Annotated in this window: 42 protein-coding genes and 10 pseudogenes; 37 read left to right on the forward strand and 15 right to left on the reverse strand. The window is 47.8% G+C overall.

What is annotated here, in order from left to right; genetic code table 11:
• Positions 1-630 precede the first annotated feature (630 nt).
• Positions 631-1376: pseudogene (locus tag JCM11969_RS08500) on the reverse strand (sulfite exporter TauE/SafE family protein).
• Between the two features lie 183 nt (positions 1377-1559).
• Between JCM11969_RS08500 and JCM11969_RS08505 the strand changes: the two are divergent.
• Complete coding sequence (locus JCM11969_RS08505; RefSeq protein WP_054710457.1) at positions 1560-2135, forward strand: TetR/AcrR family transcriptional regulator; 576 nt, start codon at positions 1560-1562, stop codon at positions 2133-2135.
• 74 nt (positions 2136-2209) lie between these two features.
• On the opposite strand, the pseudogene JCM11969_RS08510 reads toward JCM11969_RS08505, so the two are convergent.
• The 4 genes and pseudogenes from JCM11969_RS08510 to JCM11969_RS08525 all read right to left on the reverse strand — a co-directional run.
• Positions 2210-2740, reverse strand: a pseudogene (locus tag JCM11969_RS08510) (baeRF6 domain-containing protein); the annotation flags it as partial.
• Positions 2741-2763: 23 nt separating this feature from the next.
• Positions 2764-3267, reverse strand: a complete 504-nt coding sequence (locus JCM11969_RS08515; RefSeq protein ID WP_054710462.1) for a hypothetical protein — start codon at positions 3265-3267, stop codon at positions 2764-2766.
• 96 nt (positions 3268-3363) lie between these two features.
• A complete protein-coding gene (locus tag JCM11969_RS08520) occupies positions 3364-4272 on the reverse strand; it encodes a magnesium transporter CorA family protein (protein ID WP_054710463.1) in 909 nt (302 codons plus the stop codon).
• A gap of 33 nt (positions 4273-4305) precedes the next feature.
• Positions 4306-4936: pseudogene (locus tag JCM11969_RS08525) on the reverse strand (TMEM175 family protein).
• Between the two features lie 215 nt (positions 4937-5151).
• On the opposite strand from JCM11969_RS08525, the gene JCM11969_RS08530 reads away from it, so the two are divergent.
• From JCM11969_RS08530 to JCM11969_RS08565, 8 genes and pseudogenes are all read left to right on the forward strand, one after another.
• Positions 5152-5502 carry a hypothetical protein gene (locus JCM11969_RS08530; RefSeq protein WP_054710466.1) on the forward strand — a complete coding sequence of 117 codons (351 nt, stop codon included), beginning with the start codon at positions 5152-5154 and terminating at the stop codon, positions 5500-5502.
• A gap of 352 nt (positions 5503-5854) precedes the next feature.
• Positions 5855-6160, forward strand: a complete 306-nt coding sequence (locus JCM11969_RS20700) for a DNA-3-methyladenine glycosylase (RefSeq protein ID WP_439709735.1) — start codon at positions 5855-5857, stop codon at positions 6158-6160.
• Positions 6161-6392: 232 nt separating this feature from the next.
• Positions 6393-7350: pseudogene (gene prmA / locus JCM11969_RS08540) on the forward strand (50S ribosomal protein L11 methyltransferase).
• The gene (locus JCM11969_RS08545) at positions 7350-8093 is read left to right on the forward strand and encodes a 16S rRNA (uracil(1498)-N(3))-methyltransferase (protein WP_054710468.1); all 744 of its coding nucleotides are present in this window, start codon (positions 7350-7352) and stop codon (positions 8091-8093) included. Before prmA ends, JCM11969_RS08545 begins: the two are co-directional and overlap by 1 nt.
• A gap of 330 nt (positions 8094-8423) precedes the next feature.
• Entirely contained in the window at positions 8424-8642 is a 219-nt protein-coding gene (locus JCM11969_RS08550; RefSeq protein ID WP_054710469.1) for a hypothetical protein, read from the forward strand.
• 131 nt (positions 8643-8773) lie between these two features.
• Positions 8774-11009: pseudogene (locus JCM11969_RS08555) on the forward strand (RelA/SpoT family protein).
• Between the two features lie 30 nt (positions 11010-11039).
• A complete protein-coding gene (gene dtd / locus JCM11969_RS08560; protein ID WP_054710472.1) occupies positions 11040-11486 on the forward strand; it encodes a D-aminoacyl-tRNA deacylase in 447 nt (148 codons plus the stop codon).
• Between the two features lie 318 nt (positions 11487-11804).
• On the forward strand, positions 11805-12449 hold the full coding sequence (locus tag JCM11969_RS08565) for an HAD-IA family hydrolase (RefSeq protein WP_054710475.1): 645 nt from the start codon (positions 11805-11807) through the stop codon (positions 12447-12449).
• Positions 12450-12588: 139 nt separating this feature from the next.
• On the opposite strand, the pseudogene JCM11969_RS08570 reads toward JCM11969_RS08565, so the two are convergent.
• Both JCM11969_RS08570 and JCM11969_RS08575 read right to left on the reverse strand, forming a co-directional pair.
• Positions 12589-13424, reverse strand: a pseudogene (locus tag JCM11969_RS08570) (fructosamine kinase family protein).
• 26 nt (positions 13425-13450) lie between these two features.
• On the reverse strand, positions 13451-14308 hold the full coding sequence (locus JCM11969_RS08575; RefSeq protein WP_156319313.1) for an N-acetylmuramoyl-L-alanine amidase family protein: 858 nt from the start codon (positions 14306-14308) through the stop codon (positions 13451-13453).
• Positions 14309-14704: 396 nt separating this feature from the next.
• On the opposite strand from JCM11969_RS08575, the pseudogene hisS reads away from it, so the two are divergent.
• The 8 genes and pseudogenes from hisS to JCM11969_RS08615 all read left to right on the forward strand — a co-directional run bounded on the left by hisS (position 14705) and on the right by JCM11969_RS08615 (position 24698).
• Positions 14705-15990: pseudogene (gene hisS, locus JCM11969_RS08580) on the forward strand (histidine--tRNA ligase).
• 12 nt (positions 15991-16002) lie between these two features.
• Entirely contained in the window at positions 16003-17799 is a 1797-nt protein-coding gene (gene aspS, locus JCM11969_RS08585) for an aspartate--tRNA ligase (RefSeq protein ID WP_054710478.1), read from the forward strand.
• Positions 17800-18623: 824 nt separating this feature from the next.
• Positions 18624-19166: pseudogene (msrA, locus tag JCM11969_RS08590) on the forward strand (peptide-methionine (S)-S-oxide reductase MsrA).
• A 98-nt stretch (positions 19167-19264) separates the two neighbouring features.
• Positions 19265-20093 (forward strand): annotated as a pseudogene (locus JCM11969_RS08595) (YitT family protein).
• Between the two features lie 851 nt (positions 20094-20944).
• Positions 20945-21688 (forward strand): CDP-glycerol glycerophosphotransferase family protein, encoded by a 744-nt coding sequence (locus tag JCM11969_RS20400; RefSeq protein ID WP_369523217.1) that lies wholly within the window; start codon positions 20945-20947, stop codon positions 21686-21688.
• Positions 21689-21711: 23 nt separating this feature from the next.
• Positions 21712-22521: an ABC transporter permease gene (locus JCM11969_RS08605; RefSeq protein WP_054710480.1), complete on the forward strand. Its 810-nt coding sequence runs from the start codon at positions 21712-21714 to the stop codon at positions 22519-22521.
• 26 nt (positions 22522-22547) lie between these two features.
• A complete protein-coding gene (locus JCM11969_RS08610; protein WP_225353197.1) occupies positions 22548-23771 on the forward strand; it encodes a CDP-glycerol glycerophosphotransferase family protein in 1224 nt (407 codons plus the stop codon).
• 3 nt (positions 23772-23774) lie between these two features.
• Positions 23775-24698 carry a deoxyribonuclease IV gene (locus JCM11969_RS08615; protein WP_054710485.1) on the forward strand — a complete coding sequence of 308 codons (924 nt, stop codon included), beginning with the start codon at positions 23775-23777 and terminating at the stop codon, positions 24696-24698.
• 539 nt (positions 24699-25237) lie between these two features.
• Here the strand turns inward: JCM11969_RS08615 and JCM11969_RS08620 are convergent.
• A complete protein-coding gene (locus tag JCM11969_RS08620) occupies positions 25238-26077 on the reverse strand; it encodes a pyruvate, water dikinase regulatory protein (protein WP_054710486.1) in 840 nt (279 codons plus the stop codon).
• 189 nt (positions 26078-26266) lie between these two features.
• On the opposite strand from JCM11969_RS08620, the gene rpsU reads away from it, so the two are divergent.
• The 12 genes and pseudogenes from rpsU to JCM11969_RS08680 all read left to right on the forward strand — a co-directional run bounded on the left by rpsU (position 26267) and on the right by JCM11969_RS08680 (position 34845).
• Positions 26267-26452 (forward strand): 30S ribosomal protein S21, encoded by a 186-nt coding sequence (gene rpsU / locus JCM11969_RS08625; RefSeq protein WP_054710489.1) that lies wholly within the window; start codon positions 26267-26269, stop codon positions 26450-26452.
• A gap of 75 nt (positions 26453-26527) precedes the next feature.
• Complete coding sequence (locus JCM11969_RS08630; RefSeq protein ID WP_054710492.1) at positions 26528-26974, forward strand: GatB/YqeY domain-containing protein; 447 nt, start codon at positions 26528-26530, stop codon at positions 26972-26974.
• 229 nt (positions 26975-27203) lie between these two features.
• Positions 27204-27524: a glycoside hydrolase domain-containing protein gene (locus JCM11969_RS08635; RefSeq protein WP_054710494.1), complete on the forward strand. Its 321-nt coding sequence runs from the start codon at positions 27204-27206 to the stop codon at positions 27522-27524.
• A gap of 240 nt (positions 27525-27764) precedes the next feature.
• The gene (locus JCM11969_RS08640; RefSeq protein ID WP_054710497.1) at positions 27765-28733 is read left to right on the forward strand and encodes a PhoH family protein; all 969 of its coding nucleotides are present in this window, start codon (positions 27765-27767) and stop codon (positions 28731-28733) included.
• A 19-nt stretch (positions 28734-28752) separates the two neighbouring features.
• Entirely contained in the window at positions 28753-29238 is a 486-nt protein-coding gene (gene ybeY / locus JCM11969_RS08645) for an rRNA maturation RNase YbeY (protein ID WP_054710499.1), read from the forward strand.
• Positions 29222-29611, forward strand: coding sequence for a diacylglycerol kinase family protein (locus JCM11969_RS08650; RefSeq protein ID WP_054710502.1), 390 nt, complete (start codon positions 29222-29224; stop codon positions 29609-29611). The genes ybeY and JCM11969_RS08650 overlap by 17 nt, the downstream gene beginning before the upstream one ends.
• Before the next feature lie 20 nt (positions 29612-29631).
• Entirely contained in the window at positions 29632-30537 is a 906-nt protein-coding gene (era, locus tag JCM11969_RS08655) for a GTPase Era (RefSeq protein ID WP_054710507.1), read from the forward strand.
• Between the two features lie 348 nt (positions 30538-30885).
• Positions 30886-31674 carry a DNA repair protein RecO gene (gene recO, locus JCM11969_RS08660; RefSeq protein WP_054710510.1) on the forward strand — a complete coding sequence of 263 codons (789 nt, stop codon included), beginning with the start codon at positions 30886-30888 and terminating at the stop codon, positions 31672-31674.
• Positions 31675-31902: 228 nt separating this feature from the next.
• Positions 31903-32403, forward strand: coding sequence for an SRPBCC family protein (locus JCM11969_RS08665; protein ID WP_054710512.1), 501 nt, complete (start codon positions 31903-31905; stop codon positions 32401-32403).
• Between the two features lie 55 nt (positions 32404-32458).
• Entirely contained in the window at positions 32459-33271 is an 813-nt protein-coding gene (locus tag JCM11969_RS08670; protein WP_054710515.1) for an SDR family NAD(P)-dependent oxidoreductase, read from the forward strand.
• Positions 33272-33334: 63 nt separating this feature from the next.
• A complete protein-coding gene (locus JCM11969_RS08675; protein ID WP_054710518.1) occupies positions 33335-34327 on the forward strand; it encodes a zinc-binding alcohol dehydrogenase family protein in 993 nt (330 codons plus the stop codon).
• Positions 34328-34339: 12 nt separating this feature from the next.
• Positions 34340-34845, forward strand: a pseudogene (locus tag JCM11969_RS08680) (MerR family transcriptional regulator).
• Positions 34846-34964: 119 nt separating this feature from the next.
• Here JCM11969_RS08680 and JCM11969_RS08685 read toward each other — a convergent pair.
• Positions 34965-35534 (reverse strand): LysE family translocator, encoded by a 570-nt coding sequence (locus tag JCM11969_RS08685; protein WP_054710521.1) that lies wholly within the window; start codon positions 35532-35534, stop codon positions 34965-34967.
• An 87-nt stretch (positions 35535-35621) separates the two neighbouring features.
• Here JCM11969_RS08685 and JCM11969_RS08690 point away from each other — a divergent pair, with 87 nt between their 5' ends.
• Positions 35622-36083, forward strand: a complete 462-nt coding sequence (locus tag JCM11969_RS08690) for a MarR family winged helix-turn-helix transcriptional regulator (RefSeq protein ID WP_054710524.1) — start codon at positions 35622-35624, stop codon at positions 36081-36083.
• A gap of 150 nt (positions 36084-36233) precedes the next feature.
• Here JCM11969_RS08690 and JCM11969_RS08695 read toward each other — a convergent pair whose 3' ends face one another.
• Positions 36234-37214, reverse strand: coding sequence for a low temperature requirement protein A (locus JCM11969_RS08695; RefSeq protein WP_225353198.1), 981 nt, complete (start codon positions 37212-37214; stop codon positions 36234-36236).
• A 311-nt stretch (positions 37215-37525) separates the two neighbouring features.
• Positions 37526-38476 (reverse strand): aldo/keto reductase, encoded by a 951-nt coding sequence (locus JCM11969_RS08700; RefSeq protein WP_054710527.1) that lies wholly within the window; start codon positions 38474-38476, stop codon positions 37526-37528.
• A gap of 176 nt (positions 38477-38652) precedes the next feature.
• Here JCM11969_RS08700 and JCM11969_RS08705 point away from each other — a divergent pair, with 176 nt between their 5' ends.
• The 4 genes from JCM11969_RS08705 (at position 38653) to JCM11969_RS08720 (ending at position 41872) form a co-directional block, all read left to right on the forward strand.
• Positions 38653-39069, forward strand: coding sequence for a MerR family transcriptional regulator (locus JCM11969_RS08705; protein WP_054710530.1), 417 nt, complete (start codon positions 38653-38655; stop codon positions 39067-39069).
• A gap of 385 nt (positions 39070-39454) precedes the next feature.
• Positions 39455-39907, forward strand: coding sequence for a MarR family winged helix-turn-helix transcriptional regulator (locus JCM11969_RS08710; protein WP_054710533.1), 453 nt, complete (start codon positions 39455-39457; stop codon positions 39905-39907).
• Positions 39908-39919: 12 nt separating this feature from the next.
• The gene (locus JCM11969_RS08715; RefSeq protein WP_054710536.1) at positions 39920-40894 is read left to right on the forward strand and encodes an amidohydrolase family protein; all 975 of its coding nucleotides are present in this window, start codon (positions 39920-39922) and stop codon (positions 40892-40894) included.
• A gap of 27 nt (positions 40895-40921) precedes the next feature.
• On the forward strand, positions 40922-41872 hold the full coding sequence (locus tag JCM11969_RS08720) for an alcohol dehydrogenase catalytic domain-containing protein (protein ID WP_054710539.1): 951 nt from the start codon (positions 40922-40924) through the stop codon (positions 41870-41872).
• A gap of 60 nt (positions 41873-41932) precedes the next feature.
• Here JCM11969_RS08720 and yaaA read toward each other — a convergent pair whose 3' ends face one another.
• Entirely contained in the window at positions 41933-42685 is a 753-nt protein-coding gene (yaaA, locus tag JCM11969_RS08725; protein WP_054710542.1) for a peroxide stress protein YaaA, read from the reverse strand.
• A 92-nt stretch (positions 42686-42777) separates the two neighbouring features.
• On the opposite strand from yaaA, the gene JCM11969_RS08730 reads away from it, so the two are divergent.
• Both JCM11969_RS08730 and JCM11969_RS08735 read left to right on the forward strand, forming a co-directional pair.
• On the forward strand, positions 42778-43329 hold the full coding sequence (locus JCM11969_RS08730; RefSeq protein WP_054710546.1) for a TetR/AcrR family transcriptional regulator: 552 nt from the start codon (positions 42778-42780) through the stop codon (positions 43327-43329).
• 115 nt (positions 43330-43444) lie between these two features.
• Positions 43445-44545, forward strand: a complete 1101-nt coding sequence (locus tag JCM11969_RS08735; protein ID WP_054710549.1) for an NAD(P)-dependent alcohol dehydrogenase — start codon at positions 43445-43447, stop codon at positions 44543-44545.
• 526 nt (positions 44546-45071) lie between these two features.
• Here the strand turns inward: JCM11969_RS08735 and JCM11969_RS08740 are convergent.
• The gene (locus JCM11969_RS08740) at positions 45072-45698 is read right to left on the reverse strand and encodes a LysR family transcriptional regulator substrate-binding protein (RefSeq protein ID WP_225353200.1); all 627 of its coding nucleotides are present in this window, start codon (positions 45696-45698) and stop codon (positions 45072-45074) included.
• Complete coding sequence (locus JCM11969_RS18935; protein WP_225353199.1) at positions 45659-45901, reverse strand: LysR family transcriptional regulator; 243 nt, start codon at positions 45899-45901, stop codon at positions 45659-45661. The genes JCM11969_RS08740 and JCM11969_RS18935 overlap by 40 nt, the downstream gene beginning before the upstream one ends.
• Before the next feature lie 250 nt (positions 45902-46151).
• Here JCM11969_RS18935 and vprA point away from each other — a divergent pair, with 250 nt between their 5' ends.
• Positions 46152-47630: a vinyl phenol reductase gene (vprA, locus tag JCM11969_RS08745; RefSeq protein WP_054710552.1), complete on the forward strand. Its 1479-nt coding sequence runs from the start codon at positions 46152-46154 to the stop codon at positions 47628-47630.
• A gap of 43 nt (positions 47631-47673) precedes the next feature.
• Here the strand turns inward: vprA and JCM11969_RS08750 are convergent, their stop codons facing one another.
• Positions 47674-48384 (reverse strand): EAL domain-containing protein, encoded by a 711-nt coding sequence (locus JCM11969_RS08750; protein WP_054710555.1) that lies wholly within the window; start codon positions 48382-48384, stop codon positions 47674-47676.
• Positions 48385-48502 lie beyond the last annotated feature (118 nt).

Consider the following 48502-nt stretch of genomic DNA (forward strand, 5'->3'; position numbering starts at 1 on the left):
AGACTTTTTTGACCAGAGTTGCTTACACAGGAGCCCTCTCGTCTTGCTGAACACGTTTCGGCAATGTGAAATACGAGCACGACGCCGATTTATCCTTGTAACATAGAATCAGGCATTTTTGCCAGAGTCCGTCACATGGTCGCCTTACTGAACACGTTTCGGCGATTTGAAATTCAAGCACGACGCGGATTCAACCATATCAACATACCTCACAAAGAAATCACACAGTTTCAGCCATATGTCCGAATTTTAAATGTTCTGAATGAAACCAATCATGCTCTAAATTAAAAACCGACTTCAGGCAGGATCCGATAGGGTTCTGGCCTGAAGCCGGCTTTATAGGTTTGATGTAACTTCAGATGAATGGCAATTTTATTTTAAGTAAATGTTTGATTTGATTTTCTTGGCAACTGTGCCGAAACGCGTTTCGGAAAACAGAAAGCTGCGTGTAAACTGACTCAGACATGAAGGCCAAGTTCGGGCCTTCTACGTTGGTTCTCTGTCCTCGAGTCGAAACGCGTTTCGGAAAACAGAAAGCTGCATGTAAGCCAACTCTGACATAAAGGCCAAGTTCAGGCCTTTATGTCAGAGTCGGCTTACACTCCGCTTCCTCCCGTTTTCCTTCACGCTCTACCAAATGGTCTTAATCCCCATCAAAATCAACAATATCCCCATCACAGGCTTAAGTTTTCCGCCCCCGTTCTTTGAATTGCCCACGAACCTTTTCATAATATAGGGCGCAATAGCTGCGCCAATTAGTGCGCCAATCATCAGGCCGATGCCTGCGTGCCAATCCACTTGACCGCCCACTGTGTGGAAAATGGCGCCGACGATCGTCATGAAAACGAGGACGTAGGAGGATGTTGCCACGGCGCTAACGGTGTCGAGTCCCAGCAACAAGAGCCCGGCTAAAATGGGCCCGCCGCCGCTCAGACCCGCAACACCGACCATCAGTCCACTTAGCACTCCAAAACTGCTTGCTTTTAAGCGACTGTGAGTCGGTAGTTCTGCGGTCTTACTCTGCTTATTGCGCATAATGTTAATGCCCAGCAGGACTAAAATAAGACCAACGACCCATTTATAGATTGATTCGGGAATGTAGGGTGATAGCAACGACCCTACGACAACGGCAGGGATGGTCGCCAGCAGCATTTGATTGCCAATCTTAAATTTAATCGCGTGTTGCCGGTAGTACCAAACGACCCTAGAATAAGGGAGGGCAAGGCGGTAACGAGCGACGTTGCGGTTGCGGCTGCGGGCGCAAGGTGAAAGACCGCCGTTAAAACACCAAGGTAAATGGCGGCACCACCGCCGCCCATTGAAATGACGAAAAAACCGACGATAAGGCCGATCAGTAATAGTGATACGATTTCCAAAAAAAGACTTCCTCTCAGTTGATGCTGATCGGACTGATCCTAAATGACACCTTGTAAGTAAAGGGGGACGCCATTTATAATAGGGTGATCAGTCGCAATTAGCGTTGATTTAAATCCGTGATGATTACAATATGTTATTATAGTTTACAATATGTAAATAGCGAGCAAAACGAGGTAATTTTTATGGTTCGACAAGTTTTAACCCAAGAACGTATCATCCAAGCAGCCATGGACTGCATCGAAGCAGGGCAGAGCCCCACATTCTCAACGCTGGCGCGGACGCTTGGTACCCGGTCACAGGCGTTGTATCCGTATTTTGCGAATCAACAGGCGCTAAGTTACGCCATTTTTAACTCGGCGGCACAGCAGCTTTCTGACCAGCTGAAGACGGAACTATTTGGCCAGAGTGGTCGGGATGGTCTGTTGGCACTGGCGGTCGCTTGCCGGCGTGAAGTGTTGGCACACATTCACCTTGCGCAGTACCTACTAGGCGTGCCGCGAGATACTGAAAATCCTGATATGCAGCAGGCAACGGATGTGTTTCACGAGCTTTTGGGACGGATGATCAGTCCGGTCTATAAAAAGCCACGGGTGCGACTACTGGCGGGTAGGTGGTTGCGTGATCTAATTGTGGGTGACGCACTCAACGTTGGTTCCGGGTGGTTTCAAAACCGGGAACTGACTTCAGATGAAAGCTTTATTTGGCTAGTTAATGCGAGCTTGGACCGTTTAGCACTCGAGGATCAGCAGGTGCAATGACCAAAAGAACGCCAGTCAAACCCAGAATTGGATTTGGCTGACGTTCTTTTTAGTGTTTCATTAAAGTGATTATCCTAGTAAGTCACCGCGCTGACAGGGGCCATTTCTGGTGCCTGATCACGCAGCACAATAATTTGGTCATTCTTTGCGAGCGCTTGTGAGATCACATTGTTGATCGCATCGTAGGCTTCACGTTCCGTTGGTTCAATGTGGTGTTGTGCGTTGATGACCAGCTGCTGAATGCGGTTTTCAATCAACGCTGTGCGGATCTGACCCATTTCGGTGAGCAGCCGGTGGGTATCTAAATCAGCAACGTCGCGCGAGGTACTATCCTTTTCATGGTCGGAAATCGTTTTAGCTGCGAGCTGACCCAGTTCCTTAGTGGACAGGTCAGTGACCGAGCGGCGAATACTAATATCTGCCAAGTTGAGGCGGTTGCCGGCGACCTGCGTAAAGAGGGTCAGGTTTTGTGGTAGACCCATGAGCACGATTGGTCGGTTATCCAGTTTCGGATTAGCAGCTAAGAAGTCAACAATGATTCGGTAGTAGCGTTCTTGGTCAATGTCTTTTTCACGACTTGTTTCGTTGTGGCCGTGATACTGACTTTGACCCGGAGTAGCCTTGTAATTTAAGCTGCCGCCGCGTTTTTCTGTCCCGAGGCAGTGGTTAAATTACCTGGTGAATCAGGCAGTTTTAGCGTCGTTAATTGTTGCTCCTCTAAGCGGTACAGGCTAAAATCAGTCTGTTCCAGTTGGAGTAAATAGTAGTCTTTGTTTGGTGTTTCTTTTAGGATCGATAAGAGGTCGGGACCGCCCGCCACACTCAGGTGTACGGTCTGCACACTGTTTCGCGGCAGGTACAGGATCTCATCGCCATCGAGGTTCGCAAAAATACTCAATCCCCGATATGGGAGGCCCTGGTCGAAGAGATGATTGATCTGGTCGACAATTTGATCACCCGGAATTTCCGGCGAGACCGCGGTCAGATTATGAATCTCCTGCAGGGCGTTCTTCAATTTCAGTTGCTCAGTTTCTTGATAATTGAGCTTATCAAGGTTCACACTCAAGGTTAGTACAGAAGCTTCAGGTCGTTTCAAAGTTGCGAGTTCTTTTAGCGTCACCATTTTTGCCATACACATGCACTCCTTTTTATGTCGTTAACTTGATTATACCCGTTAATTGTGACGAGAGTGTGAAGTTTTATCGAAAACGGTTCCATTGACGCTAAATTAAGGTTTGTGATGGAATTTAATGGTCAATAATAGCCAAACGATTGCGGCGAGTGAGAGGTCAACCACAATCAGCCAGGCATCGTTTAATCCCGCTAATGGCAGCTTAACGTTCATGCCGTAAAACCCGGTAACGATCGTTGGTACCGCCATGGTCAGCGACCAAATTGTGAGAAACCGCATCGTGTCATTCAGATTATTGTTGATGATGGAATCAAAGGTGTTAATGATCCGGTCAACCACCTGCGATTCGTTTTCAATCATGCGACGCACCTGGTCCGCTTCAATGGCAACGTCCTCAAGCTGATCACGCTCGTAACTGGAGTTGTTGACGCCAAAGTAAGTCCGCGGAATCCGGACGAAGAGGTCACTGTTTGATTCAACGGCGCTAAAGAAAAAGGTCATCGTCTGCCCCAGGTTAGACAGGTCGACCAGCATGTTATTTTTCGGATCGCGATTCAGTTGTTTATCCAGCTGGTTACGCTGTTTTGTCACCTGTTTAATGATGGGAATGTAACTATCAATGAAGGCAAAAAGAGCTTCTAAAATAAAACTGGCGGGGGTCGTGACCTCATCATCAACGGCCGCCTTGTCCAGCGCCTTATCAACGAAATCAAGGTTGCTATCATTAAACGTGAAGATTCGGCCTTTATGAATTAAAAACCCAACCGGCCGCGCGATATAGCGCATTTTTTCACCCTTTAATCGGTAGGGCACTAGCGCAATCAGGAGCTGTTGGTTGTTTTCCGGGTCGTAGACGTAATTGGCGCTTTCATCTTTATCAGTGACGTAGGTAATGACGTCGTCGGTAATCCCATAATCGTCCATGAGTGTCTGCTGTTCTGGCACGGTAAGCGCGGAAGTGGCGATCCACTCAAAGCCGGCCAGTTGTTTTGCGGGTTTGATCAAAATGAAGATCCTCCTATACGAGTTCGGTAACCGTTAGTGATGTGTTGTTGGGTGCAGCCGGTCTAGTGACCGTCCCATTCTTAAATACGCAAAAAAGTGAAACACGATCCCTAAAATTAAGAGGGCGGCGCTCAGACTGATCGACCAAAACGACGAGAGGATTGCGACGCATAAATCAGAATACTTTTGACAGGATCTAGTTTGATACTGTCATAAAACGTCTTCGGGATTTGGTGACGGTGTAATTCTGGGTGGCGATGGATGTAAAGGTACATCAGGTAAAAGGTTGCCGAAATGAAAAGGGCAACGATGTCATACATCACAAAAGCCGTTTGCAGGTCGGCCCGGTTTCCAGTAGTCAGGGTCGCGCTAGAAGGGACATGGGGTAGTCGATGAGGGTGATACTAAAGAGCATCAACAAATTCAACATATTGACGTTCCGGTCAATTCGCGTTAATAATGAAAAATAATCATGGTGAAATAACCAGAGCGTGCCCACGTAAAGGTACGAAAATAGGTAAGAAACGAACGTTGGCCCCTGGGTATCCAGCGCGGCCAATAAGTGGCCTGTTTTAAACACGGGAATATGAAATTCAAGCACTAAAATCGTAATGAGAATTGCAAAAACACCATCACTAAACGCGTTAAACCGGTCTGTTTCCATGACGTCCCCTCCTATTCAGCTTGATTTCATCTTAGTTGAAAGCAACTGATTATTCAATCATCATGTTTTAAACAAAATAGTTGACAAATGCGTTATTTTTCACTAGTATGTTATTTTTAGAACTACTTAAAACTGTTTATTATGCCATGAAGACTTTTCTTGAATATGGTATGATTAACCTTAGAAGATAGTGCTTACATTTTAATCGTTGGGAGGTGGTTACCGTGCTAAATAGAACTAAACAGTACTTAAAAAACCGTAACTATCATTATCAAAAGTCCTATATTCGACCATTGATGACGCCGGAATCTGTTTACGTGTTTAAGTTTGGTCGCGAGGCATTAAACAATCGGGTAATCATTCGATACAGTCATACGTGGACTGGTCGACAACGGATTAATGAGATTGATCTGCGCTTGCATAAGCAAAAGCATCCCCGCATTTTCCGCACAGAAACCGAATTACTAGATTACCTAGAGTCACGCTTACCACAGCGTGAAAAAAAGGAAGCCGATAAAGACGATCGGCAAACGCAACAAAACAAACAAACAGACGCATCCAAGTGAGGGTGCGTTTTTTTGTAGAGTGCGGAGCACGTTTGGGCAATATGGCAGCAGAGAGCGGTAGCCAGTACCATTCAGGAGCAGAAATGTCTGGGCCTGGCATTTTTGTCAGAGTTGGCTTAGGCAGGAGCCTCTGCCTTGCGGAGCACGTTCAGTCATAAAGATAGTAGACTGAAATATAAACCAGCCATTCACCCACACAAAAAGCAATAAACCCAACCGCTCACCAGGAGATGACCATCATCAACGCCCAACTCACAAAATTCTTCACCGATGGCACCACCCCAGAAATCGCACAACGGCTCCTGGGCTGTCGTATCCAGTATGAAACCCCAAACGGACCACTGACTGGCTCATCGTCGAGACCGAAGCTTACGTTGGCCCAAGTGACGCCGCAGCACATGCCTTTGCTGGAAGACGCACCAAGCGCAACGAAGCCTTATACGATGCGCCAGGAACAATCTACATGTTCCAATCACGACAGTATGTGTTATTGAATTTTATTACCCAACCGGTCGATGTACCGGAGGGAATTCTGATTCGCGGCGTTGAACCGGAACAGGGCATTGAAACAATGCAAGCCAATCGCGGCACTAGTGGTGCGTCGCTCACGAACGGTCCTGGGAAATTAACACAGGCGTTTGGGATGTTCATGCTTTAAATCAGACGCCCTTGAACGTGGGGGCGCTTTCGCTCGATCTCTTACCAGTACGCCATCCGAACCAGGTGGCTTCCAGTGCCCGCATTGGTGTGCCCAATAAGGGTGAGTGGACCTCGGCGCCCCTGCGCTATTTCGTAGCGATCAATCCCTACGTTTCAAAAATAACTAAAAAAACAATTGATCAGGCCCATCACGGCTGGCGAGCATGACTCGCAGAAAGGAAGTAACGACTATGGATTGGACAGAACTCTCCGTTACCACAACGAGCGAAGCAGTGGAGGCAGTTTCAAACATTCTGATGACCCACGGTGCAACTGGGTCCAGATCGACGATGTCAAGGATTTTGAAAAATTACGCGACGGGCATTGGGAACAGGAGGGCAAGATCATTGATGTTGATGAGATTCCTCACCAATTGACTGGTGCCAAGGTTAGCGCTTATTTTCCAGAGACGATTTTTGTGCCGGAAATCGTGCCAGAAATCACCCAACAGGTGCAAAGTCTGACGAAATTTGGCTTGGCAGTGGCACCGGCAACCGTTGAAACTACTGCTGTTGACGAAACCAATTGGGCAACCGCCTGGAAGAAGTATTATCATCCGGTTCAGTCACCCGTTTCTTAACCGTTGTGCCAAGTTGGGAAAAATACGAGCCGCAGTCGTCAGATGAACGCTTGATCGTTCTTGACCCTGGAATGGCGTTTGGCACTGGGACGCATCCTACCACTCGGCTCTCCTTGGAAGCTCTGGAAATGGTCATTCGCGGTGGTGAGCGCCTCATCGACGTTGGTACCGGGTCTGGTGTGTTGAGTATTGCAGCTAAGCAACTGGGCGTGGGCGACGTCCGGGCCTATGATCTTGACCAGGTCGCTGTTGACTCGGCCCAGAAAAACCTTGATCTGAATCCAGTTGACAAAGACGTCAAGGTTGCTGCAAACAATCTGTTGACGGGCATCACGGGGCAGGCTGACATTATCGTAGCAAACATTCTGGCAGAAATCATTATGCCGTTAATTCCGCAAGCGTGGGATCTGTTGCCGGTTCATGGTTACTTTGTGACGTCTGGGATCATCGCCGAAAAGGCGTCGGATGTGATCGTTGCACAGGAGCACCAAGGCTTTAAGATCGTTCAAACTTTGAAGATGGGTGATTGGTTCGGCGTTGTGGCGCAAAAACCGGGGGAAGATGACTAATGCAGCGATACTTTATTGACGGGTCATTGACGGTCGGCCACACCTTTGAATTAGACGCCACGGTCAGCAAGCACTGGCGTCAAGTTTTGCGGGCCGAACCTGGCGCCCAAGCCGAATTTGTGGATGGGCATGAGCAGCTCTTTTTAGGCGAACTGGGTGACGGCAATCAAACGACAGTCCTGAAGGCGTTGACGAGTACGGTTGAGTTACCGGTGAACGTTACGATTCTTTCTGGCCTGCCGAAGCAGGACAAGGCCGAATGGATCGTTCAAAAGGCGACTGAACTTGGCGCCCACACGATTGCGTTCTTTGGCGGTGACTGGTCGGTTGCCCGTTGGCAGGACAACAAGGTTGCCAAGAAGCTGGTGCGGCTGCAAAAAATTGCGCACGGGGCCAGCGAACAATCACATCGGACACACATTCCAGAAATTCAGTTTTATTCCACACTCGCAACTGCCATTCAGGCAATTGATTATGACCAGCTGCTGGTGGCCTATGAAGAGGCGGCTAAACAGGGTGAGCAGGCGCAGCTGACGCGGACGTTGTCGCAACTGCAGACGGGACAAACCCTCGTGGCTGTGTTTGGTCCAGAAGGCGGGATCTCACCGGCTGAAATTAAAACCCTGACCACTAATGATGGCGTGCTTGCTGGCTTGGGTCCGCGGATCCTGCGAACGGAAACGGCACCGTTGTACCTTCTGTCAGCTGCATCCACGGTTTGGGAATTGCAACGACAAGCTTAAAAAACGAATAGCACATAAGCGCTGAAGCCGGGACAGTCATGTTCGGGCTTTTTGTTTCGGCAGCGGTCAGCAAGTCATTTGGAAAAAAAGACGCCTTAACCACAACCGGTAACGTCTTTCCAGACTCTTAATTTTTATAGCGTTGAATAGCCCTACGTTATAGCGTAAAATGAGACCTAATATTGTAACGAACCGGGTCTTTTCTTCGGGAAGGTTTCTTTGAACTATCTGAATAAACCAGTTAAAATAGGACATTGAGATCCGGTTTTAACGGGTTTAAAAAGGCTCGAAACCGCGCAACAAACACTAAGATAAGAGAGTGGAAGACACATGGGACTTTTTTTAAAACGAATTGGTTGGCCGTACTGGGTAATTAGCTTGATTCTAGGGGTGATCATTCCCTATATTCTTGAGCGCATGATCTCGTTTGGCGCGATGGTCCATTTAGGCATTATTTTTGGGATTTTATATACGATCTGTGCCGGCGTTATGGGTTGGGCTGTGAAACGCGTGGTCAATCAGTTTGGTTCATTTGGATCTTACCAGTGATCTACGCAGTGGGCCTCTATTTTGTAGGACCGCTTCACGCAACTTATTTTGCGCCGGTCTATCTCTGCGTGGCCTATCTGGCTTACGGGTTAAGTGCCGCAAACTAATTGTTTTTAAGGGGAAATGCTTAAATGCCAAAAGAACAGACATGGACGGCAGAAAGTGTGATTGCTGCCGTTTCTTCATATATGAATAAGGAACACGTTGCTATCGTGGAGCGGGCCTATCGCTTCGCTGCGGTGGCGCATCGTGACCAGCAACGGCAGTCGGGCGAAGCCTACATCATGCATCCGATCCAGGTTGCCGGAATTTTAGCGGACCTGAAAATGGATCCTACCACGGTCGCATCTGGCTTTTTACACGATATCGTTGAGGATACCGGTGTCACACTGGATGACGTTCGTGAGCTCTTTGGTGACGACATTGCGATGATCGTCGACGGGGTCACGAAGCTTGGAAAAATTAAGTATAAGTCGAACAAGGAACGCTTAGCCGAAAATCACCGAAAGCTGTTATTGGCCATGTCAAAGGACATTCGGGTCATGATCGTCAAGCTTGCGGACCGGTTACACAACATGCGGACCTTGCAGCACCTGCGGCCGGATAAGCAGCGGCGCATTGCGAATGAAACGTTGGAAATTTACGCACCGTTGGCTGACCGATTAGGGATCAGTACCATTAAATGGGAACTCGAAGATATTTCGTTGCGGTATTTGAATCCACAACAGTATTACCGTATCGTGCACCTGATGAATTCTCGTCGTGATCAGCGTGAAGCTTACATTGCGGAGGCTATCGGTGATATTAAATCAGCCATTAGTGACCTGGATCTGGACACCGAAATTTATGGGCGGCCAAAGCATATCTATTCTATTTATCGTAAGATGCGCGACCAGCACAAGCAGTTTAGTCAGATCTATGACCTATTGGCGATTCGGGTAATTGTCAACACCATCAAGGACTGTTACGCAGTCTTAGGAGCCATTCATACCCAGTGGAAGCCAATGCCAGGGCGGTTTAAAGACTACATTGCCATGCCGAAAGCCAACATGTACCAGTCCCTGCATACGACCGTGATTGGGTCAGAAGGGCGGCCGCTTGAAGTCAGATCCGTACTGAAGAAATGCACCGAGTGGCTGAATATGGGGTTGCTGCGCACTGGGCATACAAAGAAGGTATGACCGATAAAGTCGAAGCGACAAATTCGGGAAATAAACTCAACTGGTTCAAAGAAATTATTGAACTGCAGGAGGAAACTGATGACGCGTCCGACTTCATGGACGGTGTTAAAGGTGAGCTCTTTGGCGATCATGTTTATGCCTTTACACCAAAGGCGATGTTCTCGAACTGCCGAAGGGTGCCGGTCCGCTGGATATGGCCTATCAGATCCATACCGATATTGGGAACCATACCACTGGCGCCACGGTTAACGGGAAGATCGTTCCCCTTGATTACGAAGTTAAAAATGGCGATATCGTCGACATTAAAACGTCTGCGAACTCTGCGGGGCCTAACCGTGACTGGTTGAAACTGGTCTCTACGCGACGGGCGCGAAACAAAATTAAACAGTTCTTCCGCCAGAAAGATCGGGAGAAAAACGTGGCTGAAGGGCAGGATATCATTGCGCGACAGTTGCGGGACATGAAATTTGATCCAAAGGAAATTATGACCAAGGAAAATCTGGCCAAGGTCGTGGGTCGGCTGCATTACCAACACGTTGACGACTTGTACGCAGCGGTCGGGTTCGGCGATCTGCAACCCGTTGGTGTGGCCAACCGGTTAACGGAAGATGTCCGCCACGAGCGCGAAGAAGCCCGGCAACGTCAAGAAGAGCGTGAACTATTGGAAGAACATCAATCGATCAATAATGAGACCCAGGAATCTGACACCCAGCGGAAACGGAAACAAAAGGCGTCTGAAGGGGTCATTATTGAGGGTGTTGATAACTTGCTGGTTCGGCTGAGCCACTGTTGCTCACCGGTGCCTGGTGATGCCATCGTGGGGTACATTACAAAGGGCCGGGGAGTTTCGGTTCACCGGAAGGATTGCCCGAATGTGGCCCACGCTGAAGCCAATGGCGAGCGGCTGATCGATGTGCATTGGGAGAATCCTAACGAATCCACGTCAATGTATAACGCTGATTTGGAAGTGCAAGGGTATAACCGGAATGGTCTGTTGAACGAAGTACTGCGGATCGTGAACAATACGACTAAGCAGTTGAACTTAGTCAACGGGAAGGTCGATCACAACAAAATGGTGACTATCTCTATTTCACTGGGTACGCGAAACGCGGCGCAGTTGCAGCGAATCATTGATAATTTGAAAAACATTCAGGATGTCTACGTGGTTAAACGGCCGTTTAGATAACCGGGTGACTATCGTAGGAGGAAAACGACAGTGCGAGTAGTATTACAACGTGTCAGCGAAGCATCGGTGGCAATCGAGAATAAGACTGTTGGCAGTATTCAACAGGGTTATTTACTGTTGGTGGGTGCCGAAGATACTGATGGCACCGAAGAAATTGACTATTTGGTGCGCAAAATTACCCGGTTGCGGGTATTTGCGGATGAAGCCGGTAAAATGAACCTGTCCATCCAGGACATCGGCGGTGCGATTTTATCCGTGTCGCAATTTACCCTCTATGCGGATACAAAAAAGGGCAACCGCCCAAGTTTCGTCAAGGCGGGAAATCCGGAGCACGCAAACAAAATTTACGAGCAGTTTAACGATAAACTACGTGAAGAAGGCCTTAAGGTTGAAACGGGTGAATTTGGCGCCGACATGCAAGTTAACCTGGTGAACGATGGGCCGGTGACGATTTTGTTTGATACGGACAATAAGTAGAGCGTGGAAGGAGGCGTTTTGAGGGCGGAGCATAAGCTAACTCTGGCAGAAATGCCCGGGTTTGGCATTTTTGTCAGAGTCCCTTACACGTTAGCCCCTCCTGGAACGCGTTTCCGCTAGATAAGGGGCAACAGACAGAACCGCACAAGAGTGTGATCCTGCCTGTAATTGGCATTTTATGTCAGAGTAAGCTTACCAAGTCTCGTCTAAAAAAAGCGTCACAACCAAAACGCATAACAGCAGCACAGAAAAACGGATAGCAGCGTAAAAGCTATTATCCGTTTTGTGCCGTTCTATCTGATTCAAAAGGAGAAACCAATGCAAAGAAAAACATTCTTCTGGGACTTTGATGGCACCTTGTTTGACACGTATCCCATCATGGTTCAGGCGTTTATGCAGGCGTTATTAAAACAGCACGTGTCCGAATATGAACTAGACGAAGTCGAGATCTACGAAGTCATGCGACAGCACGCGATGGGGACGGCACTGTCTCAATTCAGCGCTCAGTTTTCAATTGATCAGGTACAGCTAGAACGTGACTATCGCGACATTGAACCCACGATGATCGATGCAGCGCAACCGTTTGACGGGATTGTTCCGCTTCTTAAGGCGATTCATGATCAGGGTGGTCAGCATTATCTGTTGACGCATCGCGATGCAAGTTCGCTGCACTTACTTGAGCAGGCAGAAATCAAGTCATTGTTCAACGACTTTATCACTAAGGAGCAACCATTTGCCCGCAAACCTAACCCTGATTCGCTGAATTTCCTAATCGATAAACACAACGTTGATCGTGATACAGCAATCATGGTGGGTGACAGAACGTTAGATATTGATGCGGGGCATAATGCTGGCATTGCCGGTGCGTTATTTGATCCCCACCGGGTCATTAATGCGGCGGCAAGTCATCCGGAAATTGATGTGACGAATGTGCCGGCACTGGCGAAAGCGTTACTGGCATAGGTGCCAAGAAATGGCCAAAATGAACGTTTAACGAAAGAGGTCCCAGGTCAACGACTTAACAGCGTTGACCTGGGACCTCTTATGCAACTGAGTAGTAAACCCACAATGTCATTTGGCAGTAAAGGCCTGAATGGTCGGCTTAATAGAGACTCAAGATCCGATCCACGGCGCCACCATAGGTCTCACCAAAAAGGTTAAGGTGTGCCATGAGATAGTAAAGCTGATACCAGGGAAGCCGGTCATTAAAGCCGGGTTTGACTGGGTAGACCGCGTTATACCCCGCGTAGAAATCAGCATCAAAGCCACCGAAAATGGTGGTCATCGCCAAATCAAATTCACGGTCGCCATATAAAACGTCCGGGTCGATCAAAGCCGGCTTGCCATCACTGGTAAACATGTAGTTTCCAGCCCACAGATCACCGTGCAGTAAGCTGGCTTCCGTCTGATTTTGGTGGTAAAAGTCCAGAATAATAGTGCGTAAATGCGCTAATTGCGTTTGGCGCGAACGGGACCATAGGCCGTGCTCTTGTGCGCGTTTTGCCAGGACATCCAAGCGTTGATAAACGTAAAATTCACCCCAGTTGTCCTGCCACGTATTGATCTTTGGTAATTTGCCATCGACGTTGTGGGCAAACCCGAACTGGTCATTGTGAACCTGGTGCACATGTGCGACGAGTTCGCCAAGGTCGCGCTGACTGCCGCTGCCGCTTTCTAACCAAGACAAAATCAAAAAGGCGTCACCGTCAATTTGACCGTTTGCGATCACCTCGGGCACCAGTGCGGCTTTACCAAGCAAGTGGAGACCCTCAATTTCATGCCGATAAAATGCTGTCTCACGATGCGGTTGAACCAGCAGAAAATAAGACGATGTGCCTTAGTGATTCGATAAGCCTCGTTGATATCGCCGCCAGAAACAGGCGTGGCGGTATCAATTGGGGCAATCGGTAGTTGTGCTAACCATGTGTTTGAAACCATCATTGAAGCGACCTTTCTCATGTGTGTTAATTGTTGGCTTTATCTTTGAAATAAGCAGCAAGTCCTTTTGTGACATCCTTTGCGACGTGTTCTTGATACTTGGGTGACCGAATGTGTTTGAAATCATTGGCCGTGTTAATGTAGCCCATTTCAAGCAGCAGTGCTGGTCGCAGGTTATCACGAATGACTTCAAAATTACCAAATTCCACGCCGCGATTATTCAGCGGCAGTCCTGTTAAATGACTGTTGATCGTCTTAGCTAACTGAAGCGACGTCGATTTGTGGTGGTAGTAGGTGGTAAACCCGGAACCGAGATTGTCAGACGGTGCTGAGTCGAAGTGAAAACTGATGAAGGCGTCCGCGTGGTTGTCGGTGGCCAGCTCTGGTCGGGCACCAAGGAAGACGGTTTGGTCGCCCGTTCGGGTCATGATCACGTGAGCACCGCGCGCCTGCAATAGTTTGCGAACCTTTTTGGCGAGCCGCAGGGTGTACGTTTTTTCATCGTGCTTTTGATCAATGGACAGGGCACCAGAATCACTGCCGCCGTGTCCCGGATCCAAAACGATGGTTGCTTCAGACAGACTCGTCGCACTTTTAACCTTGGTATTTTGATTGATCAGCCAGCTTGCGACCCAGCCAAAATGGTGGTCGTTGTAGCGGATGCGATACCAGTTGTCCTTTTTCTTAACAACGTAGACGGCGGACCCCTTCTCTAACGTGCCGTTGGACTGGTAACTAATCCCAGGCCCCCTGCGAACGTTGATGTTGCTCATGGGTACGGTCAGCCGGTTTTTCCAAATAGTGGCAAAAATTGTCCCGCCGGCGATAATCATAATGGCAATGGTGACCGCCATTGGCAGCCAATGTTTTTTAAGATAGTTCACAACCTCATCCTCGATTTCTCTCAGTCTTGCAGTCAGTTGGGCAACTACCTGGCTGACTGAATTGTCTTCCATTATAAAATAGATGTGGCCAAATTAAAAATTAAGATAGTCTTGACTTTTATCTTTGAAATCGTTAGTCTTAATCGTAGTTAAATAAGATACACCGATGACGAAGACCAGTAGGCAGTTGCCAGCTTTCAGAAAGTATCCGGGTGATGAAAGGGTACAGCAGGGCAAGTGCTGAAGACACTTTTGAGGTGAATAATGCAGATTATTCGTGTCCAACGTTATGGATGAGTAAAATTAAGGTGGTACCGTGCCAAGCACCCTTGTGAAAACAAGGGTGCTTTTTAATTTCATTTGCACATAAACCGATAATCAAGAAAGGAGTTTTACATGCGCTATCAACGACCAAAAGGAACTGCCGATACGTTGCCAGCTGACACACGTCACTGGCAGTACGTTGAAGGCATCGCACGCGACGTTTTCGCCAAGTACCGGTTTGAAGAGATCCGCACGCCGATGTTTGAAAACTTTGAAGTCTTTTCTCGGACTTCAGGCGACACCTCAGACATCGTGACGAAAGAAATGTATGATTTTAAAGATAAAGGTGATCGCCACATTACCCTGCGGCCTGAAGGGACTGCTGGGGTGGTTCGGGCCTTTGTTGAAAACAAATTGTATGGCCCTGAGACTCAAAAGCCCTACAAGGTCTATTACATGGGCCAATGTTTCGTTACGAACGGCCACAGTCAGGCCGATTACGTGAATTCCATCAGATCGGGGTGGAGGCGTTCGGCAGTGACGAACCAGCGTTAGACGTTGAAGTCATCGCAGTTGGCCGGGACCTGTTGAAACATTTTGGTATCGACAACGTACGGCTGGCTGTGAATACACTGGGTGATCAACAAACCCGTGACGATTACCGCAAGGCGCTTGTGGATTACCTTGAACCCCACTATGAGGAACTGAGTGCTGATTCAAAGACCCGGCTGTACAAGAACCCATTGCGGGTACTCGACAGTAAGGATGAACAGGATCAAAAATTTGTTGAGGGTGCCCCGTCGATTCTTGACTACTTGACACCCGAAGCACAAGCTCATTTCGATGAGGTCCAAAGCCTGTTGAAGGCCCTGGATATTCCGTTTGAGATCGACCCGACCATGGTTCGTGGGTTAGATTACTACAACCATACCATCTTTGAATTTATGGTGAACTCAAAAGCCTTGGGTCACGGGTACACCACGATCTGTGCCGGCGGCCGGTATAACGGGCTAGTCGAAGAACTCGGCGGCCCTGAAATGTCAGGCGTTGGTTTTGGGATGGGTGTTGAACGTCTCTTACTGCTGATGCAGGGCGAGGGCGTTGAATTCCCAGATCAACATCCATTAGATGCTTATTTAGTGGGCATTGGTGAGGGTGCTAATGCGGCCACACTCAAGGTCGTCCAAGCATTGCGGAACCAAGATTTCGCTGCTGACCGCGACTACTTAGCGCGTAAACCAAAGGCCCAGTTTAAAACGGCTGATAAACTGAATGCTAAGTATACGCTGACCATTGGCGAAGAAGAGTTAAAAACCAACACGATCCACGTGAAGAACATGGCTTCAGGCAATGAAGTGACCGTTCCGATGGCGGATGTGCTATCAGGATTTGCGGCAGTGACTGCCAATATTGACTAAGGAGAAATTCTAATGAAGCGAACAACATACGCAGGACTCGTTGACGAGCAGTATCTCGACCAAGACGTTGTCCTTAAAGGATGGGTTCAAAAACGCCGGGATCTCGGTGGGGTGATCTTTATCGACCTCCGCGACCGGGAAGGCATCGTCCAACTTGTGTTCTCAGAAGAATACGATAAGGATGCGCTGGCAGTTGCTGACCAACTGCGAAACGAATACGTGATTGAAATCAAGGGGCACGTTGTCAACCGGGCCGACCGCGAGATCAACCCCAAGATGAAGACTGGGAAAATTGAAGTGCGGGTCACTGAAATTAACCTGTTAAACAAGGCCAAGAACCCGCCATTTTACATTCAAGACGACATTAACGTTTCGGATGAACTGCGGTTGAAGTACCGTTACTTAGACTTGCGTCGGCCAGAAATGCAGCGCGGTCTGATGATTCGTAACCGGATCACGCAAGCCGTCCACAGTTACTTTGACGACAACGGTTTCATCGATATTGAAACGCCAGATCTGACCAAGTCGACACCAGAAGGCGCCCGGGATTACCTGGTACCGTCACGGGTCTACCCAGGTCACTTCTACGCATTGCCACAATCCCCACAACTGTTTAAGCAGTTGCTGATGGGCGCTGGCTTCGACCGTTACTACCAAATCGCACGGTGTTTCCGTGACGAAGATCTTCGTGGTGACCGGCAACCAGAATTTACCCAAATCGATATGGAAACTTCTTTCTTAGATGCTGAAGAAATTCAGGATCTAACTGAAGGCTTGATTGCCCGTGTCATGAAGGAAACCCTGGGCATCGATGTTAAATTGCCATTTGACCGGTTAGATTGGGACGACTCCATGGCGCGCTTTGGGACTGACCAGCCTGACGTTCGGTTCGGGATGGAATTGAAGGACTTGGGCGACTTAGTTGACGACCTTGGGTTTAATGTCTTCAACAACGTGCTCAAGGATGGCGGTCAAGTCAAGGCCATTGCGGTTCCTGGTGGGGCTGACAAGTACTCCCGGAAAGACATTGATAAGTTCGTTGAACATATCGACCGCTTTGGTGCCAAGGGGTTGCCTTGGTTGAAGGTGACCGAAGATAACTTCACTGGTCCAATCGCTAAGTTCTTCAAGGATAACGCAGACCTTTACCAAAAGATCACTGAACGCACCGGTGCTAAGCCTGGTGACATGCTGTTATTTGCTTGTGACTCTAAGCGCGTTGTTGCCCAAACACTGGATTACCTGCGTCGGACGATTGCTAACGAACTTGGTCTGATCGACGAAAACAAGTTTGCGTTCCTTTGGGTCGTGAACTGGCCACTGTTTGACTACGATGTTGACTTGAAGCGCTGGGTACCAGCGCACCATCCATTCACGATGCCAAAACAGGGTGATGAGCACTATCTGGACGAAGGCGAAGATCCACATCAAGCCTATGCCCAATCATACGACATCATCTTAAACGGTTTGGAACTTGGTGGCGGGTCGATTCGGATCCACACCCGTGAGTTGCAAATGAAGATGTTGAAGGCCCTTGGGTTTACTAAGGAACGTGCCGAAGACCAATTCGGTTACCTCTTGAATGCCTTGGACTACGGCTTCCCGCCTCATGGTGGTCTGGCCATCGGTCTCGACCGGTTCGCCCGGTTGCTCGCTAAGCGCGGAAACATTCGTGACGTCATTGCGTTCCCTAAGAACTCAAAGGCTGTCGAACCACTGACCGAAGCCCCAACCACGGTTTCAGACAAGCAATTGCAAGATCTGAGCTTGTTTGTCACTAAGGAAGACGACGATAAAGATAACGACTAGTTTTGTTGAAGCACTGCCTGTTGGGCGGTGCTTTTTATTTTTGCTGTATGCTTTCGTTGCATTCCGCAATTTGGCACTCCGTGTGGTGGCTCGCGATGAAGCTAATTCGATTGTCGCTGTGCGCCACTCGAATGGATCTCCATCGTCTCGCACATCAGTAACCGACCAAAGTACGGTCGCTAACTGATGTCGACACCACAGCTCCGTGCCAAATTACGCCATTCCACTAATATTGAATTTACTTGTTACCACTTGCTAAGCATCACAATGGCGTTAAACCAAGTTCGAAGAGAATCCGCCCTCGACTGCTAGCAATACCAATGCCAGCCAGGTTTCTCACAATGGGTTAGTTGCCGTTAATGGTTCATTAATAGGTTTCGAGGCAACACTTGCAAAGACCTGCCATCTAGGATGACGATTGCAAGTATCGTAGCGTAGTGGAGCTGGTCGGCATTGCAGGCAGTAGTGTCGGTATTAGTTAGCGAGGGTTTTTTCCTCGCTTACTAATACGGGAGATGTTGACGCACTTCAACGTAGGAGATCCTTGTTTTTTAAATTTACGTTGCTGAAACGTGTTCCGCAGGCCAACTCTCGGAGTGTAAGGCAACCTTGCCAGAAATTCAATACCGGAATTCCCGGCAAAGTTGCCTTACACCCCGGAAGTTACCAGGCCTGCTCCACACTCTGACTACAGCCTGCAGGGCCGACCGGCGGAACGAAGCGGAAGTCAACTACTTTCACATCAAGCATAGCAAGGCCATCCAGCTTGTCAGCCACTGGTAACTGCGGTAAAATGAATAGCATTAAATTTCGAGGTGAAACGCATGAGTGAGCATGAAGAGACAGCAATTTTTGCGGGTGGGTGTTTTTGGTGCATGGTGATGCCGTTTGATACACTACCCGGTATCAAGCAAGTGATTTCCGGGTTTACGGGCGGTCATGTCGCCAACCCGACGTACGAACAGGTAAAGGCCCATGAAACAGGACATACGGAAGCCATTAAGATCATCTATGATCCAACGGTGATTTCATATGCTAAGTTGGTCGATATTTACTGGCAGAAAACGGATCCAACAGACGCCATGGGCCAGTTCCAGGATCGTGGCGACAACTATCGACCGGTTATTTTTGTCCAAAACGCGCAATAACGTGAGGTTGCTGAGGCGTCGAAGGCAAAGCTTGAAGCCAGCGGCCTTTTTGACAAGCCCATTGTGACGCAGATCGAAGACGTTCAGCCGTTTTATGATACCGAACCTGAACACCAGGAGTTTTATAAGTTCCACCCAGAACGGATGGCGGAAGAAGAGGCGGCTGGTCGGGCCGACTTTGTTAAGAAATACTGGGAAAATAACACGAAAATTAAGTAAATCATGAAAAAATGACAGTTGAATCAACGATGGTGATCAATTATGGTAAGATTATTGGGGTATAACGAGGTAGACATCACATTAAAGAAGGTTAATACATGGACGACGTACAGCGCCTAATTAAACGCCATCAATCAATTGGAAAGATATCAACTGCATTTATTTATGGGATTTTGGTCTCAGTGGCCATGAATTTTTTCTGGACGCCGGGACACATTTATTCATCTGGTATCACAGGGTTGGCCCAACTGGTCACGACACTGACGGAGCGGCATCTTGCATTTACAATTTCAACGGCGCTGGGGCTGTTCTTACTGAACGTGCCATTGTTCATTCTAGCCTGGCGTAAAATCAGTCACCAGTTTGCGGTGTACACGATGATCACGGTCTTCATGGCCAGTTTAATGATCAAGATGCTGCACCCGGTTCACCTGACCACCGACGATCGTGTGTGCGATCTTTGGGGGTGCGGTCAACGGGTTTGGGACTGGGTTAGCCTTGAGAAACGGGATCTCCACTGGGGGTCTTGATATTTTGGGCATCGTTATCCGGCGAAAAACGGGCCGCTCAATTGGGACGATCAACATGATGTTTAACGCGTTGATCATCATTGCGGCCGGATTCATGTACGGCTGGCCATACGCGTTTTACTCCGCCATCGGTCTGGTCGTGAACGCCCGGGTCATGGATATGACCTATACGCGTCAGCAGCTCATGCAGGTCATGATCATTACTGACCGTCCGAAAACGGTGATCGACTCCATTCAAAATCACATTCGGCGGGGCATTACAATTGTGCACGATGCTGAAGGGGCGTACCACCATGATAATAAGACGATTTTATTTACCGTGATCTCACAGTATGAAATGAACGATTTGGAAGAGGCCATGGACGAGGCAGATAACCACGCCTTTGTCAGTATCTAAGAGTTGTACAAGGTTCTGGGACACTTCTATGAACCGAAACTATAGGCAAATGATAAAAGCCTGGCGTAGAAAATCTGCGCTAGGTTTTTTTGACGAACAGGGTAAAATGGGTGTAATGGTCGCAAGGATACGCTGACCGATTAGTTAAGATCAGACGAAAATCGGACAGTTTGACACCTCCTTTGCATTAATGAAAGAATGCTGTCAAAACTAGCAATTAAGTTGCTATCGATTTAGATCAATGGGTTTAACGACGCAACTATTTTCCTGGAAAGTGTTGGTCTTCTGCCTAATTTAGGATGCCTCAGGCTAACCGTTAAAGCTTAAGGAATTCATAAGCATTAAATTCTGCTTAAAAGTACGGTTAGCATAAAGTGATGTGGTATAATACCAAGTTGTGCGTCGGAAGGGGCACGAGAATTCATAGAATTGGTGGTTGTCGTGAAAGCAATTTATATATGGTTAGTTCGTTTTGTGTCGATCCTGAACTATTTTTCGCGGTCGAAAGACAGGCAGGTCGTTTATCTGATGAGTTTTGGCAATAACTTGAACTTTATTGCCCGTCTCGCGGATGCGCTGCCTGACCGGAACCAGTTACTAGTTTTGTACCGACCTTCAGTAGAGGTGGAAGCTACTGAATTAGCCGCGTTAGGCATTCCAGTCATGCCATTTCAAGACAATGTGCACTTTGTTTTGGAAGGTGTGCCAAAGATCATGCAGGCAAGGCTGATTTTTTGCGATAACTACTACGCGTTTTTAGGTGGGTTGGTGCACCCGCGGCACGCAAAGATCGTGCAGCTGTGGCATGCCAATGGCGCCATTAAACGTTTGGCTGGGGCGACCCCAAGACTGTGCAACGGTCAAAAACAGACCAGCGCAGATTCCAGCGGGTCTATAACCAGTTCGATGACTATGTTGTTGCGTCGCAAGCGATGGGCAAGGTGTTTGAAGAAAGCTACCGGGTCCCCGCAAAACGCATGCAATTACTTGGTTATCCAAGGTCTGACCGATTCTTTTCGGAGGATTGGAAACAAACTGCAGTCCGGCGCGTCCAGCGTGTCGCACCGGATCTGTTGACGCACCGGGTCATTTTGTATGCCCCAACATATAGGGAGAACATGCATTTTGAGCTGTCAAAGGACTTGAAGGAAGCCCTGATGGCGGACCCAGATGCGGTCGTTGTTGTGAAGCTGCATCCCGTATTACAAAAGTACGAGCAGCAGTTTAGCCAGGCCTCGCACCACCAGATCCGGTTTTACCCGAATCTGTCAACGACGGATCTTTTGGCAGTGAGTGAAACACTGATTACTGATTATTCGTCAATTGCCTTTGATTTTAGCTTACTCAGCTCAGCCCACAGTTTATTGTTCTACATGTCGGACTTAGAAGCGTACGCGCAAAATCCTGGCATTCAGCCGCACTTCGTCAAGTGGCTGCCCACGCCGCCGCTGAAGACGCCTGCGGAGCTCAAACAAGCAATTATTGCGGATCAAGCTACTGATTATTCAGCGTTTAACCACCATTGGAACACTTACAATGACGGTCAGGCCACTCAGCGGGTTGTGACATATTACTGCGACTATTTAGGAAAATAGTCGGTTTAAAGGAGTGTTTTAACTTGAAAGAGGTTGCTACCTTATTCAAAGAGCAGTTTAAAAACATGGGAATCGTGTTTCGAATCTCACGTTATGAAGATATGGCCAGTTACCAAAGCCATTATCTGGGGTTAGTTTGGGAATACCTGTATCCGTTGATTCAAATTTGTATTTATTGGTTAGTGTTCGGGGTCGGCTTAAAGCGTAGCGGGACAACCGGTGGCGCTGACTACCTGCCGTGGATGGTTATCGGGATCACGCCTTGGTTCTTCATGAACCGGGCAACCTTGGATGCTTCAAAGAGTATCTACCAACGGGTCAACATCGTCTCAAAAATGAAGTTCCCAGTTTCAATTCTGCCATCGATCAGAATTATTTCTAACTTGAGCTCATTTTGGACCATGCTGGTCGTATCCGTTTTTGTTGGGTTCCTATACGGGATGCGCCCAAACATCTACTGGTTCCAGTCAATCTACTACTTCTTCGCGATGATGATGCTGATGCTGGCGTTTGGGATATTTAACTCGGCAGTCTCGGTGCTGGTGCGGGATTATCATATCCTGCTCCAATCTGTCATGCGGATGCTGTTCTATCTATCAGGTGTCCTGTTCAACTTTGAGACGGGCTCATTCCCACCAGTGATCGTTCGGATCATGCAGGTCAACCCATTCTTCTACGTGGTTTCCGGTTTCCGGGAAACACTGTTTGGCCAAGGCTGGTTCTGGCAACGACCAACACTGACACTGAGCTTCTGGTTCTTTGTCCTGTTCTTCTTGCTGATCGGCTCACACTTGCACTACAAGTTCCGGTCACGGTTCGTTGATTTAATTTAGTTGATTAATTTAATTTAGGAGGAATCATGATGGCACTGTCTCGGGGATTAAACCAGATCGTTAAGGGGCTCAAAATCGTGATTCGTTATGGACTCATCGTGCTGAACGATGGGTTCATTTTGTTTTCACCGAAGAAAAACTTATTGATGTTTGAGAGCTTTAACGGCAACGACATTAACGATAATCCGGCCGCCATTTATTACCAGCTGGTTGCCGACCACCCAGAATTAGCGAAGACGGCCTATTTTGGCGTTAAGCCGCGTTACTACGCGCGTCTAAAGGCGAAGTATCCGGATATTTTGCTGGTCAAACGCTTTTCCTTAAAATGGGTGTGGCTCATGGCGCATGCCCACTACTGGGTCTTCAATTCGCGGATGCCTAATTGGTGGCGCAAAAACCGGCGGACGATTTATATTCAGACCTGGCATGGGACGCCGCTAAAGCATCTTGGTGTCGATATTGAAAATGTGGCGATTCCGGGGACAACTACTGAAGATTACTACCAACAATTTACCCGTGAGGCGAGTCGCTGGGACTATTTGATTGCGCCAAATGCGTATTCTAAGAAGGTTTTTCGTTCAGCGTTTAAGTTTCATAACCAGTTTTTAGAAATTGGGTATCCGCGCAACGATGTGCTGTATCAGGATAACCGACCAGACAAAATTCGAGAATTAAAACAGCGGTTAGTCGGCAGTCCAGACGCGACTGTGATTACCTACGCACCAACGTGGCGAGACGATGATGCCATCAAGAATGGCCAGTATCATTTCCAACTGCCATTTGACCTGCAGCGGTTTTTAGACCAGGTCGATGACCAAACGATTCTGGTGCTCCGCCCGCATTATCTGGTGAAGGATAAGATCGATATCCGCGGGTTTGAAGACCGGGTTAAGATTCTGGCGGATGAAGACATTGCGCATCTGTATCTCATCACTGATCTGATTATTACGGACTACTCGTCAGTGATGTTTGACTTCGCTAATCTGGAACGGCCGATGCTGTTTTACGCCTATGATCTGGAGCACTATCGTGATCAGCTTCGCGGCTTTTATTTCAATTACCAAGCCGAAATTCCGGGTCCGCTGGCAACGACTGAGGACCAGTTAGATACTTATCTGACAGCGTTTCAGCGGGACGGTGGGTTCAGTGATTACCGCACGGAATTATCTGGTTTTAATCAGAAATACTGCAGTTGGGAAAATGGGACGGCTTCCGAACAAGTCGTTCACGTCATTGAAAAGGGGTTGTAGGACATGACATTTTTGATTGGGTCACACGTAAGTATGAAGGGCAAGGAGATGCTGCTGGGGTCAGCCAAGGAGGCGGCGGGTTACGGCTCGAACGTCTTAATGGTGTATACCGGGGCACCACAAAATACCCGTCGCAAGCCGATCGACGAGCTGAATATTCCAGCGGGACAGGCGTACATGAAGGACCACGATCTGCAGCAGATCGTGGTGCACGCACCCTACGTTGTGAATTTAGGCAACACGGTTAAGCCTGAAAACTATCCCTTTGCGGTTGAGTTTTTGAAGGAAGATGTCAAGCGGGCGGATGCGTTAGGCGCCACCCAGATCGTCTTACACCCCGGTGCACATGTTGGTGCCGGGCCAGAACCCGCCATTGCTCAGATTGCGAAGGGACTCAATGAGATCATTACCGAAGACCAGCACGTTCATATCGCGATTGAAACCATGGCTGGCAAGGGGACTGAAGTCGGCATCACGTTTGAACAGATTGCCGAAATGATCGACAAAATCAAGTTAGACGATAAGGTCTCCGTCTGTTTTGATACTTGTCATACCAGCGATGCCGGTTATGACATTGCGGGCGACTTTGACGGTGTGTTGAAACACTTCCATGAGGTCATTGGGTTGGAACGACTTCAGGTCATTCACCTTAACGATTCAAAGAACCCCCGCGGCAGTCACAAGGACCGTCATGAACTTATGGGCAGTGGTACAATTGGGTTTGACGCCCTAAATGCCGTTGCGCACCATCCATTGTTGGAGAACGTGCCAAAGATCATGGAAACCCCATGGGTCGCCATTGATAAGAAGCACAAGCTGCCACCTTATGGGTACGAGGTCGCAATGTTGAAGCACCAGCAGTTTAATCCGCACCTTGAAAAAGATGTGTTGGCTGGCGTGCCATTTGATCAGTATCTCCAGGAGTAATAATAAAAGAACCCTTCTAAATCGTGAGTGCGATTTAGAAGGGTTCTTTTGATTTTTGGTTGAGAGATTCAAAGTATCGCTTTGATGCCGCTTCGTTACACCATTTGGACCTGCAATGCCGAATGGCTCCACTGCGCTACGGTACTTGCAATCGTTATAATAGATGGGAAGGTTTCATAAGGGTTGCCTTGAAACCTGTTAATGAGCCAATGACAGCAACTAACCCACTGTGAGAAGCATTGCTGTTGAGAGATTTGCTAGCAGTTGAGGGCGGATTCTCTTCGAACTTGGTTTAACGCCATTGGAATGCTTGACTAGTGGTAAACAGTAAGTCTAACGTTAGTGGAATGGCGCAATTTGGCACGGCGCTGTGGTGTCGACATCAGTAAGCGACCGTTCTTTGGTCGGTTACTGATGTGCGAGACGATGAAGATCCATTCGAGAGCTGCGTAGCAGAAATCGAATTAGCTTCATCGCGAGCCACTACTGCGCCGTGCCAAATTACGGAATGAAACGGACCTCAGCTACTGTTTAACGCGCTAATCTTTGATAGTATCCACTTCAGCCGGTTCCAAATTCAAACTTTCAAGAATCAGCGTGGCCGTTTCTTCAATCGATTTGTTGGCGACGTTGATTTCAAGGCAACCGATCTTACGATAGATGGTGTCGGCGTATTCAAGTTCTGCCTTGATCTTATTTGTATCAGAATAGTCGCTTTCAGCAGGGAGCCCATAGGAGATCATCCGTTGCTGGCGGATGCGCCGCAGGACCTTTGGATTGTTTGTGAGGCCAATGATCTTATTGGAATCCACTTTCCACAGGTCGTCTGGTAACTGAGCCTTTGGCGATAATGGTAAGTTTGCCACCTTTAGTCCTCGGTTAGCTAAGAACAGTGATAGTGGGGTCTTAGAGGTTCGTGATACCCCTAAAATGACGATGTCCGCCTTCAGAAGGCCAGCGGGGTCCTTGCCATCGTCGTAGGCAACAGCGAACTCCATGGCGCTGATCCGGTCAAAATAGGTGTCAGTCAAGCTGTGGTTCATGCTTGGAATCGCAGCGGGTTCCAAGTGGCTGCGGTTGGATAACACCTTCATGGCAGGTTGGATGCAGTCAAACGCCTGCAGGTTGTTTTCTGCGGTAAAATCACGAATCTGTTCAGTCAGTGATTTCGTGACTAATGTATAATACAAGACAGCGTTCTTTTTCTTGGCAAGGTCGAGAATACCCTTTAAGATCGAAGCTGTTTGAATGAACGGAAAGCGTTGATATTTAACGTTTAAATCAGGAAACTGAGCGACAGCCGTTTGCGCAACTGTCAGGGAAGTTTCACCGGACGAGTCGGAAATAATAAAGATTTCGATCTGTTCGTTTTCGGCCATTTTTGTTACCTCCAGATGTGAGTTTTCATTGTTTCTAGTTTAGCATAAAACCTTTCGAAAAATACGTTTGTTTTATTGACGATTCGCCCCGAGATATGTATAATTAAAAAGAAATGTTGAGGTGAACGTTATTTTCGTAATGCTCATTTTTGATAAGTTACTATTTGAGTCCGGAGGGAGGGAATTTACATGACAAAGACAGTCGTTCGCAAAAACGAGTCTCTTGACGATGCTCTTCGGCGCTTCAAACGAACCGTTTCAAAAAGCGGTACATTACAAGAATACCGTAAACGTGAGTTTTATGAAAAGCCAAGCGTTAAACGCAAATTAAAATCTGAAGCAGCACGGAAACGTAAGAACAAGCGTCGTTTCTAGTTGTTTAAAAGGTTCCTGTGTTTACGCAGGGCCTTTTTTATGAAATTAGATATTAAATACGGGAGGAAAACGATTATGTCATTAGAAACAACGTTAAATGAAGATTTAAAGACTGCGATGAAGGCGCATGACAAGCTGGCATTAAATGTCATTCGAATGGTTAAAGCCTCTTTGACCAACGAACGTGTTAAGGTTGGCCATGATTTAACTGCTGACGATGAACTCACTGTTTTGTCACGTGAGATCAAGCAGCGTAAAGAATCCCGTGAAGAATTCGCCAATGCTGACCGTCAGGATCTGGTCGATGGCTTGGATAAGGAACTTGCATTTCTTGCTAAGTATGCACCAAAGCAACTCAGCGAAGACGAAGTGAAGCAGATCATTACTGATACTGTGAGCGAAATCGGTGCTAGTTCAATGGCTGATTTTGGTAAAGTGATGGGCGCTGTAATGCCTAAACTTAAGGGTCAAGCTGATGGTGCTTTGGTCAACAAGACCGTTAAGGCATTGTTAAGTAAATAAGCGCTAGAGGAAAGTCTGGGTAGCGACTACCGAGGCTTTTTTTTGTTTGCTCAAAATTCGGCGACATAGGAGAAAAAAGTCTTAAATGAGTGACACTTGTTACATACAATTGACTGATAAATCAGGCCTTAAAACTGTTAATCTGTTTCATTGCAATTTGATATAAAAACGCTTACGCTATAGAAAATTTGATGCAGCAGTTAGTCAACAAAAGTTTGGATGGGTCGACGTGCTCGATGTCAAAAATTCAATTGAGCGGTTGTCGTGGACGGTGGAACATCATTTCTTGCATATTCAGGCGCAGCATGAATTTATGCGGGCGTGGGCCATTCAGTTTGAGTTAGCATACACGGATTTTCGAGTGATTCAAATGGCGTTGCAACTAGCGGGGGATTCACATCATGAGCTGCTGTCGCAGTTCTCCGCAGCGTATGAAAAGGTATTTGACTATGAGTATGCGTTTGTTGCTGGCGGACTTGACGGTTTTAACGCAAAGTTTGGTGACCAGCTTGATCAGTATGAAGCGGCCGAAAAAGAGACCTTAGGTTGATCAAGCAAATCAGTGCGATTGATATTTAGAAAATTGGTATATACAAACATGGGACTACTAGGCAATGCGCTAGTAGTCCTTTTAATTTGCGACTATTGTCCGAAATGCCGCATCGACTTTTAATCCAAGACCCCTGTCACAACCTTTGCTGCGGTGGTAAGTGTGACAAGCTTTTTGCGGGCATTTGTCGTATAATATATAGAGCGAAAGACTAATCTAATACAAAGGAGTCAATGATATTTGGCTGACAATACACAAACCGAAAAAGAATTCATCCTTGCCAATCCAGAACGTGAAATTTCGTTACTAGGCGCGCAGGATCAGTTCGTTTCACTGCTGGAAGAGGGCCTCAATGTGACGGTCAATCCGTTTGGCACGACCATTAAGGTTGCGGGCGAACCTTTTCAAGTTGAAAAAACAATTACCATTTTACAAAAAATGGACAAACTGGTTGAAGAAGGGATTCAGCTAAACAGTGCCGATGTTGTCAGTGCCATGAAAATGGCCGACCGCGGGACGCTGGACTACTTCTTGGACTTATATACTGAAACGCTTATTAAAGACGCAAAGGGCCGTCCTGTTCGGGTTAAGAACTACGGACAGCGCCAATACATTGATGCAATCAAACACAACGACGTGACCTTTGGCGTTGGCCCAGCTGGGACGGGTAAAACTTACCTAGCAGTTGTGATGGCTATCGCTGCGCTCAAGCGCGGTGATGTTGAAAAAATCATTTTAACGCGTCCAGCCGTTGAAGCTGGCGAGAGTCTTGGGTTCCTGCCTGGGGACTTAAAGGATAAGGTTGACCCATATCTGCGGCCCATTTACGATGCGTTATACGCCATCCTTGGCGCGGAACATACGAATCGCTTGATGGAACGCGGTGTGATTGAAATTGCGCCGTTGGCTTATATGCGTGGCCGGACGTTGGACGGCGCATTCGTCATCTTGGACGAAGCGCAAAATACAACCAATGCCCAAATGAAGATGTTTCTGACCCGTTTGGGCTTTGGCTCCAAGATGATCGTTAACGGGGACGTGACCCAGATCGATTTGCCACGGAACGCGAAGAGTGGTTTGATTCAAGCAACTAAGATCTTAAAGGGTGTCAACCACATTGAGTTTGTTGAATTCTCGGCCGACGATGTTGTGCGTCACCCAGTGGTTGCCGCAATCATCAATGCCTACGAAAAACTAGAAAATAACTAAAAAGCGAGCGTAATAATAAATGGATTTAGAGATTTATGATGAAACAACCGATGGCTTCCCAGACGAAAAGGTTAAGTTGATTAGAGACGTCCTGGAGTATGCAGGCCAGTACATTAAACTCGGAGAAAATACCGAAATGTCTGTGACGCTAGTCAATAATGACCGGATTCAAGAGATCAACAAAGAATACCGGGGCGTTGACCGGGCAACTGACGTGATCAGTTTTGCCATCGAAGACAGTGCAGAGGAAGATGAGTTTCCAATTGTGATGGATGACGAATTAAGCGAAGTCATTCCAGAAAACATTGGTGACATTTTTGTTTCCGTGGACAAAGTTGGGGAACAAGCTGACTTTCTGGAACACTCTTATGACCGGGAACTCGGATTTTTGGTCGTTCATGGCTTCCTGCATTTAAACGGCTACGACCACATGAAGGCTGAAGACGAAAAGGTCATGTTTAAACTACAGAGGGATATCTTGGACGCTTATGGGCTTAAACGATAAACAAGTCAATAAAAATAAATCGTTTTGGCAGTCCTTTGGCCACGCGTTTGACGGTGTGAAGGATCTAGTGCTGACGGAGCGTAATTTTCGCAAGCACTTGATTTTTGCAATTCTCGCCATTCTGCTGGGGATCGTTGTGCGGCTGTCAATCAACGAATGGTTGTGGGTCACACTTGCGATTTTTATGGTGGTGACCGCCGAAGTACTGAACACTGTTGCTGAATCCATTGTTGATCTGGTGGTCGGTGAGCGGTATGAGGCAGCTGCCAAAAAGGCCAAGGATGTGGCCGCTGGCGGTGTTTTATTGGCAGCATTTTTCGCAGTCATCATTGGCTGTCTCGTTTATATTCCGGAACTACTCAAGTTTTTTTAATCATTTCAGGAGGAACACAGTTGGATAATCCAAACTTTAAATCAGGATTCGTGGCCATTGTAGGCCGACCAAACGTTGGTAAATCAACGTTGTTAAATCGGGTGGTAGGCCAAAAGGTCGCCATCATGTCTGACAAAGCACAGACGACGCGGAATAAGATTCAGGGGATTTACACCACCGATGAAGCCCAAATTGTTTTCATCGACACACCTGGAATCCATAAACCAAAGAGTGAACTCGGTGATTTTATGGTGCAGTCTGCACTATCGTCACTTAACGAAGTCGACGCCGTTTTAATGATGGTCAACGCCACTCAAAAGCGGGGCGCTGGAGACAACTTCATTATCGACCGATTAAAGAGTGTTAAACAACCAGTTTATCTCGTTATCAACAAGATCGACCAAGTAAAACCAGATGATCTGCTGACGGTGATTGAACAGTATAAGGATGCCTTGCCGTGGCAAGAAGTTGTTCCAATCTCCGCATTGGAAGGCAATAATGTGGTTGAAATGCTTGAAAAAATCATCGATACACTGCCAAATGGCCCACAATACTATCCAGATGACCAAGTCACTGATCACCCAGAACGGTTTGTTGTGTCAGAACTGATCCGGGAAAAAATTCTCCAGCTGACCCGTCAGGAAATTCCGCATTCCGTTGCTGTGAACGTGGAAAAGATGAGCCGTCAGGACGAAAAGAAAGTCCATATTCAGGCCACAATCATTGTTGAACGACCAACGCAAAAGGGTATCCTGATCGGTAAAGGCGGCTCGATGTTGAAAAAGATCGGAACGTTAGCCCGTCAAGATATCGAACGCCTTTTGGGCGACAAGGTCTTTCTAGAGCTGTGGGTTAAGGTCGTTCCAGGCTGGAAGGATAAGAAGTCAGCACTTCAAGCTTACGGGTATAAGAAGAGCGATTATTAGAAAGAGCGCGGAAGAAGGCGGTTAAGGGGCGGAGTGTAAGTAACTTTCGGCATCAAATCCCGATTTTGGATTTGGTGCCGGAAGTTGCTTACACAGTAGCCCCTTGCCTTCTGGAGCGCGTTTCCACTAGAGAAGGGGCAACAGCTGCAGCCAGTACCAAGAAGACAAAGATATCAACCTTGGAATTTGTGTCAGAGTTGGCTTATGCAGTAGCCCCTTGCCTTCTGGAGCGCGTTTCCACTAGAGAAGGGGCAACAGCTACAGCCAGCACAACTAAAGCTAGTCAAACACTGCTCGCCATCTCCAGAAACCAATCAAAAAAACTAAGCAACAGAATCGGGTGACACAATGGCCGGCCAAATTATGGACTTTAACGGCATCGTAATGATGCAGAAAAACTATCGTGAACGAGATCTACTGGTTAAGTTTTTTACCATGGAGGCTGGCAAACGGATGTTTTTTATCCGGGGTGCGAAAAAACGCGGGTTTAAAATGACGGCGGATCTGTTGCCCTTTACGTATGGCACCTACGTGGGTGATCTGCGGGATCCCGGGCTGTCGTACATCAATGCAGTGAAGGAAACAGCTCACTTTCAAAATATTAGTGAGGATATTGAAAAGAACGCTTATGCGACGTATATTATGTCACTGCTTGATCGGGCAATTCCTGATAACGAACTGTTAGGCAGCTGGTATAACCGGCTGTATCATGGGCTGTTGGCGATCGACCAAGGTCTGGACGCCGGTATCGTTGCTAATATTTTTGAAGTGCAACTTCTGGAATTGTTTGGTGTGGCGCCCAATCTACGCAACTGCGTGATCTGTGGGCGAACAGATTTACCGTTCGACTACTCGGAATCTTATGGTGGTCTGCTTTGTCAAAATCACTGGCATATGGATCCGAACCGCCTAAAGTTGGACCAGCGAACGATTTTTTACCTGCGCCAATTTTCAGCGGTTGACCTCACGAAATTATCATCCATCAAGGTCCATCCAGAAACGAAGCATCATCTCCGGTTAGCCTTGGATATGATCTACAGCGATACTGTGGGTGTTTACCCCCGCAGCAAACGGTTTATTGACCAAATGAATAAGTGGTCGGATAAGTTACCTCATCCGACAGACGACAAGAACTAGGGCCAGATGGTCCTAGTTCTTTTTTTGCGTTTTAAGGGACCCGTTTTTATGATTATCAGTGTGTGATGTACCAAACGGCAATTTCGAATCTGCTGTAAGGCGTGTCATATCAGGAAATAAATCACTTATTAAAAATAATTGATCAAAAGTGCTTGACCTGAAGTCGACTCCAGGTTTTAAGGTTAGTCCATCACCAAATTAAGTTATTTTTTAGGAGGACAATCTATAATGAAATCAATTAATTGGGCAACAGACTATTTACCAGGCACCACCGACAATTTTGTGTCAAACGAGGTGATTGCGAGCGGCATCACACTTGATGCCGTTTGGGCAAACCTCGTGGACACCAGTCAGTGGACAACATATTACGACAATGCGACCAACATTAAGTTAGATGATCCGCGCGATACGACCTTACATTTTGGCGAACATTTCCGATTTGATACGTTTGGCTTTCCCATTGATGCCCAGGTCATGGAATTGGTTGCACCGACAGATGGTCAGGTCGCTCGGTTAGCCTGGCACGGGTGGCAAAATGGTGACGCCGACACGCAGTTCGACGTTTACCATGCCTTCGTGATTGAAAGATTCGCAGATGGCCGAATTCGGTTACTGACGCAGGAATCACAGGTTGGCAAACCGGCTGCTGAATTGGCGGCACAAACGCCCAACCCAATGTTGAATGGTCATCAAGCTTGGCTGGATGGTCTGGTCAAGGCGTCTCGTTAGAAGAGAGGAGAAAATATAAAATGGCAAAAACATGGTTCATTAAAAAACATGGTTCATTACAGGTACTTCTAGCGGCTTCGGACAAGCATTAGCCAAAATCATTGCGCAACATGAAGACGTTAATTTAATTGCGGCGGCTCGAAACTTGGCGGACTTAGCATATTTGAACGACTATGATCAAACGGCAATTGAAAAGGTTGTCATGGATGTGACCAATAAAGACCAGATTGCTGAAGCCGTCAAACAGGGTCAGGCGAGGTTCGGGGGGATCGATGTGTTAGTGAACAACGCCGGGTTGGGTTATTTTGGGACGGTTGAAGAGTCAAATGAGGCGGATGTTCGTCAGTTGTTTGACGTCAATGTATTTGGCCTCGCAAACGTCACAAAGGCCGTGTTACCTGTCATGCGGCAACAGAAAAGCGGCCTGATCATCAATGTTTCATCCGTTTTAGGCATCACGTCGTTGCCCACATTTGGCTGGTATAGCGCAACCAAGTTTGCGGTTGAAGGGGTCTCAAATGCGCTTCGTCAAGAGGTAAAGGGGCTTGGCATCAAGGTGATGCTGGTGGAACCAAGCGGGGCTCGAACCAAATGGAATGCCGGTAAGACGGCACCCGTTGAAATTAACGATTATCAGCAGTTTGCGGAGATGATCAGCGGTGCTGCCAGCGGCACAACGCAAGCGCCTGGTGACCCGGTTCGAATCGCCCAACTGATGTTTGACGTGGCGACTGCTGATGAACCAGTTCCGGGACACTTACCACTTGGCGAATTTGCGACGAACGGCATGAAACAGGAACTGTCGACGTCCCTGGCTGAAGTTGAACAGTATCACGAGTTATCTTTAAAAGCTGATGCACCAGCCTAGCAGGATACAAAGGGCCTGACCAGTTGCTTGGCGAGGCCTTTTGGTCATAGAAAGGAGCTATCAATGAGAAGGGTAGTTGTAAACGAAAACCGGGAACTTATGGATGAAGAAACATCACGTCCGAGCCCCCAAGCCCACGATGTTCTCGTCAAAATTGAGGCTATTTCCATTAATCCAATTGATATCAAACGCATTCACCGGATCACAGCGACTGATCCGCGGGTGCTAGGCTACGATGCTTTGGGCGAAGTGGTGGCAACTGGCAGCCGCGCCAATCAGTATCAGATCGGTGACGTCATCTTTTATGCTGGTACTACGAGCCGAGATGGGTGTTACGCGGACTATCAATTAGTTGATGAACGACTAACAGCGTTGGCACCAACGAGGATTCCGGTTGCGCAAGCGGCTGCGATGCCGTTGACATGGTTGACGGCGTACGAAATTTTAGTGGATAAATTAGGGGTTCAGCCGACCCGAGGTGCTCACAAAAACGACACACTGCTTGTCATTAATGGTGCAGGCGGGGCAGGTTCCGTCCTGACCCAACTTGCTCGTTGGATGGGGCTGACCGTGATTGCTACCGCGAGCCCCAACAACTTCGACTGGTTGCGCGAGCATGGGACGGCTGTCTGTATTGATTACCACGGCGATATTCAGGCACAACTCAAACAGGCAGGATATCCGACTGTTGACGCTGTTGTCAATCTCTTTGATACTGCCAGATACTTCGATATTGCGCGTGCGATCGTGCGACCGTTTGGACACCTCGTGAACGTTGCGCTGACGCCTGAGCCAATCGATATCATGAGTTTGCAAGCGAAATCGCTGAGTTTTGACTGGGAGTTGATGTTTACGAAATCTAATTTAGGATACGAGATGGCAACCCAGGGAGCAGCTCTAGCCCTTTTAAGTCGTTTGTTGGATAATGGTGACATCACATCCACACTGACAAAAAGGATTGTGGCACCCATTAACGCAAGGACAATCACTCAAGCGCATGACTGCTTAAGTGCCAATTCGGTGGTTGGTAAAATTGTGATTGAGAGTCCAAAATAGGGAGGCATAAGTATGAGTTACAGTATTGGTCAAGTAGCCAGCACCTTGGGTGTCAGCATTGACACACTTCGTTACTACGACAAATCAGTCTGCTGCCGTTCGTTAAACGCAGCGCGAACGGACGCCGACAATTTACCGAAAACGACGTCCATTTGATGCGGACAATTATTTGTTTAAAGAACGCCGGTGTCTCAGTAAACGACATTGGTAAATTTATTCACTTACGGTTAATGGGCGACAGCACGCTTAATCAGCGCTATCATCTATTGGAAGATCATGAAGAAGACCTGCAACGGCAAATCAATGATCTGCAAGAAACATTGAGTTACCTAAAGTTCAAGAAATGGTATTACGAAACGGCGGTTGACGTGGGAACCGAATCCTTGCATTTCGTTCCGGATTCAAACGAAGTCAAGCCAGACTTGGATCAGGAATACATGGCGCACTTGAAGGAGAATGACGAGCCTGAAGAGTTGCAGCGGTTTTTGAACGTTCGTGATTATCGGAATAAACGTTAATGGGTGGTCGGGCGCAGCATTACCAGTAGCGCTATTGGCATGAACGGGGTACAAATTAAGCTCACTCATTCAACTGTTAATGATGGTGTCAGTCAACTCAAGCAGGATTCGTCGGTCAACTACCGCCATAAATCAACGACACTCACCACCAGCAACAGGGCCACCACCAGATTAACAACACCCTGGTGACGCTCGTAAAACGTTTTTAAATAATGGCCTGCTAACGTCCAGATCAGTGTTCCTAAAATGCCGATCACCACCATCACGGTAAGTTTCAACCACACACTGTACCGATTGGTCGAAAAAACAGTCGCAAACCCTGTTAAACCAGCAATGTAGTACAAATAGATTTTGATGTTAGTTGCCTGAAGCAAAATGGCCGCAAAAATAGGGTGGTTTAAGCCCTCACTGGTTTCAATGCTTGAGGCAGGTAACAGGCTATGCACGGCTAAGTAGATCAGATAGAGCGACCCGATCAGTTTCAGTCCGGTGGTGAGCTGCGGATTATTGACTACACTGGCCGACAGACCGGCAACGACTAGCCCGACCAGCCAGAACCCAATAAAACTACCGAAATTAAACGCCAGTCCACGACGAAACCCTTTGTTTTGACCTTCTGACAGAGCCATGATGGTGTTGGGACCGGGCGTGATCGCCATGATCCAATTGAATGTTAAAAATGAGAGCACGATATTGCACCTGATTACTTGTTGTATTTGCAACAAGGATAACACGACGATGTTGTATTTGCAACAACGTTTTGTTATACTTAAGCCATGACAGATGAAGAAAAAAATGGGAAACAAATTTGGCGCGATATCGGCTGGATCGCTCGAGAAGTTAACGGGACAGCTAATCGTGAATGGCGTGATGAGCGGTTGGACGACAATCGGTTCATTTACGTGATTCGTGTGCTGGAGCAGCCGGGCATTGGTATGCAGGCCCTTGCGACGGCCATTGGTGTGGATCGAACGACTGCGTTTCGTGCCGTTTCTAAGTTGGTAACGGATGGGTATTTAGAAAAGCGCGATCATCCGACACAACCTCGACTGAAGGTCCTTTTTCCAACGCAAAAAAGTCTGGCTTTAAAAACCCGCTTGTTTCGATTTGAAAGTGAGACGTTTGATCGCTACCTACACGGCTTGTCGTCGGCTGAGGTTGCCACTCTCGAGCGCCTGCTTGAACGGGTTCGACTAGGCGAAATAGAAAACAATAAAAATAGACTAACGGTGAATTGACACTACCGTTAGTCTATTTTTGGTTATTTTGGGCCTTAAATCTGTAATAGACAGTGTAGGCACAGGCTGCAACGGTCACGATGGTCGTCATGAGCACAACATCTTGAAATGAGTTGCGCCATAGACAGCCCACGTAACCTATTACAGTGGTTACCACAAACCAGATGCCCATGTGATTATGAATACGAAAGCGGTGTTGATTATAGCGTTTAGCTGACCAAACGCCAAAAAGTAGGAGGCCGATGCAGCATAGAGCGCTGTGACCGCAAAATTAAGATTGGCTTCAGCGTCTGCGATAAAGTGAAGCGACACAGTGACAAGGCTAAGCCCAAATATGATCGGGTAATGCAGGTAAATCAGTAAGTTGCCGGTCTCACCGCTTCGACTGCTGGCAATCAGATGGTCGAATTGCACAATGTAGATGAAGAAGAGACTTGCGACGATGATGAAAATCAAAACGGAAGTCCACGAGAGGGCGTCGCGCGTAAAGAAGGTGGCGATGCTGACAATTGTTTCACCAAAGGTAATGATCGTGAGTAGTGTCAGCCGTTCCAACAGATGTGAAAAAATGATTGGATGTTGTTTTGTTTGCCGGCCAGTAAAGGCAGGTGCTGTCCAACTAATCAGAATACCAATAATTGCCAGTGGCAGCCCTGTTCTTAACGGTAAGTAGCCGGCTGACAATAACGTCACCGTTCGAATCAATAAAATACCGACAAAGTCCGCGGCAATCCGGCGGTCGATCTGTTCTTGTGTCCGGAAAAGAACGATACCGTATTGCAGCAACAGGGTGAGCGATAATAGCCCTGCCGCAATGAAAAACGGATGCAGGTCTGTGTTGAGCGTCGCAGCAAAAGAATTTGACATGTATAATACAATCATCATATCTATAAAGGTAAAGCCAATATCGATCCAGGAGGAACGACCATAGCGATTGGTGAAGACGGACTGCACCATCCAGGAATTAATAAACACAATAATGACAAACACGAAAATAAGTAAGGTTATCGGCGACAGCACACCATGATGTAAATGGTGAATCAGGTCGGTTGCCTGGGCAATCATGTAGGCAAACACTAAATCGTAGAATAGTTCAAACATGGAAACACGCTTATCAGTAGGGACTTCCATAGGACACCTCCTTTGAAGAATGGGGTAATAGCAGTATTTTGTATATAGCAGATAGTACTTTTTAAAGTGAATCAGGCGCGACGAGATCAGATTCGTAACGATGTGCCAGCAACCTTAAATTCAGTTTAGCGAAATTATCAATGAAATTCAAAGAATGACGCTTAAGGTACATGCTGAGGAGTTGAAAAAGTGTCAAATTGACGCTGAATGTAAAAATGACAATTTATGATGATTATTGATATAGCTAGATATTGTACAATACAACAAACCCACTGATACGCATGAATCAAGTATCAGTGGGTTTTAAAGGACTAGTCAGTCATCGGCTTCTCCCAGAAACCGCGAGTATCCACACCAGTCTCATTGGCAAGGGTCTCGAGGCGCGCCATCTCATCGGCTGAAAGCTGGCACTTGATCGCACGTTGCTCATCAGCAATGTATTTCGCTTTTGTGACGCCAATAATTGGAACGGTGCCTTTTTGAATCGCCCAGGCCGTTGCGATATCTGCGGCGGATGCGTCATATTTGGTACCGATTTCCGTGAGTGCGGCGGTTAGTTTTTCTAATTTAGGCAATTGCGGATTGTAGTTCTTCGCGCGTTGACTGCCTTCAGGTAACGGATTAGCCGTGTTGTATTTACCAGTCAGAACGCCTTGTTCGAGCACCATGTATGAAAAGAACGTGATGTTGTGTTGCTGGCAATAGTCTAGGATGCCCGCTTTTTCCGAAGACCGGTATAGTAGACTAAAATGGTTTTGAACGGCACTGACCTGGATACCAGCTTCACCCAGAATTTCGTTTGCTCGTTTGATCTGTGCCAGATTATGGTTTGAAACGCCCACGCGTTTAATGTGGCCGCTTTTCACTAACGGAATCAACTGCGGTGTCCATTTCTCAACGTCGGTTGGGTTATGGATCCAGTACAGGTCAACATAGTCGGTGTGTAGTCGTTTAAGACTGCCCGCCAGCATGTCGGTCATTGCCGTGTCAGAGTCGCTGGCCATCGCCGGCGTGAACTTGGTCGAGAGGACATACTCATCACGCTTATAAGCCTGCAGCAGGTTCCCAAGGATTTTCTCCGATGCGCCAGAACCATAGGCGTAAGCGGTGTCCCAGAAATTCAAACCAGAACGCATGGCGGCGTCCACAACGGGGCGCAGATTGACCTCGGTCTTAGTATTCCCGCCGAAGTAATCATCGCCACCGGCGTCACCCCACGCCCAGGTACCCAGTGCGAGTTTTGGTGTTTGTTCAATTGTCATTGTCATCCCTCCGAATCGACTTGTTAGCATCAGTGTAGCACGTTTAATGGGGTGGAAATGCTTGAAAATTATGGGTCTTTTGTCTTTCCTTGCGCAAATACCAAAACATCATTTGACTTAAAGCGTACTTGAAGTGTTAGGCTATGTACAAAGACAATGAGAAAAGAGGGACTTCTATGGCAGAAACAATCTATAAAATTGGTGCTTTTAGTAAAAAGGTTGGGTTACCAAACTCAACGCTGCGATACTACGAAGATGAAGGACTGATCAAACCGCATTACGACGACAATGGTCAGCGATATTACACGGATGCTGATATTAAGTGGATCGGGTTTATCCTGCATCTAAAGGGTACTGGCATGCGCATGGGTGAGTTAAAGGATTACGTGACGTGGCGAGCTCAGGGTGATGAGACCATCCCGCAGAGGGTCGCACTCCTATCGCGGGTCAAGACCAATGCTGAAGATGAAATTAAGGAATTGGAAGCAAACCTGGAAGTTGTCCGGCATAAGATCGATTGGTATCAGGGAAAGTTGGATGCCACGATTGATGAGGATGAGAATTTTGAGCATTATTTGAGGAGATTCCAGTAGCAGAGCGTGGAAGAAGGCGGTTAAGGAGTGGAGCCTAAGGGGACTTTGACAGAAATTCCGGGTTTGGATTTTTGTCAAAGTCCCCTTAGGTGCAACTCCTTGCCTTCTGGAGCGCGTTTCGGCACGGTGGCCAAGAAAAATTCCACGAATCTAAAAACAAATACAAGTAAATCTACAATATCCAAGTTATCCAAAAAAGAAATCTAGGCTCTAAACTTTTCGAAGCACCAAAATACCACCCAGCAAAAGGGACCACGAATCCACATCGCGGTCCTTTTTAATATCCAAAAACCAACCGAATAAACACCTCTTCAAAACAATATACTTGCGCTCGCAACTATTTATCGCTATACTGGGGTCGACTTTAAGATAAGGGAGGGACACCATGAAGGATACAGGTGAAAACGCAGTCGCCAAATGGCTGGTGATTGCTGGGCGCCAGATCAGCCAATATCTCGGTCAACAACTGGCTGGTTTGGGCCTCACTGCAAGCCAGTACTACTATATTTTAAAAATTCACGATAATCCCGGGTTAACACAAAAAGAATTAATTGAAGCAGAGTTCATTAATCCGAGTAATGTGACCCGAGCAATCAAACAACTCGTGACCCTAGGTTTCGTTGTGCGCCAGCAGTCGCCAACCGACAAGCGTGCGTTCCAACTCAATCTCACCGCTGAGGGGGAAGCACTTTACCCGAAACTAAACGCGATTTTGCAGAAGGAAGAGGCTGAGGTGCGTCAGGCAGCTAAGAATGTGATCCCCGATTTTGATGCAGATCAGTTCGTGGCGGTCTTGCACCTGATCAGTCATCTTCATGGTGATACCGACAAACAATAAGGGAAGGTCCACATGAAACTCATTACAGTTGAAGAACATTTTGATACCCAGGCCAACATTGACCAATTTAACCAGTTTTCAGAAGTACCGAATAATAATCCGCACCAAGAAGCGCTAAATGGTGACCTGAAAAGCTTTGCTTGCCACGTGGCTTACATGGACAAGTACGGCATCGACATGCAGGTGATTTCCGATGCCGGTAACTCGCCACAGGTGCTGCCGGACAACATGGTCGTTGCGTCCAGTAAGGCACAAAACGACACGTTAGCTGAACAGATCAGCCAGTATCCAGACCGTTTTGTCGGACTTGCTGTTTTACCCATGAACAAGCCAGAAGATGCTGCCAAAGAATTGGAACGTGCCGTTACCGAACTTGGGTTAGTAGGCGGTATTATCAGTGGTTCAGTCAACGGTCAGTTCCTGGACGACCCTAAGTTTGAGCCCGTTTTTGCGATGGCCAGCAAACTCGATGTGCCGTTATACCTGCATCCAGGTGTGATCTCAAAGGAACAGCAGGCCGTTCTCTACGATTCTAAAGCCTACTCTAAGGCAACGTCGACCTTGTTAGCCGGTGCTGGCTGGGGGTGGCATCAAGAACAAGGAATTCAAATGGTGCGGTTGATCGAATCTGGACTCCTTGAAAAGTACCCGAACCTCAAACTCATCAATGGTCACTGGGGCGAACTTGTACCGATGTTCCTCGAACGGGTCACTGAATTTATGACCCTGGCAGACACCAACTTGCCACACGACTTTCAGTTCTACTACAAGCGCAACGTGTACATCACCCCATCAGGCATGTACACGAACCCACAACTCGCACTTGTTAAGGCCGAGGTGGGGGCTGATCACATGATGTATGCGGAAGATTATCCCTACATCAAGCGTGAAGATCAAGTCCACAGTTTCATTGAAAATGCAGACTTGACGACGACAGAACGTGAGGCCATCGCCCACGGGACAGCCGAGAAACTCTTTAAACTTTAATTAACAGAAAAAAGGATGGCGTTATTCATGAAAGCAGTTGTGATTGAACATGAGGGCGGTCCAGAGGCACTGACGCTTAAAGAGGTGCCGACCCCGGAGGTTAAGCCCGGTTGGAGTCTTGTGAAGATCAAGGGGTTTGGCATTAACCGCTCTGAGATCTATACCCGAAACGGCGAGTCACCGGATGTTAAGTTTCCACGAATTCTTGGTATCGAAGGTGTTGGCGAGATTGCTCAGACCACGGATGCTGAGAAACTGCCGGTTGGTCAAACCGTTGTCAGCATCATGGGCGGCATGGGCCGTGACTTTGATGGCAGCTATGCCGAATACGCCTTGTTGCCAAACAAGCAGATTTTTCCAGTAACGACAAGTTTGTCCTGGGCAGACTTGGCAGCGGTTCCTGAAACGTTCTTCACGGCGTACGGGTCACTGCTTAACAGCCACGTGCAGGATGCAAAGACCTTGCTGGTTCGCGGTGCTACAAGCGGCGTGGGCGTGGCAGCGATTAAATTAGCCAAGGCGATGAATCCAAGCGTTGTCATTACGGGGTCGACCCGGCATGCCGATAAGTTTGACCAACTGACGGCGGTTGGCTGTGACCACCCGATTTTGGACACAAATAACGAGGTTCAGACGGATGACCATTTCGACAGCATTCTGGAACTGGTTGGGTCGAAAACGGTGGTCGACTCGCTTAGTCATTTGAACCCAGGCGGCTACTGCTGTTTGACCGGTGGGTTAGCGAACGTCTGGGAAGTTGAGCATTTTAGCCCGTTCATGATTCCGAGTGGTGCCAACTTGACTAACTTTTCGTCTGGGTCAGTCACTGAGAAAGCGTTTAATGACATGTTGCAACTCATTGATCAGAACAACATTGACGTTAAGCCAGCCCAAACCTTTGATCTTGCACATACTGGGGACGCTACGGCAGCCCTTGATGAGCCTGATATGTTTGGTAAGGTGGTTGTGTTACCGTAATTTTGACAAAAAGCCCGTCAGCCTGTGATGACGCCAGGTTGGCGGGCTTTTCTTAATCCCTTAGTTATGCGCCACGTGGACGAAAACTAATTTCGTTGCGGTGGATAGTGTCGGTTCAAACGCATAATCCGGGTGGTCGAACGTCTTGATCTGGTCAACGGTGGTCACGTTGTGTTCAGCCATGTACCGAACCATTTGCCCGCGCGCCATTTTCGCAAAGGTTGCGCGAGTCTTCAATTGATCACCGACCCAGTGGCCAAACACGATTTCGATGAACTGGTCGTCTGGTTTCAGGTAGGGCGTGATGGCCTTGGCGTACTCTTTTGAGGCCAAATTAATGACCGGGCCGTCGTTAAATGAAAGCGACTCGTATAGCCGGTCGCCCCAGAACTGGTAGAGGTTTTTCGTTCCGGCGACCGCCAGCCGGCCCTGCATTTCTAACCGGTATGGCACGATGCCGTCAAAGGGGCGTAGGCTGCCATAGAAACCGGATAAAATGCGCAGATTGTCCTGAATGTAGTCCAACGCCGGCGCCGTAAACAGGTCGGGCGCCATGTATTGGTACTGGATGCCGGTGTAGCTGAGAATCGCTGGAGTCACCTGGTGGTCGAGCTGGAGTTGCTGCAGCCAATCGTAGTTCGGGCGGGCCAACTTGTCGCTGCATTGCCATAAGCGCTTGGCGTCTTCGTACGACAGTTGTTTGAGGACGGACAAGATCTCGGCCGTTTGCGACAAATATTCCGGGGCACTGAGCGGGTCAAACGTGTCCATATCCACGACCATCTTTTTGGCCGGGGCAATGATGATTTTCAAGGGCGTCTACTCCTTTTCACAAGATAATAAGTCTAGTTTACCAAAGTTTTGTTAAAACCGTCTATCATGACGCAGAAAGTGAGGCATCAGAGATGACAGCTACCATTGAGATCGATGTGCGGGTTCAAAAGACAAATGAAAAACTCTATCAAGCATTACTGTCATTAAAGGCGAGCGGCGTGGCGTATCAGGACGTGACCATTAAACAGCTGGCGAGTGAGGCGCATATTTCACGTCAGACGTTCTACCGGCACTACCAGGATAAGGATGATGTGCTGGCCAGTAAGATTCATGCGTTTAAACTGGCCACGCTACAGCAATTTAGCCACGAGGTGTTGACGCCGGGGCGGATGATCACCACACTGCTTGATTATTGGCAGGATCACCGACAGTTCTTTGCGATGATCGACTGGGCCAACCTCCGGGGTGTTTTTATTGATAACATTGCTTATCTCAATCATCAAGTGATGCTGATGAATCATGTGAGTCACCTGAACGAGGCCTTTATCAGCGATACGTACGCTGGTGCGACCTATGCGTTTTTGCGGACCTACCTGTTAAAGGACGCGCAGCACCAAAATATCAGTTCGTTGGTGCACCTTTTCTTGGACGTCACGAACCATTATCGACTCCTATTCGAATGAGGTAGCGATAATTGGGAAAAGTGACACAGGCTGGTGAAGTGACACGTAACTTTGTGACGGTATCTGTTATTCTACTAGTGAAAATAATTACAAGCAATCATTAGGAGGACTGAACATGAACATTACAGCAGCAGTAGCCGAAAAACAGGGTGATCCGTTAACCATTCGCGAGGTCATATTGGATGACAATCTCAAGTCAGTTGAAGTGTTAGTGAAGACGATCGCCAGCGGGATTTGCGGCGCCGATATTCAAGAAATTAATGGCGGGCCAACAGGGTTTGCGCCTATTCCAATGATTCTCGGCCACGAGGGTGCCGGAATCGTGCAAAAGGTCGGCGCCGCGGTGAGCGACTTTGAACCTGGCGACCACGTGACGATCTCCTATGCCAGTTTCGGCACCTGCCGTCAGTGTGTTCTGGGGCGGCCCTATGCGTGTGAACGGATGAACGAATTGAACTTCGGTGGTAAGGACATCGATGGCGGTACGAGGTACAGCTTGGATGGCAAACCACTGAGTTCCTTCTTCCAGCAGTCATCGTTTGGCAGTTACATGAAGGTCCAAGCACGCAACATGGTCAAGGTGACCGATGATGTTGACCTCAAGCTGCTTGGCCCCTTAGGCTGCGGGCTACAAACTGGTGCTGGGACTGTCTTAAACGAATTGCGGCCGCAACCAGGCGACGGGATTGTGATCTTCGGGACTGGGACAGTGGGGCTCGCCGCAATCATGGCAGCCAAAGTTGCTCACTGTAACCCGATTATTGCTGTGGACGTTGTACCAAGCCGGTTGGAAACTGCGCTGTCACTTGGTGCGACAGACGTTATTAACAGTAAGGAAACGCCTGACGTACCGGCTGCGGTCAACAAGATCGTGGCGGGCGGTGTGACCTTCGGCATCGTTTCAGCTGGCATCAACGGATTGGCAGAAAATGCCGTTCGGTCAACTGCGATTTACGGGGCGGTTGCCATTGTTGGTGGTGCCTTTAAGGGCGAGTTCAACATGGCACAGGACTTCTTGATCCCAGCCCGCACGGTTAAGGGTGTGCTGCAGGGGTCATCGCTGCCAAAGGTCTTCATTCCGAAGTTGATTCAATTGTATAAGGAAGGCCAATTCCCATTTGATAAGTTGGTTAAGTTCTATGATTTGAAAGATGTGAACCAGGCGATCGAGGATTCGAAGCCTGGGCAGGTGATTAAGCCGATTTTAGTGATGTAGAGCGTGAAGCAAGGCGGTTAAGGGGCGGAGCAGAAGAGACTCTGGTCAGAAAAGGCCGGTCCTGCCTTTTCTGACCAGAGTCTCTTCTGCAGTAGCCCCTTGCCTTGCTGAACGCGTTTCGGCACGGTAGCCTAGAAAAGAGCGTGGAAGAAGGCGGTTAGAGGGCGGAGCGTAAGCCACTCTGGCAGAAATGCCTGAACTTGGCATTTTTGCCAGAGTCGGCTTACGCAGTAGCCTCTGCCTTCTGGAACGCGTTTCGGCACGGTAGCCTAGAAATCTGTAGAGCGTGGAATAAACCGGTTAAAGACTGGAGCAGAAGCGGACTATTTTTAAAATCCTGGGTTTGGATTTTGAAAATAGTCCGTTTCTGTGCAAGTCTTTGGTTTGTGGAACGCGTTTCAGCACAGTAGCCAAGAAATCTGTAACGCGATTCAACACAGCCGCCGAGAAAATTGAATCCTCAAACAAAAAGAAACTATCAGCGTAGGGGGCAACCCACGCTGATAGTTTCTTTTGACATATACGGTCATTCAGAGTCAACATCATCGCCCAACCAATAATCCAACAACCGCCCCAACAACGCTGTCTTCGCATGCCCGTTGTACAGCGCATCGATCGTATACGTCTGCGTGTCATCATTTTCAATCGGCAGGTAGACCACACTGTCATCAGTCGCGGGCGGTGTCAATCCCTGAGGATAGAAGGCAAAAGCCTGATCCAAGGCCACCAGCAGGTGCATTTGCTCCGCACTGGCGACGCGATGAATGTCTTCGTAGTTTTGAATGAAGGGCGCGCTGGCGAGGAAACTTTCCAGTAAAAAGGTGGAATTCTCAGGGCTGTAGTACAACATTGGTCGATCCGTTAATCGTGTTTGAGGAAGGGCCGTTAAACGACTCAGTGGGTTGAGGCGACTGACGCCCATCACCATCTGATTGCGGTAGATGGGGGTTGCAGTGATAGTGGCGGTTGCCGATAATGCGGGCTTGCCGTAACTAATTGAAAGCGCGAGGTCCAGTGCTCCGTTGGCCACACTTTGAGTTAAGTGTTCATTGCTGCCTTGCCGCACGATGAGTTGCAGGTCCGGCACATTTTGTTTCAATTGATACAGCGCTTTTAAAAGTAATTGTTGTTCGAAAGCTGAGAAGTAGCCCACCCGCAAGAGGGGTTTTCTTCAGTGCTCGTTTGCTGCAATTCTGTAAGCGCGCTCAAATAATTATTCACAATATCTTGAGCGGAAGATAGGAACTGATGACCCTGAGGTGTCAGTGAAATCTGATTTTTCCCGCGATTAAAAAGGGTCACATTTAGTTCGGCCTCCAACTGCGTCATTTGTTTTGAAACAGCCCGCTGAGTCACGTATTCTTTTTCTGCAACCTTTTGAAAACTCCCGTATTGGGCGATTTTTAAAAAGTTTGAAGACGATTAATGTCCATTTTGACGTCCTTTCTTACCCGAACAAATCGTTGGGCTGTCCGACTAATTGGTGGTTCATTTCGAACAGTCCGGTCGTTATGATAGTCGTATATCAAGCGTGAGTTCATTATAGAAACGATTTACGCTGACGTCAATTGCTCACTAACTAACGAGTATTATTGGAGGGATTTTCATGTCAATTAGTCAAAAAACACAATACGATGTTGTCGTTGTTGGAACGGGTGCCGCTGGGACTTCCGCTGCACTGGAAGCCGCTCAGCACGGAGCCAGTGTCTTATTACTGGAAAATGGTCGTCATACAGGTGGCAGCAGTAACTACACCGAGGGATTGTTTGCGGTGGACTCCTACCTGCAAAAAGCCCAGGGCATCAAGGTCTCTGCGACGGATGTGCTGCGCGAAGAAGTGGATTACTCAAAGTACCGCGCTGATTCACGCATCTGGCGTAACTACTTAGACGACAGCACTGGTACTGTGCAATGGTTGAAGGACCAAGGTGTTAAATACGAAGGCGTTCAAGCGATGGGTGCCGGTGAAGCTACTTGGCACATCTATGAAGGCATGGGTCAAAGCGTGTTGCACGATGCCTTGCAGCCCCAGGCTGAAAAATTAGGGGTTGAACTCTTATCTTCAACGACGGTGACTGCCCTGCATCAAAATACGGATGGGGCAATTAATGGCTTGACGATACAGGATGAAGCCACGGGCACCACCGAGGACATCAAGGCAGGTGCCGTTGTGCTTGCCACTGGCGGTTATTTGAACAATCCTGAAATGATGAAAGAACTGACCCACTACGATACGAGTCGTCTGATTCAGGTAAGCTCTGGTAAAGGGACTGGTGACGGTTTACGGCTGGCTTGGAAGATCGGTGCCAAGAAATACGGTACTGGGATGGCTATGCTGTTCGGTGGTTATTTAAAGGATCCTGATGAACCCTCATTTAAGTACATGGCCTCCCAAATGGAAACGGCAGCAGGTCAACAGCCGTTACTCTGGTTGAATGAACACGGTGAACGGTTCGTTGATGAAGCGGTCGTTTACAATTTCTCATATGCGGGAAATGCGCTCTATACGCAAAACAAGGTGTTCAGTGTGCTTGACCAGGGTGTCATCGACAAGATGGCCAAGGACGGTAACTTTATGGGGCTAGGTGTCTATGTCCGGCGTGGTGAAAAAATGGTGAAGTTACAGGCTGAACTGGACGCTGCCGTTTCCGCCAACAAGCCGTTTATTTTCAAGGCTGATACAATTGATGCGTTAGCCGAAAAGATGGGACTGCCTGTTGAAAAAGTAGTTGAAACCATTAAAACCTACAACGGCTACTGCGATGCTAAAGAAGACGGTGACTTTGGTAAGAATCCTGAATACTTGGTTAAGGTTGCGAAGGGGCCATTTTACGGGTTCGAACTTAACGTTGGTGCGTTCTGCACAATGGGCGGACTGCAAGTAACCACCGAAAACGAAGTCTTGGACGATAATGGTGATAAGATCGGCGGATTATACGCTGCAGGAAACGACGCAGCGGGACTCGCTGGCGATACTTATGGGCCGAATATGCCGGGGACTTGCGTGGGGTATGCTTACTATTCTGGTCGGAATTCTGGCAAGCATGCTGCTAGTTATACCAAAGGATTAAAGATTACTGAATAATATAAAAAGAGAAGCGTTGGATTGTCGGCGCTTCTCTTTTTGGTTATTCAAGTGATTTTCTTGGTTTTAATGTTTGCGAAAAGGGTTTCTGGCATGCCAGTAAGTGTGGTTTGCCATAGAAGTAGCCTTGTCGCAGCACGATGTTTAACCGGTCAAGGATCTCCTCGTCCTGCGGCGTTTCGATGCCTTCAACGATTAACCGTAAACCGTATGACTTTGCGATTGCGTTCCACTCGTATAGTTTTGACGGAATTAACGCGTCGTTGCCATCGTGGCGGAAGTTTTGAATCGCAAACTTAATTTCAGTCGTGTAGGGCAGCAGTGGTTGAATGCGGCTCAACTGATTTTCACCCGTTCCAACATCGTCGAGGCTTAATTGCACACCGCTCAACGATAGGAGCTCCGCTGAAGCCAGAATTTCTTGACTGGACTGTGGTGTGATCAGCACTTCTTCAGTGAGTTCGGCCACGATTCGGACAGGGTGAACCTGTTGCTGAAATGAAATCAGCGCGTTGATCACCGCCGAGTCGGTAAACTGTGCCCGGTTTAAATTGACAGAAATGAAGTGGACTTTTTTCCCCAGAGTTGCCACGACATCCCGTAATGACAGTAACTGTGTCTCAAATGGAATGGCCTCAAAATCCGCTGGCAATTGCCAGTGGCCATCTTCGCACTGTTCGCGAATCAAAGTTTCGTATCCCACAACGGAATTTTGATAGCGGTCCACTTGAGGCTGTACAAAGTAACGATACATTGTGCATCCCGCTTTCTCATATTAAGATCCAAAGTTGTCTATTCCTGATTAATCCCCATTAATACCCTTATTGTATGCTTGGAAGCGGGATAATAAAAGCAGAAAATAAACCGTTGAG

Origin of the sequence: Secundilactobacillus paracollinoides DSM 15502 = JCM 11969 (genome assembly GCF_001311135.1) — a bacterium.
Classification (GTDB): domain Bacteria; phylum Bacillota; class Bacilli; order Lactobacillales; family Lactobacillaceae; genus Secundilactobacillus; species Secundilactobacillus paracollinoides.

Bases quoted from the DNA above. Each gene is read 5' to 3' on its own strand.
- JCM11969_RS08505 (WP_054710457.1), top strand. From the start codon at position 1,560: ATGGTTCGACAAGTTTTAACCCAAGAACGTATCATCCAAGCAGCCATG.
- JCM11969_RS08515 (WP_054710462.1), bottom strand. From the start codon at position 3,267: ATGGCAAAAATGGTGACGCTAAAAGAACTCGCAACTTTGAAACGACCT.
- JCM11969_RS08545 (WP_054710468.1), top strand. From the start codon at position 7,350: ATGCAGCGATACTTTATTGACGGGTCATTGACGGTCGGCCACACCTTT.
- JCM11969_RS08550 (WP_054710469.1), top strand. From the start codon at position 8,424: ATGGGACTTTTTTTAAAACGAATTGGTTGGCCGTACTGGGTAATTAGC.
- JCM11969_RS08565 (WP_054710475.1), top strand. From the start codon at position 11,805: ATGCAAAGAAAAACATTCTTCTGGGACTTTGATGGCACCTTGTTTGAC.
- aspS (WP_054710478.1), top strand. From the start codon at position 16,003: ATGAAGCGAACAACATACGCAGGACTCGTTGACGAGCAGTATCTCGAC.
- JCM11969_RS08610 (WP_225353197.1), top strand. From the start codon at position 22,548: ATGATGGCACTGTCTCGGGGATTAAACCAGATCGTTAAGGGGCTCAAA.
- JCM11969_RS08615 (WP_054710485.1), top strand. From the start codon at position 23,775: ATGACATTTTTGATTGGGTCACACGTAAGTATGAAGGGCAAGGAGATG.
- JCM11969_RS08620 (WP_054710486.1), bottom strand. From the start codon at position 26,077: ATGGCCGAAAACGAACAGATCGAAATCTTTATTATTTCCGACTCGTCC.
- rpsU (WP_054710489.1), top strand. From the start codon at position 26,267: ATGACAAAGACAGTCGTTCGCAAAAACGAGTCTCTTGACGATGCTCTT.
- JCM11969_RS08630 (WP_054710492.1), top strand. From the start codon at position 26,528: ATGTCATTAGAAACAACGTTAAATGAAGATTTAAAGACTGCGATGAAG.
- ybeY (WP_054710499.1), top strand. From the start codon at position 28,753: ATGGATTTAGAGATTTATGATGAAACAACCGATGGCTTCCCAGACGAA.
- JCM11969_RS08650 (WP_054710502.1), top strand. From the start codon at position 29,222: ATGGGCTTAAACGATAAACAAGTCAATAAAAATAAATCGTTTTGGCAG.
- recO (WP_054710510.1), top strand. From the start codon at position 30,886: ATGGCCGGCCAAATTATGGACTTTAACGGCATCGTAATGATGCAGAAA.
- JCM11969_RS08665 (WP_054710512.1), top strand. From the start codon at position 31,903: ATGAAATCAATTAATTGGGCAACAGACTATTTACCAGGCACCACCGAC.
- JCM11969_RS08675 (WP_054710518.1), top strand. From the start codon at position 33,335: ATGAGAAGGGTAGTTGTAAACGAAAACCGGGAACTTATGGATGAAGAA.
- JCM11969_RS08690 (WP_054710524.1), top strand. From the start codon at position 35,622: ATGACAGATGAAGAAAAAAATGGGAAACAAATTTGGCGCGATATCGGC.
- JCM11969_RS08695 (WP_225353198.1), bottom strand. From the start codon at position 37,214: ATGGAAGTCCCTACTGATAAGCGTGTTTCCATGTTTGAACTATTCTAC.
- JCM11969_RS08700 (WP_054710527.1), bottom strand. From the start codon at position 38,476: ATGACAATTGAACAAACACCAAAACTCGCACTGGGTACCTGGGCGTGG.
- JCM11969_RS08705 (WP_054710530.1), top strand. From the start codon at position 38,653: ATGGCAGAAACAATCTATAAAATTGGTGCTTTTAGTAAAAAGGTTGGG.
- JCM11969_RS08710 (WP_054710533.1), top strand. From the start codon at position 39,455: ATGAAGGATACAGGTGAAAACGCAGTCGCCAAATGGCTGGTGATTGCT.
- JCM11969_RS08715 (WP_054710536.1), top strand. From the start codon at position 39,920: ATGAAACTCATTACAGTTGAAGAACATTTTGATACCCAGGCCAACATT.
- JCM11969_RS08720 (WP_054710539.1), top strand. From the start codon at position 40,922: ATGAAAGCAGTTGTGATTGAACATGAGGGCGGTCCAGAGGCACTGACG.
- JCM11969_RS08730 (WP_054710546.1), top strand. From the start codon at position 42,778: ATGACAGCTACCATTGAGATCGATGTGCGGGTTCAAAAGACAAATGAA.
- JCM11969_RS08735 (WP_054710549.1), top strand. From the start codon at position 43,445: ATGAACATTACAGCAGCAGTAGCCGAAAAACAGGGTGATCCGTTAACC.
- vprA (WP_054710552.1), top strand. From the start codon at position 46,152: ATGTCAATTAGTCAAAAAACACAATACGATGTTGTCGTTGTTGGAACG.
- JCM11969_RS08750 (WP_054710555.1), bottom strand. From the start codon at position 48,384: ATGTATCGTTACTTTGTACAGCCTCAAGTGGACCGCTATCAAAATTCC.